General features: G+C 36.2%; 37 protein-coding genes (1 of these 37 cut by a window edge). 18 read left to right on the top strand and 19 right to left on the bottom strand.

Features of this window, described 5'->3' with window-relative positions:
- Positions 1-155: 155 nt before the first annotated feature.
- From HHU12_RS07755 to HHU12_RS07735, 5 genes are all read left to right on the top strand, one after another.
- Entirely contained in the window at positions 156-350 is a 195-nt protein-coding gene (locus tag HHU12_RS07755; RefSeq protein WP_169656175.1) for a hypothetical protein, read from the top strand.
- A 42-nt stretch (positions 351-392) separates the two neighbouring features.
- Positions 393-1,181 carry a hypothetical protein gene (locus tag HHU12_RS07750; protein ID WP_169656174.1) on the top strand — a complete coding sequence of 263 codons (789 nt, stop codon included), beginning with the start codon at positions 393-395 and terminating at the stop codon, positions 1,179-1,181.
- 35 nt (positions 1,182-1,216) lie between these two features.
- Entirely contained in the window at positions 1,217-1,510 is a 294-nt protein-coding gene (locus tag HHU12_RS07745; protein ID WP_169656173.1) for a hypothetical protein, read from the top strand.
- Between the two features lie 126 nt (positions 1,511-1,636).
- On the top strand, positions 1,637-2,341 hold the full coding sequence (locus tag HHU12_RS07740) for a hypothetical protein (protein WP_169656172.1): 705 nt from the start codon (positions 1,637-1,639) through the stop codon (positions 2,339-2,341).
- Positions 2,342-2,376: 35 nt separating this feature from the next.
- Positions 2,377-2,589 (top strand): hypothetical protein, encoded by a 213-nt coding sequence (locus HHU12_RS07735; protein WP_169656171.1) that lies wholly within the window; start codon positions 2,377-2,379, stop codon positions 2,587-2,589.
- Between the two features lie 141 nt (positions 2,590-2,730).
- On the opposite strand, the gene HHU12_RS07730 is transcribed toward HHU12_RS07735, so the two are convergent.
- The 3 genes from HHU12_RS07730 to HHU12_RS07720 all read right to left on the bottom strand — a co-directional run bounded on the left by HHU12_RS07730 (position 2,731) and on the right by HHU12_RS07720 (position 7,328).
- A complete protein-coding gene (locus HHU12_RS07730) occupies positions 2,731-5,040 on the bottom strand; it encodes an FdhF/YdeP family oxidoreductase (protein ID WP_169656170.1) in 2,310 nt (769 codons plus the stop codon).
- A 355-nt stretch (positions 5,041-5,395) separates the two neighbouring features.
- Positions 5,396-6,214, bottom strand: coding sequence for an alpha/beta hydrolase (locus HHU12_RS07725; protein WP_169656169.1), 819 nt, complete (start codon positions 6,212-6,214; stop codon positions 5,396-5,398).
- Positions 6,207-7,328, bottom strand: coding sequence for a Zn-dependent alcohol dehydrogenase (locus HHU12_RS07720; protein ID WP_169656168.1), 1,122 nt, complete (start codon positions 7,326-7,328; stop codon positions 6,207-6,209). Before HHU12_RS07720 ends, HHU12_RS07725 begins: the two co-directional genes overlap by 8 nt.
- 419 nt (positions 7,329-7,747) lie before the next feature.
- Between HHU12_RS07720 and HHU12_RS07715 the strand changes: the two genes are divergently transcribed.
- Positions 7,748-8,590 carry an AraC family transcriptional regulator gene (locus HHU12_RS07715; protein ID WP_169656167.1) on the top strand — a complete coding sequence of 281 codons (843 nt, stop codon included), beginning with the start codon at positions 7,748-7,750 and terminating at the stop codon, positions 8,588-8,590.
- Between the two features lie 69 nt (positions 8,591-8,659).
- Here the strand turns inward: HHU12_RS07715 and HHU12_RS07710 are convergent, their stop codons facing one another.
- On the bottom strand, positions 8,660-10,579 hold the full coding sequence (locus HHU12_RS07710) for an arylsulfatase (RefSeq protein ID WP_169656166.1): 1,920 nt from the start codon (positions 10,577-10,579) through the stop codon (positions 8,660-8,662).
- 410 nt (positions 10,580-10,989) lie between these two features.
- Here HHU12_RS07710 and HHU12_RS07705 point away from each other — a divergent pair, with 410 nt between their 5' ends.
- Positions 10,990-12,606 (top strand): calcineurin-like phosphoesterase family protein, encoded by a 1,617-nt coding sequence (locus HHU12_RS07705; RefSeq protein ID WP_169656165.1) that lies wholly within the window; start codon positions 10,990-10,992, stop codon positions 12,604-12,606.
- Positions 12,607-12,688: 82 nt separating this feature from the next.
- Here the strand turns inward: HHU12_RS07705 and HHU12_RS07700 are convergent, their stop codons facing one another.
- Positions 12,689-12,979 carry a hypothetical protein gene (locus HHU12_RS07700; RefSeq protein WP_169656164.1) on the bottom strand — a complete coding sequence of 97 codons (291 nt, stop codon included), beginning with the start codon at positions 12,977-12,979 and terminating at the stop codon, positions 12,689-12,691.
- A gap of 385 nt (positions 12,980-13,364) precedes the next feature.
- Between HHU12_RS07700 and HHU12_RS07695 the strand changes: the two genes are divergently transcribed.
- The 3 genes from HHU12_RS07695 (at position 13,365) to HHU12_RS07685 (ending at position 16,171) form a co-directional block, all read left to right on the top strand.
- Positions 13,365-14,543: a cytochrome P450 gene (locus HHU12_RS07695; RefSeq protein ID WP_169656163.1), complete on the top strand. Its 1,179-nt coding sequence runs from the start codon at positions 13,365-13,367 to the stop codon at positions 14,541-14,543.
- Positions 14,544-14,611: 68 nt separating this feature from the next.
- A complete protein-coding gene (locus HHU12_RS07690) occupies positions 14,612-14,920 on the top strand; it encodes a 2Fe-2S iron-sulfur cluster-binding protein (protein ID WP_169656162.1) in 309 nt (102 codons plus the stop codon).
- Entirely contained in the window at positions 14,921-16,171 is a 1,251-nt protein-coding gene (locus HHU12_RS07685; RefSeq protein WP_169656161.1) for an NAD(P)/FAD-dependent oxidoreductase, read from the top strand.
- 92 nt (positions 16,172-16,263) lie between these two features.
- On the opposite strand, the gene HHU12_RS07680 is transcribed toward HHU12_RS07685, so the two are convergent.
- From HHU12_RS07680 to HHU12_RS07620, 13 genes are all read right to left on the bottom strand, one after another.
- On the bottom strand, positions 16,264-18,009 hold the full coding sequence (locus HHU12_RS07680) for a sensor histidine kinase (protein ID WP_169656160.1): 1,746 nt from the start codon (positions 18,007-18,009) through the stop codon (positions 16,264-16,266).
- Complete coding sequence (locus HHU12_RS07675; protein WP_169656159.1) at positions 18,006-18,533, bottom strand: hypothetical protein; 528 nt, start codon at positions 18,531-18,533, stop codon at positions 18,006-18,008. Before HHU12_RS07675 ends, HHU12_RS07680 begins: the two co-directional genes overlap by 4 nt.
- Positions 18,534-18,899: 366 nt before the next feature.
- Positions 18,900-20,693: a sensor histidine kinase gene (locus HHU12_RS07670; protein ID WP_169656158.1), complete on the bottom strand. Its 1,794-nt coding sequence runs from the start codon at positions 20,691-20,693 to the stop codon at positions 18,900-18,902.
- Positions 20,694-20,827: 134 nt separating this feature from the next.
- Positions 20,828-22,324 (bottom strand): sensor histidine kinase, encoded by a 1,497-nt coding sequence (locus HHU12_RS07665; protein WP_205959816.1) that lies wholly within the window; start codon positions 22,322-22,324, stop codon positions 20,828-20,830.
- Positions 22,325-23,085: 761 nt separating this feature from the next.
- Positions 23,086-23,952 carry an RnfABCDGE type electron transport complex subunit B gene (locus HHU12_RS07660; RefSeq protein ID WP_062622099.1) on the bottom strand — a complete coding sequence of 289 codons (867 nt, stop codon included), beginning with the start codon at positions 23,950-23,952 and terminating at the stop codon, positions 23,086-23,088.
- A 319-nt stretch (positions 23,953-24,271) separates the two neighbouring features.
- Positions 24,272-25,129, bottom strand: a complete 858-nt coding sequence (locus HHU12_RS07655; protein WP_169656156.1) for a ferredoxin reductase domain-containing protein — start codon at positions 25,127-25,129, stop codon at positions 24,272-24,274.
- A gap of 18 nt (positions 25,130-25,147) precedes the next feature.
- Positions 25,148-25,342 (bottom strand): hypothetical protein, encoded by a 195-nt coding sequence (locus HHU12_RS07650; protein WP_156152505.1) that lies wholly within the window; start codon positions 25,340-25,342, stop codon positions 25,148-25,150.
- 4 nt (positions 25,343-25,346) lie between these two features.
- Positions 25,347-25,928, bottom strand: a complete 582-nt coding sequence (locus HHU12_RS07645) for an electron transport complex protein RnfA (RefSeq protein ID WP_044210847.1) — start codon at positions 25,926-25,928, stop codon at positions 25,347-25,349.
- Positions 25,925-26,563, bottom strand: a complete 639-nt coding sequence (gene rsxE / locus HHU12_RS07640) for an electron transport complex subunit RsxE (RefSeq protein WP_062621991.1) — start codon at positions 26,561-26,563, stop codon at positions 25,925-25,927. The genes HHU12_RS07645 and rsxE overlap by 4 nt, the downstream gene beginning before the upstream one ends.
- 2 nt (positions 26,564-26,565) lie before the next feature.
- Positions 26,566-27,249, bottom strand: a complete 684-nt coding sequence (locus HHU12_RS07635) for an FMN-binding protein (protein WP_169656155.1) — start codon at positions 27,247-27,249, stop codon at positions 26,566-26,568.
- Positions 27,246-28,262 (bottom strand): RnfABCDGE type electron transport complex subunit D, encoded by a 1,017-nt coding sequence (locus tag HHU12_RS07630; protein WP_044210841.1) that lies wholly within the window; start codon positions 28,260-28,262, stop codon positions 27,246-27,248. Before HHU12_RS07630 ends, HHU12_RS07635 begins: the two co-directional genes overlap by 4 nt.
- Positions 28,255-29,604, bottom strand: a complete 1,350-nt coding sequence (rsxC, locus tag HHU12_RS07625; RefSeq protein ID WP_169656154.1) for an electron transport complex subunit RsxC — start codon at positions 29,602-29,604, stop codon at positions 28,255-28,257. The genes HHU12_RS07630 and rsxC overlap by 8 nt, the downstream gene beginning before the upstream one ends.
- An 11-nt stretch (positions 29,605-29,615) precedes the next feature.
- The gene (locus HHU12_RS07620; RefSeq protein ID WP_205959815.1) at positions 29,616-34,529 is read right to left on the bottom strand and encodes a 2-oxoacid:acceptor oxidoreductase family protein; all 4,914 of its coding nucleotides are present in this window, start codon (positions 34,527-34,529) and stop codon (positions 29,616-29,618) included.
- Between the two features lie 833 nt (positions 34,530-35,362).
- On the opposite strand from HHU12_RS07620, the gene HHU12_RS07615 reads away from it, so the two are divergent.
- The 3 genes from HHU12_RS07615 to HHU12_RS07605 all read left to right on the top strand — a co-directional run bounded on the left by HHU12_RS07615 (position 35,363) and on the right by HHU12_RS07605 (position 37,232).
- Positions 35,363-35,809, top strand: a complete 447-nt coding sequence (locus HHU12_RS07615; RefSeq protein ID WP_169656153.1) for a hypothetical protein — start codon at positions 35,363-35,365, stop codon at positions 35,807-35,809.
- A gap of 520 nt (positions 35,810-36,329) precedes the next feature.
- Complete coding sequence (locus HHU12_RS07610; protein ID WP_169656152.1) at positions 36,330-36,767, top strand: GNAT family N-acetyltransferase; 438 nt, start codon at positions 36,330-36,332, stop codon at positions 36,765-36,767.
- Between the two features lie 216 nt (positions 36,768-36,983).
- Positions 36,984-37,232, top strand: coding sequence for a helix-turn-helix domain-containing protein (locus HHU12_RS07605; RefSeq protein ID WP_169656151.1), 249 nt, complete (start codon positions 36,984-36,986; stop codon positions 37,230-37,232).
- A gap of 156 nt (positions 37,233-37,388) precedes the next feature.
- On the opposite strand, the gene HHU12_RS07600 is transcribed toward HHU12_RS07605, so the two are convergent.
- Positions 37,389-38,234 (bottom strand): family 16 glycosylhydrolase, encoded by an 846-nt coding sequence (locus HHU12_RS07600; protein WP_169656150.1) that lies wholly within the window; start codon positions 38,232-38,234, stop codon positions 37,389-37,391.
- A 272-nt stretch (positions 38,235-38,506) separates the two neighbouring features.
- Here HHU12_RS07600 and HHU12_RS07595 point away from each other — a divergent pair, with 272 nt between their 5' ends.
- From HHU12_RS07595 to HHU12_RS07575, 5 genes are all read left to right on the top strand, one after another.
- The gene (locus HHU12_RS07595) at positions 38,507-42,634 is read left to right on the top strand and encodes a hybrid sensor histidine kinase/response regulator transcription factor (RefSeq protein ID WP_169656149.1); all 4,128 of its coding nucleotides are present in this window, start codon (positions 38,507-38,509) and stop codon (positions 42,632-42,634) included.
- 329 nt (positions 42,635-42,963) lie between these two features.
- Positions 42,964-43,803 carry an AraC family transcriptional regulator gene (locus HHU12_RS07590; RefSeq protein ID WP_169656148.1) on the top strand — a complete coding sequence of 280 codons (840 nt, stop codon included), beginning with the start codon at positions 42,964-42,966 and terminating at the stop codon, positions 43,801-43,803.
- Between the two features lie 116 nt (positions 43,804-43,919).
- Positions 43,920-45,326 carry a sulfatase-like hydrolase/transferase gene (locus HHU12_RS07585; protein ID WP_169656147.1) on the top strand — a complete coding sequence of 469 codons (1,407 nt, stop codon included), beginning with the start codon at positions 43,920-43,922 and terminating at the stop codon, positions 45,324-45,326.
- Positions 45,310-46,809 (top strand): family 16 glycosylhydrolase, encoded by a 1,500-nt coding sequence (locus tag HHU12_RS07580; protein WP_169656146.1) that lies wholly within the window; start codon positions 45,310-45,312, stop codon positions 46,807-46,809. The genes HHU12_RS07585 and HHU12_RS07580 overlap by 17 nt, the downstream gene beginning before the upstream one ends.
- Before the next feature lie 38 nt (positions 46,810-46,847).
- On the top strand, positions 46,848-48,234 hold the beginning of the coding sequence (locus HHU12_RS07575) for a glycoside hydrolase family 2 TIM barrel-domain containing protein (RefSeq protein WP_205959814.1). Its footprint extends 1,913 nt past the window's final position; only the first 1,387 of its 3,300 coding nucleotides appear in the window; the start codon lies at positions 46,848-46,850; its stop codon lies off the right edge, out of view.

The raw sequence follows: 48,234 nt of genomic DNA, 5'->3' as shown, positions 1-48,234 counted from the left end.
GTACGCACGGTTCTGTGAGAGGGATAAATATGGGATAGACGTAGACTTATTCCATATTTACCCTACTTGATTACACCCTTTATGGCGAGTTGATTAACTTTATCAGAGAACAGAATATCCCTTTGATTGATCCTTCGAAATTTAAGATCAAGGGTATGGATTTTCTCTTTTTACCTGAAAAAGGCGGTAAAAGCGCTTTGGAGGCAGCGAAGTTGGCGAAAAAAATGATCCGTAATGTATTAAGAAATGAGCTAGGGAGAGAAGCAGCAGGAGAGGTGTTAAAAAATGGGGAGTTTAGAATATGGTTTATGAATGATATAGGAGAAATAAAAAAATTAACTTTAATATAAAACAGTAATATGAATACTTTGATGATTGGATTTACAGGGATCATGAAAACGGCTACTAATGTGCCAAATTTAAAAAAAATTATTGACTCCCTGATTAATAACTCTTTTTATAGTGATTGGAAAACAATGGAGCTTACTATTAAACGAAAAACTGATGATGAGATTCATTCAGAAGAAGGGGTAGCTTTTGATTTAAAAAGAGTACATGAGCATTTTTTTACTGATCTAGATGCTTACCGAGATATAGATATGTATGGTGAAGGAGAAAATAGATTTGGAATTTCTATATTCGAGCCTAAACAAGGTAATAGAAATGTCCAATTTGGTGCAAGCTTCGAGTTAGAAGAACAATATTTGAAGGGTAAAAAGGTCAATCAGTTTGCAGATATGGTCAAAGGTAAATTATCAGCAGTCGTCTATCCTATTTCTTTTTCAGCTTCAGTAGAATATGAGGAAAAAGACGATCCAGACTATGGAACAGACCAATATGATTTTGAAAGTAAGTATGATATTCCACAAACTGGACTTTCCTATGGTACAGTATATTGGCAGTATTTAACAGGACAATTGAAATTCCAAGATGATTACAGTGTTGAGGTATTGGAGAATGCCCCTGCTTTTAAGAAAAGGCACCTCCAAAAAAGGATAGATGGACAACCCTACCATATTTTCGACTATCAGATTTATGACAATCCTTTCGAAAAGACCAAGGAAGAAAATCTAGAGATGATGCGGAAATTCTTTGGTTATATTAGGGCAGAGCGTATAAAGCTGAGGAAGGCAGGTTATGAAGGTCCAGAAGGAAAAGACCGTTTTGTACCTAGGTACTAATAGTGTATGATTGGAAACAGGTTTGTCAGAGAAGGATGAACCTGTTTTTTTACACCCTTTATGGCGAGTTGATTAACTTTATCAGAGAGCAGAATATTCCTTTGATTGATCCTTCGAAATTTAAGGTCAAGGGTATGGATTTTCTTTTTTTACCCGAAGCAGGTGGTAAAAGTGCTTTGGGAGCGGCGAAGTTGGCGAAGAAACAAATAATTAAAGTTTTAAGAAACGAATTTGGTGAAGCAAGGGTAGATAAGTTATTGGAAAACGGAGAGTTTAGAGTCTGGTATATGGACGAAGGAGGTAAAATTAATAAACTAATGTTAATTTAAAATAGAACAATGAATACTTTGAGTGTTGGATTTACAGGGATTATGAAAACGGCTACAAACGTTCCGCATTTAAAAAAAATTATAGATTCCTTGATTAATAATCCTTTTTATACTAATTGGAAAACTATGGAGCTAACTATTGAACGAAAAACCGATGATGAAATTCTTTCAGAGGAAGGATTAGCTTTTGATCTAAAGAGAATACACCAACATTTTTTTACTGATCTTGATGCTTATCGTGTAGTATCAATATATGGTGAAGGATCTAACAGGTTAGTATTTTCTATACTTGAGCCCAAACAAGGTAATAGAAATGTTCAATTGGGGGCAAGCTTCAAGTTAGAAGAACAATATTTAAAAGGCAATAAAGCCAATAAGTTTGCAGATATGGTCAAAGGTAAATTATCTGCGGTCATCTATCCTATTTCTTTTTTAGCTTCAGTAGAATATGAGGAAAAAGACGACCCTAACTATGGAACAGATCAATATGATTTTGAAAGTAAGTATGATATTCCTCAAACAGGACTTTCCTATGGAACAGTCTATTGGCAATATTTAACAGGACAACTAGAGTTTCAAGATGATTATACTATAGAGATGTTGGAGAATGCCCCTGCTTTTAAGAAAAGGCATCTCCAAAAAAGGATAGATGGGCAACCTTACCATATTTTCGACTATCAGATTTACGACAATCCTTTCGAGAAGACCAAGGAAGAAAATCTAGAGATGATGCGAAAATTCTTTGGTTATATCAGAGAAGAAGATGGGAAGTTGCAAGATCAGGACTATGATGGTCCAGAAGGAAAAGATCGTTTTGTACCTAGGTACTAATAGTGTATGATTGGAAACAGGTTTGTCAGAGAAGGATGAACCTGTTTTTTTACACCCTTTATGGCGAGTTGATTAACTTTATCAGAGAACAGAATATTCCTTTGATTGATCCTTCGAAATTTAAGGTCAAGGGTACGGATTTTTTTTTTTTACCTGAAAAAGGCGGTAAAAGTGCTTTGGGTGTGGCGGAGTTTGTTTTGGTGCATAAGTTCAAGGGTAGTAGGAGTTGGGTGGTCCGTGCACCATAGTTAAAACTATGGGCAGGTGATACTGTAACCTTATCAAGACTGAAGTCTTGAAGGTTAAAAAAAACGGAGTCAACACTTCAGTGTTGGTGGAGTCGGTATCACCTGCCCATGACTTGAGTCATGGTGCACGGTATTTTGCCATTAATTCTTTTTCAAAATACTCACCCTCACAGATTTACTAATAGGAGTATTACTCAATGTAGCAAATTGATCATTAGGAATTAAAACGTTCGCCTCTGGGAAATAAGAGGCAAGATTGCCTTCAGGAATATCATATGGGACAATGATAAAGTTTTCTGCCTTTCGTTCCACACCATTATATTCACTGATTAAATCCACTACTTCATTCGCTTTTAACCCTAATTTTTCAATATCATTCTGGTGAATTAATACCACTCTTCTTTCATTATAAATGCCTCTATAGCGGTCATCCAAACCATAAATTGTGGTGTTGTACTGATCATGAGAACGGATCGTCATCATCAAGAATTCGTTTTCTTTTAAATCATGATCGGGAAGCTGATTAATCGAAAACTTGGCCACACCTCCGGGGAGTTTTGAGAAGTCCCCTTTTCTAGCATGATTGGGTAGATCAAAACCCGCTTTTTTACTCCTTTCAGTGTAGTCCTTAAAACCGTCAAAGACCTCCGCAATTTTACTTCTGGTAAAATCATAATCTGTCCCAAGGCGGTTCCATGGAATAGAAAAATCATCTTTAAAATAACTTTTGGCAATACGGCTGACAATTTCAGGCTCACTCATTAAATGCTCAGATGCAGGATCTATTCTACCCAAAGAACGGTGCACTCTGCCCATACTATTTTCTACGGTTACAAACCTTGATTGACCGTCTGATTCGTCTTTCTCAGTACGTCCCAGTGTAGGTAATATCAAAGAAGTTTTTCCTGTGATAAGATGAGTTCTGTTGAGTTTTGTACTTACAGAAACGGTTAGCTCACAGTTTTGAAGGGCCTTTGCAGTGTAATTTGTATCAGAAGCAGCAGAAAGAAAATTGCCTCCCAATGCCATAAATACTTTTGCCTCTCCTTCATACATGCTTTTTATACAATGTACCACGTCCAATCCTTCTTTTGTTGGTGGTTTGAAATTGAAAGTTCTTTCAAAAGAAGCATTTAATTTAGGGGAAACGTGATGTGTGATACCTACGGTTCTGTCACCTTGAACATTACTGTGGCCTCTCACCGGGCAAGTACCGCCACCTTTTATACCAATACTCCCTTTTAATAATAGAAGATTAACACACTCACGGATATTATCAACACCATTTTTATGTTGTGTTAAACCCATTGCCCAGCAAATAATCACTTTTTTCCTTTCAGCCAATAACTTTACAATCGGTTCAACTTCATCTAGGGAAAGTCCCGTTTGCGTGATCAAATCATTTTTTGAATAGCTGTCAAGATCTTTCAATAGTTCACCTGCTCCGTTGGTATTGGCTTTTATGAAATCCCAATCAATCACACCCGCTTCTTCTCTGTCTAGTTCAACCAAACGTTTCATGATGTATTTTAATAGTGCTACATCTTGATTGATTTTTACCTGAAGATAATGATCTGAAATTGCTGCTCCATTTCCTACAATTCCCTTTACCTCTTGTGGGTTTTTAAAGCGTACTAAGGCAGCTTCTTTTAAAGGATTTATACTCACAACTTTACCACCTTGTTGTCTGCATTTTTCTAATGCCGTTAGCATTCGGGGATGATTTGTACCGGGGTTTTGACCGATAACCATAACTACATCCGCATATTGAAAATCTTCTAAAGTAACGCTGCCTTTGCCAATTCCTAAAGTTTGGAAAAGGCCTGCTCCACTAGATTCATGGCACATATTGGAACAGTCGGGCATATTATTGGTGCCTAATTTTCTTGCAAAAAGACCATATAAAAATGCCGCTTCATTACTTGACCTTCCTGAAGTATAAAATACCGCTTGATTTGGGTCATCCAAGAGATGCAAATGATGTCCAATTAATTCAAAAGCTTCATCCCATTCAATAGGAACGTAATGGGAAGTGCCTTTTCTTAAGACCATAGGGTGGGTGATTCTACCGCTTTTCCCAATTTTAAAATCAGACCACTCGCTCATTTCTTTTACAGAATACTGCTCAAAAAAAGCGGGTGTTACTCTTTTGTTGGTGGCTTCTTCCGCAATGGCTTTCACACCATTTTCACAGAATTCGCCTAAGTTGGATCTTTTATCAGGATCAGGCCATGCACAACCCGGACAATCTATTCCTTCTTTTTGATTTAATTTTGAGAGCGTTGCAATCGATTTTGCCAATCCCATTTCCTTCATGGCATGCTCCAAAGCAATTTTTACGGCAGGTACTCCGGCGGCATATTGTGATGGAGCGGTCAATTTTAAGCCCGTAAAATCAACAGGACCAATTGCTTCTTCAATGGTTTGGAGTTTGTTATTCTTGGTTTCCATTTGAGTGTTGTGAGTGTAATAGAGGGTGTTTGAAAAAGTCCATGAAGGTGTTTTTATAGACCTTTCTGATAGTCAGTATTACGAAATAAATGGACACTTTAACCTGCCGTTTAAACAAAATAGGATTAGATAAACAGCTTTTAGAAATCGGGAGATTTCTTTTGATCCTAAGGCACGGATGACGCTGACGCTTAACATCCGCGCCAGTGGTTCTGATCCCGCCCTCTAGCGCAAATGTTAAGCGAAGCGTTATTTGTGTTTAAAAGATCATAAGAAGTCTCTGACTTCTAGTTTAAAAACATCTCATTTCTTTTGTCTTAATACTAGATCTTTAAAGTAATCAAAAATGTAAAGACTAGCTACTTATTGACTGTTTTTCGATTTTATCAAAAAACAAAAGTGTATCTTCTAAGTGTTCGTACCAGTATTCCCATTGATGTCCTCCTTCAAATTCCTCATACACATGCTCAATATTATTTTCATTGAGTTGTTGATGCAATACTCTGTTGAAAGTGATCAACTCGTCTGTATTTCCACAATCAAAACGGAAAGGAGGTAAGGTTGCTTTATGCTGAAGAACAGCGGTTAAAACATCTTCATCTTCACGTTTATCCTGAGCATAGTTGTCCAGCTTTTCTTCCACAAATAATTCCATTTGCTGAATTTCAGTGATCGAACTATGTCCACTTACACCATCATACTGTGCACTATATTTTGCTCCGATTCTCAATGCTCCAAAACCTCCCATAGAAAGCCCTGAAATAAATAAAGGAGAGGCTTTACTGGTTTGAGGAATATTTTCTCGTACAGCTTGAGGCACATCTTCGGCAATCCATTTTTCAAAACTGTAACCGTGATGATCATTGTAAGCAGAACCATCACCCCATAAACCATCTGACGGCATGGCTAAAATCACAGGTTTTATTTTACCTTCTTTGATTAAGCGGTTGGCAGTAACATGAGCACCACCCATCATACACCAGATCCAGGCACTTCCATATACACCATGAAGCAATGTGACGATAGGCAAATCTTTATGATCGCCTTCAGGCACAAAAACACATATATCGCCTCTTCCTTTGAGGTTGTTCGTTTTTACTGTGATAAAACGAAGTCCATCCATTTCAAATTTTGGGTTGGACAATTCTGTAGTTCTAAATTTTGATTTACTCATGATCGAAAATAATTACACCTTTTGCGTTTCTACCACTTAACATATCCTCAAATGCTTGCTCTAAACTTTCCAACGGATAAGTTCTTGTCACCATTTCATCAAGCATCAAATCACCTTTCTTATAAAGGTTGACAAGCTTAGGGAAGTCTACCTCAGGACGGCATTTTCCATAAAGAGGATTGATATAGATTTTATCCCATTCAAAAAGACTCATATCTATTAAAACTTCCTGCTCAATGCCACTCACCTGTACGGCAGTACCAGCATTACGAATCATCGCTAAAGGAGCCGCTCCCAAAGCAGGTATCGCTGTACATTCAAAAGCATAATCAGCACCTCTTCCACCTGTCATTTCTTTGACTTTCTGTGCTGCTTTCAATAATCCTTTATCTTCTTTATCCGCCAAAATGGTGTGTGTGGCACCAAACTGTAATGCCATTTGTAAACGCTCCATATTGATATCAATAGCAATAATCTTTTCTGCACCAGAAAGTTTTGCTCCTTGAATGGCATTAAGTCCTACACCTCCAGTTCCTAAAACCACGGCTGTATCACCGGCAGAAATATCAGTGGCATTCACCACAGAACCGTAACCTGTCATCACACCACAGCTGATCAAACTTGCAGAAGCCATAGGAATATCCTTGTCCATTTTTACACAAGCCGATTCTTTCACCAAAGTATATTCTGAAAATGTTCCTAGGTTAAATGACCTTTCAATAGGTTTTCCATTCCATAGGTTACCTTCCAAGTGAGAATGTCCTGGCGTATGTCCGTTTCCTCCAGCGACAACAGGGGAGTTGGTATCGCAGATATGTTGATTTCCATCTTGACACTGATTGCATTTCATACAAGGAGTAGCCCAGTTTAAAATAACGGAATCTCCCTCTTTAAATTTTGTGATGTTGGCACCGGTTTTAACCACTATTCCGGCTCCTTCATGCCCCAAAATAATGTCTTTGCCCCAATTCAATGAATCATGATCTGTATGACAAAGTGAAGCGGCTAAAACTTTCACCACAACTTCATCTTCCAGTGGTTCTCCTATTTCAATAGTTTCAATCGTAAATGTTCCTTGTCCATGACCTATAGCGGCCTTGCATTGTATTCCCATAGTGTAATAAAAGTTTGTGGAGTTGAGATAAGTACTAGGTCAGAAGAAAACAAATAAATATCGTGCACCATGACTTGAAGTCATGGGCTTATGGGAAGCTGTTCCATTTTTCAACTTTCATTATAAACTTGATATGTCTCAAAGATTTAAAGGTTTTTACCCATTAAAATGCGGATAAGTCAAATATTATAATCAAAAGTTGATCAATGAGTTGTCTTCCCAAAAGCCCATAATTTCAATTATGGGTCTACGAAACACTAGTTTTCATTTATCACAGTACTTTTATTTGTGTGTTGGAAGCAAATCTCTTTTGTTTTAGGTGGAATCTGATTCTCTATTTTGATTAAAAAGTTATCTATTTTGTATTTTATATGTCAAATGTGTTATTTTGATGATTAAAATACATCACTTTTTAATCTATGAAGACTTTTTTAGAGAAGGTAGTCACCCAAGACACCTCAAATATCAGAGCATTTAAATATTCACAGAAAGAGTTTAATACACCTTGGCACGTTCATCCAGAATATGAACTGACATTTATTTTGAATAGTGTGGGCAACCGCTATGTGGGAAACAATATCTCAGACTATCAACCGGGGGAATTGGTATTGCTTGGGCCTAATTTACCACATTGTTGGAAGAATGATTTAGAGAGTGATGAAAGAGCGGAATCATTAGTTTTACAATGGCCCAAAGAGGTGATTACTCCTTTGATGGGTTTTGATGAGATCAAGTCCGTTTTTAATAAGGTAGAAAGAGGTGTTCTTTTCCATCAACCTGAAAAAATTAAAGCGGAGGAGAAAATCAATAAAATCATTCAGTCCAATGGCATCGAAAGGTATCTTCATTTTGTGGACTTATTGAAAGATCTAGTACAATTAAATCAAAGAGAATTTTTGGCAGGGGCCTCTTATGCTTATGATGAATCGAGTGCCACCAATGATCGAATTGAAAGGGTACAGAACTTTATTTCAGATCATTATGATAGAAAAATTAAACTTGCTGAAATCGCCCAAGAACTTAATATGACAGAACAGTCTTTTTCTAGGTTTTTCAGCAAAGCAATGCAACGTCCTTTCTTTGTTTTTCTGAATGAATATAGAATCAATAGAGTGAGTCGTTTGCTGTTAGAAACGGATATGCAAGTGGCCGAAATTGGTTATCGATGCGGTTATGAAAGTCTGCCGTTTTTCTATCAGCAGTTTAAAAAATTCAAGAATTACAGTCCTTTGGAATTTAGGAAATTATATAAGAAAATTTAAATCCTTTATGTGATAAGGGCGTTTCTTAAAGTGACTTCGAAAGCCCTTATCACATAAAGCTTTTAGTTCTTATTCATCTTTCACTCTTTCCAATTGCAAGGCGATGATCTTGGCATTCTCTGGGTTTTTATTGCCAGTGACTTCATTCAACTTAAGATAAATCTTTGAGTCATTTTTCTTCAATTGAAGTGATCCTAAGTTTGACCTTTTGATTGTTTTCCTAAAAGTTGATTTCAAATCAAAATTTTCCCAATACGCACTTTCTCCTTCTATTAAAGTCCCAAAGTTTTTTCCTCCATTATCTTCTAAACTGGTTACTGATGTGGATGCATTATTGGTGGATAAAGAAAAGGAGTAATCTTGGAAGCCTTCAATTTCATGGACTAAGAAAACATTGTAAGTACCTTCAGTATGAACTTTAATATCATAAGTCGCTTGATCGTCTTTTGCAGACCAATTTTCTATATTATGGTTATTGTTTTTCAGATTTTGAGATATTGCTGAGGGTCCACAAGTATAAATCTGTGTTGAGGTTCTTCCTTTAAAACCGATTTGGAAAACAGGCATATTATAAGACTTAGAAGCAAGTACATCGTCATACCATTTTTCCAATTCTTCTTCCAAAGGTTTTGCAATTTCAGGTTTCTCGCCTATTAGATTTTTCGTTTCTCTGGGGTCTGAAATTACATGATAGAGTTCTTTTTTACTTTGGTCTTGATTGTGGATAAATTTCCATTCTCCCTTTCTGAACGCCAATCCTTGATTTTCAAAAATGAAACTCTCTTTAAATTGAGGGGTTAAAGGCTCACTAGGAGTACTCATATTTTTATCCGCTTTATCAGTTCCAATATTGCCTTTAGGGCTATGACTAGCAAAAACTAATTCACTGTCAGGAACTTCCTTTTTATCAAAAATCGGTGAAAAATCAATACCATCTAATTGCAGAGAATCAGGTAAAGGAAGGTGACACATTGCGACTAAACTAGGAAAAAGATCTTCAATCTTAGTTAGTCTATCAATGTGTGTTGATTTCAGTTGGTTGCCAAATTTGATAAATAAAGGTGACTTCACACCATTCTCCCAGTTCGTTCCCTTATTCCCTCTAAAAGCAGATGGGTTTCTCAATTTCCATTCTTCTTCTGTTAGTCCAAAACGGTAACTTTTTGTCCATGGACCATTGTCACTAAGAAAAACAATGATCGTATTATCTGCTAAACCTTGTTCTTCTACAGTTTGCATAACACGCCCTATATTTTCATCAAGGTTGTCAATCATACCATACAGAAGTGACATTGGTTCAGATAATCCTTTTTCCAAGTACTTATCTACATTTTCTTGAGGAGCTCTCCATGGATTATGTGGTGCCAAATGAGAAATATAAGCAAAGAAAGGCAAATCTTTATTTGATTTAATAAACGAAATGGCCATATCAGTGAGAGCATCCGTGGTATATCCATTCGTATTCACTTCTTTCCCATTTAACAGTCCAGTATTATCAAAATAATTATATAGACAGCTATAATAGGCTTCATCAAAACCTCTGTCCCATGGCAAATAACCATCCGTTTTACCACTATGCCATTTCCCCCACATGCCTGTTTTATAACCATTCGATTGGAATACTTGAGAAATTACGGTTTCATCTAAATTCATATAATCCCTACCACTATGTACTGATGTGACGCCCGTCTTCAAAAAGTTTCTACCGGTTAACAGTGCGGCTCTTGATGGTGCACAAACCGATTGCAAATAAAAATTATCAAACTGTACGGAAGCTTCACCCAAAGCGTCGATATTCGGCGTTTCAATTATCGAATTTCCATGAAGGCTTAAATCATCAAACCCTAAATCATCAACCTGTATAAGGATAACATTAGGTGGTTTATTTTCTGATTCTGTTGAACAGGAGAAGCACAAAAGTGAACTTAGGAAAGGGAACAGAAAATAAAGGTACTTTTTTGTTGTCGTTAATTTATAGTCTCGAAACATAATATATCTCTTAGGTTTTAAATATTTAAAAAATTAATAAGTGAGTTTTTAGAGCGATATATAATTGAAATTTAAAGTTGCTTGTTTCATTTCAATCAGAGTATTACAAAAATATTTTATTTATTGACAGTTTTCTAATCCAAGCATGTTAAAATATATTATTACATTATTGAAAACGAGAAGCTAAAGACGGTAATGAGAGTCTATCATTTTTATCTGCAATTTAAAAAGTAAAACAATTACAGCCCTTTGGAATTTAGGAAATTATATAAGAAGATTTAGTCTGATAACACCGATAATTGTCTATCTTTATACCATTAAATAAGACTCGATTTTTCACGAGTAATGATTAGCAAGTAGCAGATTGTGTTTTAATCTAAATAAATTTTGACAATTAACTTAAACAAACAATGAGACATTTTTTTGTATTACTACCGTTATTATTCTGGCTTCATACCGAAGCATTTTCCAAAAAACTACCCACCAAAGTCAGCGGATATGTATTTGAAGATATTAATCAAAATGGCTTATTAGATAAAGGCGAACCGCTTGTAGAAGGAGTGGCGGTTTCGAATGGTTTAGAAGTGGTATTGACCAACGAGAAAGGTTTTTATGAACTGCCCCTTCAACCGAAACAAACCATTTTTGTAAGTAAACCAAGTGGCTATGAATTAAGAAAGAACAGCTATCATACCATGGCTGATTTTTTACATTTCTACCCTGAACCCACTTCCGAATCGTATGCTCCAACTGTTGCACAAAATGCGGAAGTACCTGCACAATTGAATTTCCCTTTAAGAAAAATTGAAGAGCCTAAAACTTTTACAATGGCAATGCTTGGTGATATTCAAGCTCGCTATCAACATCAGGTCAATTATGCTCATGAAGTAGCAGAGGAATTATATCAATATCCTAATTTGAAAGGGGCTGTAATGTTAGGAGATATGGGAGATGATAATGCCATGATTTTTCCAGCTTTAAATGAGCTTTTTAAACAATTTACAACTACTGTTTATCCGGTGGCAGGGAACCATGATAGAAACTATGATATTGAAGATTTGACGGAAGATTTTAGTGGCTTTAAAAAGTATTATGGACCAGATCAGTATTCTTTTAATATTGGTGATGTACATTTTATTGCCATCAATAATGTAACGACTATCAAAGGTATTCAATACAAAGATTTTATTCCTAAAAACAGAATGGAATGGATCAAAAATGATTTAGCTACAGTGCCGAAAGAAAAACTAATCGTCTTTTTACAACATATTCCATTAGGACATATGATGCAGGAAAGTAGAGACGAACTGATGGAAGTAATCAAAGATTTCCCTCATGTAAAATCGTTTTCAGGTCATCTTCACTCCATGACACATTTGTATTTGCCTTATGGCGAAGATAAAGTCCTACACGATGTAGTAACAGGTGCAGTCTGTGGATTATGGTGGGGCGGAGAGTTGGATCTTGACGGCATCCCGAATGGTGTAATGGGATGTGGTTCTCCAAAAGGGTATTACTTAGCCCATTTCAATGGTACTAAAGTCAATATGGAGTATAAAGCATCGGGTAAACCCAAAGAAAAGCAAATGAAAATTTGGGTGTATCAACCATTGAATGCAAAAAAAGATCCAACGATACATATTCCAGAGGGACTGACAGAAAACAACTTCTTAGCGAATATTTGGGCAGGATCGATTCATACAGAAGCTTATGCTCAAATAGATGGTGGGGAATGGCAAAAATTGGAGCGAAGAGACAAAATAGTGGATCCAACAGCGAGAAGAATTTATTTGAGAGATTCATTAAAAATTTCCAATCAAAAATCTCACCTTGGACCTGGCTATCCTAAGAATATTCCATCACATATTTGGGTAGGGGAATTTCCAGAAGGTTTTGAAGATGGCAGTCATATTATCAAAGTAAAAGCGGTTGATCCTTCAGGAATGGAATTTAAAGGTCATCGAATTTTTACGAAAGGTAATTTTGATGGTGATTATGAAGAAGTGGATTGGTATAATATCCATTAATCTTCATCCTCAGCCCACGACTTAAGTCGTGGGCTGAGGATGCATTGTGGCTCACGGGAACCATAAAAAACACCGGTTCTTATTATTCAAAATAAAGCTTGAATGCGAGGTCATATAAAATATAAGCTCCAACAAGACTAGCTATCAAATTAAACATCAATAACCCTACACTTTCAGAATTCTTACCTCGAAATCCGTGATAAGCAGAAATAAGGCATAGATTGAAAGTTAAAAAAATAGGTAATACAAGTAAACCATAACCCCAAGTTCCACCTCTTGCAATGATAATTTTCAGTGTCATTGGAATGTAATAAAGATTTAGAAGTAAGATTAAAATCGATGTCCCTTTGTTTGCTTTTGATATAACGCTCATGATAATACTGTTTAGTTGAATGTAATTAAGCTGATATAGCTCAAATTTCAAAAAACACCTTCTTTATTTCTGTTTTTTACCTTAAAAATTATCAATTCAACATAATAATGATAAAATACATAACTAATTAACGAAAAAACAGAAAGATTCCCCCGATTCAACTCCATTACTTTGTGGTATCACTCAAGCATTAGAAATCATAACTTTAAGAAATTACTCAAAATCGAATAAGTCTGACAGAATGAATTAAGGAAAAAGAATATGGGGGTAAATTGGGAGATTTATTGAAACAAAATTACTTCCCAAATCTTCATTCTTCACTCTTAATTCTTCATTAAAAAAGTGCTCTTATGCTTGATTTTTTTACACTCAAACGACACAAAGTATGGAACACTTGAAAGAAGATAAGAAAACTAAACTAAGCGAATTCCCAGATGCCTTTGAGCAAGCAAGAATTGAAAAAGGATATGGTGAAATTGATGATCAGAATGATCCGGTGACAATGTTATTGCGTCTGAAAGATGTACGTAAAACAGCACATAATTGGAAAACGTTTATTTCAGGAGCAGAGCCAGGACGTATTGTTGTACCTTCTGAAGTGCATATTAGAGATATTCGTCAGATTCCATTTGAAGTAGATCCGCCAGAGCATAAATCGTATAGAGATTTGGTAGAGCCTTGGTTTAAAAGACCGTTGGAGGAGGAGTATCAAAAAGTATTGAAGACGATTATTGATGAGTTGATTGATGAGGTATTGACGAAAGAGCAGTTTGAAGTGGTAGGGGATTTCTCATTGAAATTACAATCAAGAGCTTTGACGACTTTATTGAATGTACCTTATAAAGAATCTGAGACTTGGATTGATTGGGGCGTACACGTTTTCCGTTCTGAAGACACTGATTTAGATGGAGGCAAAGCCAATATTCTTTTTGATTACTTGGATGAGAAAATTGAGGAAGCGAGCAAGAACCCAGGTGATGATCTTTATTCATTATTACTTTCTGCTGTAGTAGACGGTAAGAAAATGACAAAAGAAGAGGTGAAAGGTGTGATGATTTTGACGTTTGCTGGAGGTAGAGATACAGTGATCAATGCCGTAACGAACTCAATTGCTTATTTCGCCGAGCATCCAAATTCTTTAAAACGAATTGCTCAGGAGCCTGAAATTACGGGTAGAGCAGTGGAGGAGTTAGTACGTTATTTCGCACCGTTGACACATATGGGAAGAGTGGTGACGGAAGATACGCAAGTGTGTGAGCATGCCATCAAAAATGATTCAAGAGTATCCTTATGTTGGGCTTCTGCCAATAGAGATTCAGCCGTTTTTGAAAATCCAAATGAAGTGGTTTTAGATCGTAAGGTGAACCCTCACGTAAGTTTTGGTTTTAGTACGCATAACTGCCTAGGGGCTACTCATGCTCGTCAAATCTTGAAGATTTTGTTGACTTCTTTAGCGGAAAAAGTGAATGCTATTGAAATCAAAGACGCAAAGGAAAATATAGAAGAATGGGGAGAGTTTAAACGTAAAGTAGGGTTTAAAAATATCACTGTAAGTTTTAATTAATTCTCATTTCTAGCCCACGACTTAAGTCGTGGGCTAATGATGAGACATCCAATATAACACGAATAGAAATGGCTAAAATAACATTTATAACAAAAGAGCAAGAGTCAATTGTAGTAGAGGGAACAGCGGGTTCGGTGATGGAATTGGCAGTACAAAATAACGTAAAAGGAATTGATGGTGACTGTGGAGGTGTGTGTTCATGTGCCACTTGTCATGTGCAGGTAGATCCGGCAACAGTCGATAAGTTAGGGGTAGCAAGTGAGATCGAGCAGGATATGTTGGAGTTGGATGATGATGCGAATGAGTACAGCCGTTTATGCTGTCAATTGCAGGTGACAGAGGAGATTGATGGGTTGGTGCTTAATGTAGTGAAGTAAATGGATAATAATAAATGCTGTGTAATCATTGGTGGAAGTCACGGAGGTATCAACGTGGCTTTCTCCTTGAGAAAAGAAGGTTGGGAAGGTAAGATTGTGGTCATCGATCAGGACCCTAATTTGCCTTACCAAAGACCACCACTTTCAAAAACTTATCTTACAGTAAAGGATGAAAGTGGGTACATTCCGTTGAAGGGAGAACAGAGTTATGCTAATGAAGGGATTGACTTGCTTTTAGGTAAGGAAGTGGTAAAAGTGGATAAAACTACACAATCTGTTTATTTGTCTTCCAATGATGTAATCACGTATGACTATTTGGTTTTAGCGACAGGTGCTTCACCAATTATTCCTCCAATTAAAGGAATCGATACGGCTCAAAACCTTTTTGTAATGCGCAATATCCAAGATGTAAAAGGGATTCAGTCTGCATTAGAAAGTGGTGTACAGAAAGTGGGTATCATCGGTGGTGGTTATATTGGTTTAGAAACAGCTTCTTCTCTAAGAAAATTAGGACTAGAAGTAACTGTTTTTGAAAGAGAAGAAAAGCTTTTACCTAAAGTGAATGCCGATGAACTGTCTGACTTTTTATTTGAATTACATCAAAAGAATGGTGTTCAGATTCAGTTGAATGCAAGTGTATCTGAAATCAATAATGAGGGAAGTACACAGACGATCATCACCGATCAAGGTAATGCGTTTGAATGTGATATGATCATTATGGGAGTAGGGGTTTATGTCAATCAAACACTGAGTGATCAGTTAGCCTTAGATTACAAAAATGGAATTGTGGTGAACGGCTATTGTCAAACTTCTGAAGATACTATTTATGCAGTAGGAGATTGTAATACTCATTATAATACCATTTATGATCAATCGATTCGTTTAGAATCCGTACAAAATGCAGTAGATCAAGCAAAGATTGTTGCTAAATCCATTACAGGAAACCCTGAAGCGTATAACAGTTTGCCTTGGTTCTGGTCTGATCAGTATGATGTGAAATTACAGATTGTAGGTCTTACAATTGATTCAGACAATCATATTATCAGAAGAGAAGCAGAAAACAAATGGTCGATTTGGTTTTTCAAAGGAGATCAAATACGCTCAGTATATGCCATTAACAATGCAAAGGCCTATGTGGTAGGTATGAAAATGATCCAGCAAAATGCTCAACTTGATAAGAAAAAACTAATGGATCCAGAAGAGAAATTGGCACCTAAAAACCTTCTCATTCAGACGGAGATTAACGTTTAACAGGTACTTCATTTCACTTCCTTAAGACAAGGAATAATAGTTATAGTTGATAACCTCATGATGTGTATCATGAGGTTTATTTTTTAGATGAATCAAATTCTTATTCTCTCTATACCAATATACGTACCCAATTCAGAAGCATTGATTTCAATAATGCCATTAATGGTATACACTCTGTTTTTGAGTTGTTGTAAAGCTTTGGAGTTTGAAAGTTGAAGAGGAAGATCATTTTCAAAATAGATATTGATTTTATGGTCTTCCATAAGCAAGCTAAGGTGTATGGTTTGCTTTTGATTATCCTCAATTGATAAGTCCAATAAAGCTTGGATAATTCTATAGATCTGATTTTTGATCAGTAGATCCATGTCCATTTCAACGGAAGGAATACTAAGGTGAACCTTTGCTAGGTTATATTTTTTCTGATGACACAAATCTTCTATTACATCATAAAATGTTTCATTTTCAAAATCAGGAGAAACCAAATAGTGACTTATGGTTCTTACTTTTGAAATTGTTTTACTGATAGAGGAAAGAATCGAAGGATTATTGATGTTTTCTGATTGCTGAATGTGATCTAATTTTTGATTGACTTCTTCCTCTAACTTTGTTCTTATTTGTATTCTCTCCTCTTCTTGCCCTTCAATTAATGCAGAAGAATATTTTTGGTTGATTTCAAATTGTAGTTTTTCCAAAGCCATTTTTTCCTTGTAGACTAAATAGGTTTGGTAAAATAGGAGGGAGAGATAAGCGATCATATCAAAAGTGATAATGATATGGAAGATATATCTATTGACCTCTCTTTTTTCAACTACATGTGCGTTGGGGAGGACTGAAAATACAAATACTGTCATGGCAGTGATCATAAAGATTCCAAGAGCATAATAGACAACTCTTCTTTTTTCCTTGATACCTAAATAGAGCAAACGCATAATACCAATATCCGAAAGTAACACCATCAATACTGCAAAATCAACTAGGTGCTGTTGCAGGTTTATCACAAATTGAGATTCACCGAAGACCATAAACAGTAAATGAATAGCGATAAGAGGAAGTACTGATTTTTTCAAGATCAAACCGTATGTTCCTAAATAGTTACTTCTTTGGAAAAGAATATAAGAGTATAATTCTAAAGCAAAATAATGGTATGCATTTGAAATGATAAGCAGAAAGTATTTATTATAAGGGGCAATCCCTAACGAAATATAATCCACTAGTGAACCATATTCAGTTTCAGGATAAGCAACATACAATACGGCACAAATCACATACACCACAAAAACTCTTTGCTTAAGAACAACAACACATAGTAACCCTATAAGTATGGTCAGGAAAATTAACGACCTGCATATAATTTTTACAGACCGTTCTAATTGATAGATCTCTTGAAACTGTTGTAAAGGATAAACTTTGACACTTTGGTTTACGGGCCATAGTTCATCGTAGATTTCGCAGTATACACTAATTTCTTGATTGGCTTTAATTGGGATCGTCTCACCCAGGCTGTATGTAATTCCCTTTGGGATGTTTTTGTGTTCCCATCCATATTGCATTTTATCAAGTAATTGATGATCACTCACTACCCATATTTTAAAGCTTTTTACGATCACGCTATTAATTTTCAAAACTAAATCCTGATCTATACTACTGTGTAATTTCACTTTAAAATAATAGAGATCTCCATCGCCAAAGGTGGTGTCCTGACATGCGACCTCATTTGATAAGTTTTCCTCATCAAACTTACACACGTTGCATATTTCGTAAGTGAAGCTTTCATCATTTTTTGTATGACAAGAGCAAAAAGAAATAAGTACTAAAAAGAAGGGTAAATATAATTTCATGATACGTTGGTTTGCTTTTGACTTATTTGTGCGTTGATAAAACTAATTGTACATCCTTTTGTAGTGTTCTCAATCGGGTGTCTTATTTTTTTAATGCTAAAGGTGTCATTATAAGTAAACCCTAAATCATAAAAAGTCTTTTTTTTACCAGCCCTAAAGCTTAGAGTCATAAAGATTCCTTTTGATTTATCATTTGGGAAATTCTTAACGGTATTTCCATAATGAAGGTGGTGTGAAATTGAATCTCCTTCCATCACCCAAAGCTTAAAATCATAAAAGGTGCATCCATTGAAGAAGAGTACTTTTTCGATGTCTTCTTTTGCTACAATATCGACTTTCGCATACTTAATACTCTTAAATAGGTATGCTTTATCGGGAATTACCGGGACAAAAGAGGGTAGGGCATCAACCTGCAGTTCATGATACTGAAGGACATGATCGGTAGATTTGTCTGCGTTACATCCTGTTAGCAAGAAGATGTTAAAAATGAAAAAATAGAAATTAGCTGCTTTTTTAGTAAGCATATATACTAAATGGAATAATTTTGATAAAAGAGGCGGAGTTATTTTTAATTAAAGTTACTACTAATTCAAGAAGAAATCCAATGAAGTTTACAGTAATAACAACTTGTAGCTGTTTATGTATTCATGTAACATTGAGCAGTTGTTTTTTGGGGTAAAATGAAGTATTGTAACAGAAGAAATGGAATAATAATTACGTGCACCATGACTGAAGTCATGGGCAGGTGATACTGACTCCACCAACACTAAAGTGTTGCTTACGTTATCAATCTTCAAGACTTTAGTCTTGATTAGATTGTTTTATCACCTGCCCATAGTTTTAACTATGGTGCACGAAACACTCGTTTACTTTTGTCACAGTACTTAAGACTATTTTTCCGGTGAAATTTGTGTGATAGAACGGTCAAGAGGAATATTGATAAAATTAATTTTACAGCCTTCTTTAACTTCTTCAACTTCCATTTTTCCTTTTAATTTTTCCACTCTGTATTTCATATTTCTAAATCCAATCCCTTCACTATCTGTGTTTTTAGTTATTCCAACACCGTCATTATAATAATGCAGGTTAATGATATTTTGAGCGGGGATATAATTGAAATTGAAGTAAATATTTTGAGCCTGACCGTGTTTGACAGCATTAGCAAGAAGTTCTTGTGTAATTCTATAAAGCTGACTTTCTATAAAAGGGGAATTCAAGGAATTAATATTGATGGTAAAGTGAATGACCACTGTAGTTTTGTATTGTTCGAATATCTTTTCTAATTCCTCCTTAAAGTTATTTTTTAATGAAGATTTTGGTGCTAGTCCTTTAATCATATCATCCAGACTGCTGATCGTATCCGCCAAAATATCCGAAGCATTATATTTAAACACCACTCCCATTTTATCAATCATTGCAAGATTTCCCCCTATATGATCATGTAATTCTCTGCCGATTCTATTTTTCTCATTTTCTTGTCCTTCCATAAGTGCCAGCGAATACTCTCTTTGTAGCTCATTGTATTTCATCAGGAGTGCTTTTCGCTCTTGAATAAGACTATAATATTTATAGAGTATTACAGTGATATAATAGAAAGAATCGAACGTAAATAAATAATAAAAAATAGTCCTTGAAGTTTCATTTTTTTGCATCATACCAAGGTTGGCAAGCCCTGAAAAAAGCATGATAATGATCAGATTTAAAGCAAAGATATAGATGATAGGTTTTGCAATTGGAATTTTGAGCTGGATTCCTTTATAAAGCATATAACTAACAGATAAATAAGCGAAAGTCATACTTGAGGCACCACCGACTAGAATGAAAAAATCATTGATAAAAGGGGAGTCTTGAGGAAATATGAAATAGCTAATACAATTGAGAAAGCAAATGAAAAGAAAGGCTTTCATCGTTTTATTAAACCTTCTGTCAATTCCTTTACCATTAAAAATTAATGAGTAGAAAAAGAAAAAAGTAAATTGATGATGTACTTGTACGATAATTGTTTGTACGAGCTTACTGTTAAAAGAGTCTGGTATAAGGTGAAGAATAAAACCATATTCTGCTTCTATAAAGCCTAAGCCAGTGACAGCATAAAGGATGTAATAGAAAAATATTTTTTTTCTCAGATAGAAACCAAGAAATAAGCCCAAAAAGAAAAAGACACCAAGAATGGAACGGCATATAATTTTCACATATTTCTCGTACACATAAAGCTGTTGCAACTCTTCAGGGCTTTTCACACTAAAACTATCATTGAAAGCATACCCTAAATCATGAATACTGTAATAAATTATCTTTTTCTCACCGTTTTCAAATGACAGTGGAATAGTAATACCTTCCGTTTTATCTTCTGGGAAATTTTGCACTGTGTTACCATAGTGGAGATGTTTAGCGATTGTGTCACCTTCTGAAATCCATATTTGGAAGTCATAGAACGTAGCTCCATTAAATAATAATACTTGATCTGTCTTTTCCTTCGCTTCCAGGCTGATAGAGGCGTATTTGATGCTTTTAATTAAATAAGGTCTTTCTGAAATAATGGGCATAAACGAAGGAAGTGCATCAGCTTCAAATTCATGGGTTTGAATGATAATCTGATCAGTTGAACTTTTACTGTCACATCCAGTTAAAAAAGCAGTAAAGAAGAGTAAAAAATAAAAATTAGTAACAATTTTAGTAAGCATAGCTACTAAATTAAATGTAGATGGAAAATTTAGATAATATTTAATTTCTACAAGTTACAATATATCTTAGATAAACCTAAAAATGCTCATCTATTAACGTTGCCGTTTCATTTTCCGGCTAATTTTATCTCCATTTATTCACCGAGTTGTATATGAAGGAAGTCAATTTTAGTTTCTTCTTCTACCTCTAAAATCTCCATTTTCCCTTTTAATTTTTCAACCCTATATTTCATGTTTTTTAATCCAATTCCCTTATTTTCTGAGGTCTTATTGAAACCAATTCCATCATCTGCATAATGGAGGTCAATTGCATTCGCCTCTGAAATATAATCGAAATGAAAATAAACATTTTTTGCCTGACTATGTTTTATCGCATTCGTAAGTAATTCTTGACAAATTCTATATAGCTGACGTTGAATATAAGGTGATTGAAGCTTCTTGATATTGAGCTTGAGGTGTATTCTGAAATTATTTTTTGAATAAGGCTGAAATAGTTGTTCTAATTCTGATTTGAAATGATGTTCTTTATTAGATTCTTTAGACAAACCTTTAATGATGTCTTCAAGGCTATTGATGGTATTCTGAAGTAAATCTTCTGAATTATATTGAAAATGCAGATCCTTCTTGTTTAACAATGCAAGGTTACCTCCAATATGATCATGTAATTCTCTCCCTATTTTATTTTTCTCATTCTCTTGCCCTTCCATCAGAGCTAAAGAATAATCCCTTTGCAGGATATTATATTTTATGAGTAATGCCTTTTTTTCATTGGTCAATTGGTAGTACTTATAAAGTATTACAAAAATATAGTAAGTAGAATCAAAAGCGAAAAGATAATAAATGATATACCTTGAGAGATTGTCTTTTGAGATAATTCCTAGATTAGTAAGGACAGAGAAGATAATCACAACAAAGAAATTCACCATGAAGATAAAGGCAACGGGTTTTACTATTGGTATTTTAAGTTGAAAGCCTTTATAAAGCAGGTACATTATAAATATATAACAGCACATAAAACTTGTAAAACTGACCACGACGTTATAGTTAGAAAAAAATGTGCTGTTTTGTTGAAGTACATAGATGAAAATAATATTAATACCAGTAAGATAGAGATACGATTTCATCGTTTTATTAAAGAAAGGTTTTAACCCTTTACTATTAAAAACCAGTGAGTAATAAAAGAAAAAGTAAAAACAGTGATAGAGTTGAGCGTAAATCGACTGCATGAATTTACCATTTACATTATCAGGTAGAAAATGAAGAATATGACTGAATTCACCTTCTACGAATGCAATGCCAGTGAAGGAGCAGAAAAAGTAATAGAAGAATACTTTTTTACGAAAGTAGATTCCTAGGTATAGACCAATAAATAAGAATATTCCAATAATCGATCTGCATACAATCCTTACTTTTTTATCATAATCATATAGCTGATCTAATTCCTCAGGACTGACCAAGGTAAAACTGTCATTGTAGGCAAACCCCAAATCAAAAATACTGTAATATATCTTTTTTGTTTCACCTGCTTTAAATGAAAGAGGAATACTTATTCCATTACTACTATCTTGGTCAAAGTGAGGAACATTATCACCAAACTGAAGATACCTGGATATTGTATCAGATTTTATCACCCAAAATTTGATGTCATGAGTGCTATTGCTATAAAAATGTAGAATTTGATCTCCTTTGACTTTTGAATCAATTCTTATTTCAGCATACTTTATGCTTTTAACAATAAATGGTTTTTCTTCAATTATAGGTATAAATGAAGGCAAGCTATCAGATGATAATACAGTTGTTTGTATTGTATACTGATTTGGGGTTCCGTGGCATTTTGTATAAAAAAGTAAAGAGTAAGTAATACAAAAAAGAAATATAGTAAGTGTTTTAAGCATTTTAGTTTATAGTAGAGAAGTAGAATGTAATTCAGAAATCAATTTGCAATTTAAAAGTTGTTTTGGGATTAATCTAAGGTTGTTGTAATTAATTTCGGTTGAGTATAATTGTATTTAATGTTAAGTACTAGAATAGGAGGAATGGAACAAAGAATTACGAGCACCATGACTGAAATCATGGGCTAGTGATATTGACTCCAACAACACTAAAGTGTTGTCTTCGTTCCCAACCTTCAAGACTTTAGTCTTGATTAGGTTGCCCTATCACCTGCCCGTAGTTTTAACTATGGTGCAAGAAACATTCTTTTACTTTTGTCCTAGTACTGAAGTTGATTTTTTAATAAAAAAACGTATCAATAACTCACAAGAAATGAGATTGATACGCTTTACACTAATTTTAAAAAGCAAATGATAATGTACTTCGGAAAGTATTCATTTTATGATATACCTACCTGATACACATGCTAGTAATAAAGGATTGCTGGTATTTTAAAAAATTAAGAAGTTTCCAATCTTCTTTTTCCTTTGCGAATAATCTTTTTACTTTCAGGACCTTTTACAATACCTTTCTTATCATCTAACCAAACGATAGCCCCTGTAGGACAGCGTTGGATAGCATCTTGTGACTTGTGATCTTTATCGTAGTCAATCGCCGGTAAATTATTGATCATTTGGATCAAGTTGCCTTTTCCATCTACGGCACATTTTCCACATGCCGAACAACCTACTTGGCATTCTTCTAACACTGCATCACCATTTTCAAGGTTTTTACAGTTGACCCACAAGCGATGGCTGATAGGGTGGATAGAGAACAACCCTTTCGGACATGCTTCCACACAATCACCACAAGCCGTACACTTGTCTACATCAACTACCGGAAGAGAATGTTCATTAAGTGAAATCGCATCGAAATCACAAGAAACGGCACAATCTCCTAAACCCAAACAACCCCAGAAACAGCCTTTGTCACCTCCCGAAATCAATGAGGAAGCTTGGCACGTTTTGAGGCCCTCGTATTTTGATCTATTGACAGCAACGTTGGTACCACCACCACAAGCGAGACGAGCCACTTGCTTTTCTTCTTTACCCAAGTCTACCCCTAAGTAAGAAGCAATACCCTGCTGACCTTCTTCTGTATTTACTGAACATTTTCCAGGTAATATTTCACCTTTGACAACTGCTTCTGCAAAAGGTTTACACCCTGGAAATCCACAAGCACCACAATTGGCCTGCGGTAGTAGATCGTTGACAACATCAATTCTTGGGTCTTCGTAGACATAGAACTTTTTGTTGGCAACAATCAGCATGATGGCGAGTAGGAGTGTCAGTCCTCCCAAAGCCAAAAGTGCAGTTATTATTGTCATATCTTGTTCTTTTTTTATTGTTAAATAAAATAGGACCTCTTCACTAAAATAGCACTGGCTCAAGTCTTAAGCTGAAAGTGTGACTTGGACCTACAATTGTAAAAAGTCTGTAGACTTTTAGTTCTATTTTTATGCATCTATAAGTCTTCAGACTTATAGAAATTACAAGCACAAGTGACGCTTCGCTGAACACTTGCGCTAGTTCATTGCATTTTATGAACTAGCCCTAATATGATGTAGTAGCGCCAAAACAAAGTTTCGACGCTACGGACCACCAAGTACACCCCTTAGAGGTGAAAAAAAGTAAATCTTTATGACCTTAGTAAATCACCTCAGCCCACTTGTGACCGGCAATCAACTCTGCCTTACGAACTAACCACGCTTCCTCACTTCCGAGAATTGTAGCAAAAGCTTTGTCTAAATTCTCTTTGATTTTCTCGTGACCAGCAACGTAGATATAGGTATTGTTTTGATTCAACAACTTCAATACTTCCTCCGCTTTACTTTCAATTGTGGCATCCAAAGTGATCGTATCAGACCATTGACCATGAGAAGTCACCGCTTGGAATGCTTTGAAAGTTGCTTTATCGTAGTATTGTGTCAAGTCGTCGTTTTGCTCATTCATGTACAACATTTCCAAACCACTTTTTGCACCGTAGAATAATCTTACAGCACCTTTCCAGTCTTTGACGTTTTCGTAAATATGCTTCACAAATGCTCTAAATGGAGCAATACCTGTACCCATACCAATCAAAATCATATTGGCTGTTTTGTCTTTTGGTAGTTGGAAAGCTAAATCAAAAGGACCAGTGATAGTTACTTCATCCAATACCTTTCTACTACAAAGGAAATTTGAAGATACACCTTTGTATTGCTCACCATTGAATGCATCAACGTAATTACATCTCTTTACCAAAAGTGTGATTCTAGTCTTACCATTTACACGCACTGGAATATCAGAAACGCTGTATAATCTATGATGGTATTTTTGACCGAAATCGCCTTCTTTTTCTACTAAAACACCAAAGCTTTGGTTGACTTTACATTCGAAATTAGGATCTTCAACTTCTAAAATAATTTCCCTAACTTCTTCTGATTTAGACGGTGAAACTCTAATACTAAGAATCACTTTCGCCTTATATGTTGTTTCTGTTTTATAATCTGCTAATGAACTCATATCAATATCTTTTTTAATTTAAACATTCGCTTTTTTGAATTGCTTCTTGCAAACTGCTCCACACGAACAGCTTCCACATTGTGATCTATGCTTCAGCACGTCTTCGTCGTTCAGTTCTTCTTTGAAAAGTTGTCCCCAAAGCGATTGAACTACGATCCATGCCACTAAAATGACAACGAGAATTAAGAGTGCTGTGAAATATTTAATTAGCATAGTATTACCCATTTAGTCCTGAAAATCCCATAAATGTGAGTGATAAAATACCACCGATCAACAGCGTTAAAACTGTTCCTTTGACCACATTGGGTACTTCAGCAAATTCCATTTGTTCACGTAATCCGGCCATCAGTAATAAGGCGATTGTAAATCCAGCACCTGCTCCTAAAGCGTAGAATACACTTTGAAGAAGGTCATAACCTTTGTTGGTTTGGAATAATACAAGACCTAAAATGGCACAGTTTGTCGTGATCAAGGGTAAGAAAATACCCAACGCCTGGAAGAGTGAAGGACTCATCTTTTTGATGATCATTTCCACCAATTGTACCGTAGAGGCAATCACAACAATGTAGCTGATCAATTGGAGGAAGGGCGCGTCGATAAATACAAGTAAACTATGAATGCCGTATCCACAAACTGCACTTATCAGCATAACGAATGTCACCGCTCCCCCCATTTTTGTCGCCGTATCCACCTTTCCAGAAACTCCAAGGAAAGGACAAATTCCAAGAAAATACGCTAAAACAAAATTATTGATTAGACAGGCATTTAAGAAAATGCCCCATAAAGGTTCGTTGTTCATGATGATGTCTTTTTAGATTTAAAAATATTAAATACCAAAAGCCAAAATGCTAGTGTAAAGAATCCTCCTGCAGGTAGAATCATCACGATCCAGTCTTGAAACTGATCGGGGAATACCTGAAAACCAAAGAGACTTTTACTGCCTAGTAATTCTCTCACCACGCCCAAGCACAATAGACCAAAAGTGAAACCTACTCCCATACCCAAGGCATCCATGATGGATTTGCCGATGGTATTTTTAGAGGCAAATGCTTCTGCTCTACTCAAAATCAAGCAATTCACTACAATCAGAGAGATAAATGCTCCCAAGCTTTTGTGTAGTTCTACACTGATGGCTTGGATGACATAATCGATGATTGTTACGAAAGTGGCGATAATTAATATATAAGAGGAAATCCTTACTTGTTTTGGAATAAAATTACGTAATGCGGAGATTAAAATATTCGACATTAGTAATACAAAGGCAGTCGCTAAACCCATTGCTAGGGCGTTGCTTGCCGTGTTGGTTACAGCCAAAACAGGACACATTCCCAAGACCTGTACGAATACAGGGTTCTCTTTCCATAATCCTTTAATAAACTCATCCGTAGATAAGTCTTTCTTTTTCGGAGGTTCTTTTTCCAATACTGTACTCATCGTTATTGTATTTTAAATTCCGAAATATTACGCTGTATAATTGGAAGCATTTCTGAAGTACTTTCATTCAGAATATTTCCAATGGCTCTTGATGAAATAGTAGCACCCGTGATGCCGTCTACTTCCCATAAGTTGTTCTTTTCTCCACTTTTTACGGTGGTTACAGGGTTGATCAACTGTGATTTATCAGCATTCAGCTTTACATCCATCGCTTCGAAGTTGGCAAGGAAAATTTCATCTTTTTCGATTTTATCTCCCAAACCAGGCGTCTCTTTACTTTCCAGTACATAGAAACCCACGATCTCTTCTTTCTGAGGATTGTAACCATACAATACCTTGATCACATCAGCATACCCTTGACCGGCTCCTTGGATTGCAATTCCTGCCAATTCACCTTGACCTGTAAATCCTGCATAGACTACCGTCGCTTCTTTTTGATTTTCAGGTAGAGGCTGGAAATGCCCCTCTTTGTCCAAATAAAAAGCTCTTGTTTTCTCAATGCCTGGAAGTACTTTGAAGATGGCATTTTGCAATGCTTCTTGTTTTAGAAAAGCAATTCTTTCGGCGGTTCCTTCATAAGTCAGTACAATCAATAAAGCACACAAGGCTCCTATACCGACCATCGCCGTCAACATCTTCTTACTGTTGGATGTTGGTTGCTCCTGTTGTTCTATAGTTGCACTCATGACTTTTTCTTTTTAGATGTACCGTAAACTCTAGGTTTTAGCCATTGATCCAATTGTGGAGATAATGCGTTGCCGAGTAAGATGGCGTACATTACCCCTTCAGGGAGTCCACCCCAAATACGGATTACAACGACTAAGATTCCTATAAAAGCACCGTAAACTATGATTCCTTTGGTGGTTAATGGAGATCCTACCATGTCAGTTGCCATAAAACAAGCACCTAGCATTAACCCTCCAGAGAATAACATAAACAATGGAGAAGGGTAGAGTTCTGCATTAAACAAATGCAAGGCACCACTTAGAACGATTACTGAAGTCAGAATACTTGCTGTAATCTTCCAGTTCGCCATTTTTCTCACCATCAAATACACACCACCTGCAAGGATCAAAAAGCTACTTGTTTCGCCCAATGAACCTCCAATCATACCAAAGGCAAGATCGAATGAAGGGGTAATATGATGATCAAATTTAAAAGCGGATAATGGTGTCGCTCCCGATGTGATATCGTATACAGGTTCCATAAATGGCAAGGCCAAAACGGAAGATGGAATACTTGTAAAACGATCAGCGGATAAAGCATCTGTCCAAGTGGTAATTGCTACAGGGAAAGCCGCCTGCAGAACAGCCCGTCCTACTAAGGCAGGATTAAAGACATTGTATCCTAATCCACCAAAAACAAACTTTCCTAAGCCAATAGCAATGAAGCCTCCACAAGCTACCATCCATAATGGGAAGGCAGGAGGGAGGGTCATTCCCAACAGTAAACCTGTGATCACTGCAGAATAATCTGAAGTGGTCACTTTTCTTCCTGAAACTTTACACAAAGCGTACTCTGTGATAAGACAAGAAGCAACTGCGGTACCCAAGACCAATAAAGCGGATAAACCAAAAGTGAAAACGGAAAATAAGGCTGCCGGAATTAAGGCATACACAACATTTTTCATTATCACTTGCGTACTATTCCCCTTTACAATGTGGGGAGAAGTACTGATATGTAATGTTTTATTAAGCATGTTGTTTCGCAGATTTTCGTTTTCTAACGATTGATTTTGACAATCTGAAATATTGCACCAGCGGGATATGTGAAGGGCAAACGAATGAACATGAACCACACTCGAAGCAGTCCAATAAATTCTGTTCCTCTGCCATTCGATCATAGGCTTTAAATTTTGCCATCAGACCCATTCTTGATGGATTCAAGGATAAAGGACAAGCTTCCACACAAGCACCACATTTGATACAAGGGTGTTCTTCATTTCTGGAAACCACGTCTTCATCATTGAAAACTAGGATACCAGAAGTTCCTTTTACAATTGAAATATCAAGGTTGGAAACGGCCATACCCATCATTGGGCCACCCATATACACCTCACTGATGTTGTCACTGATTCCCACTTGATCCAAAACGTAACGTAAAGGAGTTCCCATAGGAATAAGGTAATTTCCTTTGTTTTTTACTCCTGGACCCGTGATCGTGACCACTCTTTCTTGGATGCCCCAACCGTGCGGAAGAAGACGCCCAATCTCTGCAGCTGTTGCCACATTGACCACCACTGCACCTACATCAATAGGCAATCCACCTGAAGGAACTTCAACCCCCATAATGGACGTGATCAACATTTTCTCAGCACCTTGAGGATATTTTACCGGAACGACTTTCACTTCGATAGGAAGATCTTTTGGAATAAAACGTTCCAAATGTTCCGCAGCATCCATTTTGTTGGCTTCAATACCGATGATCGCTTTCGGTGCACCCGTTGCTTTCATCAAGTATTTAATACCATGAATGACATCCTCAGTCTGTTCTAACATTACTCTATGATCGGTAGTGAGATAAGGCTCACATTCGATACCGTTGATCAAGAGTACTTCACAATTCTTATCATCAGGTACTTTTAACTTGACGTGAGTCGGGAAAGCCGCTCCACCCAAACCAACAATACCTGCATCTTGAATACCTTTCAAAATCTCATCTGCACTTGCCGTCTCTAGATCGAGGGGCATTCCTTCGGCTACTTCTTGACCAGAAAAAGGGAATACCTCCAGGAAGATTCCTGGAGACATTTTTCCTGAGATGGTAGGGACATTCGCAATCTTACGGATGATCCCTGCAGCAGGAGCGTGAATCGGTACTGACACATAGCCTGTAGACTTTGCAAGCAGTTGACCTCTTTCCACTTCCTGACCCTCTCTTACTACAATTTCTGAAGGAGACCCAATGTGCTGTGCCATGGGTATAATTAGCACCGGAGCGAAATCAAATTGACGAATCGGCAGGTGATTGGTCTCTTCTTTGTACTCCGGTGGATGAACCCCATGTTTGAACGTATCCTTATGAATATTCAACATTTTCATAGGTTCAATCTTTAATTAAATTTCTCTCCTCTTTTCATCCATTTTTCCACGTCTTTCTCCGCCATATTAGCCGGTGTACCTGGGTGAATTACTCCAGCAGTACATTTTTCTGCTGCTTTCACAATGTCTTGATACGTACCGCCGTCAGAGTTTTTGACAAAGGCTTTTTTATCTGAATTATAGCTGAAAATTTTGCTGTTGACTTTAATACACTCATCGCAAGAAGTACATTCTTCTGTTTCTAACCATGGAGCGATATAGTCTGGATTTTCACCACCTGCTGGAGACTCAGGAGATGATGCAGCGTCAGAAGAGGCAGTAGAGTTTACCAAACTTTCCATGTTCATGTTACCTCCACCGGCTAACTTCATCAATCCCTGAGCAATGTTTCCAACCACTTCAGCTTTGATTTTCTCTTCGATATTTTCTTCAGGTTGTTCTTTCACACCTGCAAGACCTTTCAGCATGATCCAGAAGTCTCTTCTTTCTTCACAAGACTCCACAATCGGATCAGCCACTAACACTCTGTTTAAGTGTTGTTTTCTATCTACAGCCCAGATGAATGGATATTTACCTTCTCTTTCATCTGCGTCCATTTCAAGGTACTTACTGATCACTACCATATCCTCATTCCAAGCATCACGAGGAACTTGTCTGAAGTGCTTTCTGAAACGAGCTTCAGTCAAGGCAAAGTCCGCAAATGTCATATCCAATTCCATTTCCTTCTCTTGCTCATTCTCTAGGTACTTCAATGTGTATGAAGGCCAGTTTTTCTCCATATCAGGGTTACCCGCTAAGTCGAAGTTCTCTTCCGTAGTTTTGCCCATTTCAGGGTTGTACTTGAAGATTGGGTAAGAACGAGACTCTAAGGCTAATTTCGCTTGGTGTGCTCCTAAATCATCCGCAACACCGTGCTCCGGCTGACATGTTGTATACAAGTTGAATAAGGCAGGGCGTTTTGCTTGAAGACCGTCTATAAATCCTTCGATCATCTGAGTAGTATTCGCCAATGTACCTTGCAATACATACGTATTTCTATGTGCCATTGCTAATAAACCGATCTCCTTACGAGGCTCTGATTTACCTTTCCAAACCTTACCGTACTGTGCCATATCTGATACTTGACCGATAAAGCCTGAAGTACATGCTTGACCACCTGTGTTAGAGTATACTTGTGTATCTACAACGATTACTTTGATTGGTTTACCCGAAGCCATCATTCTTGATAGGTTTTGGAAACCGATATCATACATAGAACCGTCACCACCAAGTGCCACTACAGGAGGGCAAAGGTGCCACTCATCGTCTGAGAATTGCTCCCAGTTGAAGTAAGTGAAGAAGTCATCGTGCTCTGCTGGATTGTACTCTCCGCTTAATTCCAATTCCGCTTTACGGATCGCTTTAAATCCTTCAGCCATTTTCACCATGTGTCCTTCAAATACACCCATTGCTAATGATGTAGAATCTTGGAATAAATGGTTGGCCCATGGGAATGGATAAGGGTTGTAAGGATAAGTACTACCCCAAACTGATGTACAACCTGTGGCATTACAAATACCCATATTCGAACGACCTTCACCTGTTGTACCTTGCGTATATTTCCATTTCAGTTGCTTCAATTGAGCAATCAGCTGACTTGTATTTCTTAGCCATTCTTGATCAATTGGCTCACTGCCTTTTTCTTCTTCAAATCGGTTAGTGATATCCGCCATTGTCAAATCTTTGTCCTGCATTTCAGTGACAATTTTCGACATCATATCTGTATCATTCAGATTGACAGTACCGACAAGTTTCGTTTGAAGATGTTTCTCCATCTTACCGATCAACTCGTCTAAGTATTTCACATGCTTCTCAACTCTTGGATTCATTAATGACTCCACTGTAGCTGTAAATAAGTGAACTACTGTTTTCTCCGAACAACCTAAACAAGCACCGTCACCTGATGCGAATGCACCGTAAGCGTCCTTGTTCAATAACAATGTTTCTAGAGGTCCGATTTTCTCCTCCAGATCATCAATTCTGTTGTACTTCTCAGGAGTAGTAGGAAGATCTTCCCATAGATCCCACTCACTGCGTAGTTTGGCAACAGCACCTTCTGTTTGAATGACAGTTTTAAGGGCGTCATCATTACAAACTTTCACACATTCCATACAACCTTTACAAGTCGCAGGGTTTAATGTGATACTGAATAGACCACCACTGTTTTTTTGTTTTTTCTCATTCAGGTTGTAGTAAGGTCTTGTCAAAGCAAATTTGAAGTCCCCTAATTCCTCTTTGAACCATCCTAATTCTTCCACTAATTTCGCTTCCGTATCAGGGTTAGCAATTGCCTCATCAATCACTTGATGGATTTGCTGATTCACTGAGATTTTTTCATCATTCTCCCCGTTAAATAAACCTCTAATTTGGCTTTCCATCTTACGGATCGCTCTTGGAAGTTCAGTTACTTCGAAATGATTTTTCTTCACTCTCTTCACTACAGTATCTAATACTGACGAAAGCTCAGAAACTAAACCTGGAAGTGCTGTATCAGGGCAAACTGTATAACAGTCACCACAAGCTGTACAATTTTCAGGCACCCACTCCGGATATTCAAAACGAATACCAGTCATGTCTCTGAATAGGGAAGTTGTAGCAGGCATCAAACTCAAACCGATAAATGGATCAGTCAAGTTATCATTACCCATACCTCTTTGGTAGAAGTTACCTGTTTGCTCCCAGAAACGGTGTACATCACTCAATTTCGACTCACTGACAGGACGTTCTTTCAACATCTTCGGCACTGTAACAGCACCCGCATCTTTCTTCTGAGATGTCGTTGTTAATTCCTTATTAGTGATCTCATGAATTTCAGTGAAACCTCTCTTCACCACACGCATGTTGTCATCTACAACACGTTGTCCTTTGGCTCCGAATTTATATTGTAATTGGTCCTCAATGGCTTTCAATAAAGTCTCATCAGTAAGACCTGCTTTTTCTTTTAATGGAGAAGCCGAGAAGAAGGCACCTTGGAAGGCGATACCTTGCATACGAAGCTGTAATTCTGGATCTGTAGCTTCCTCTCTTGCGATCTTAAATCCATCGATATACCAGATATGAATATCGTTTTGGATGATCAGTTTTTGATATTGTTTTGGAATATCAGCCCATACCTCTTCAGGCGTTGCTTTTTCACTTTGAATAATGAAATGACCACCTTTTTTCAAACCTGCTAACGCATTGGTGTGCTTGAATACGTTAGGATCTGGAGAAAGCACCACATCTACGAAGTAATACTCGCAGTTGATACGAATTGGCTCCGGCGCTGCTGCTAAGTAATAGGTAGTAGGTTGACCTTTTTTCTCCGATCCATATTTAGGGTTGGCTTTAATATCATACCCCAATAGATCGAATAATGTCATGGCTAAGTTCTTACCTGTAGTAATGGCACCCCAACCACCTACGGAGTGGAAACGAACCGTTACCGCACCATTAGGCATCAAGTTAGGATTTTCAGAACCTCTAACCGCCAAGTCTTGAATATTAGGATAAGCCTTTTGGATGCTTTCCTGATATGCTCTTTGTTTTGGAGAAAGTGGATTTTCCTTTAAGAAATCAATCGACAAGTAGAACATTTTCTTCTGAGCACCGTCAGGCAACATGTTTTCTACCGCACCGATAATTCCTTCCGGTTGTAAATCTCTACTACCCATACCAAATGACCCCGAGTACAATACAGGGAAATCTTCTGGCTTCGTATAGCTTGCCAACGTAGGATAAGGAACATTCTTACGGTGTGCACCATTCTCGATACACTTCGTCACTACAGATCTGATCTCTCTCATGATCGGAAGATCTTCTGCTAATGGCTGATCCAAACGTTCTAATACAACTACACCTTTTCTACCCTTCAAGATATGACCTAGCATATCCGCAGGGAATGGTCTAAACATCACTAAATCAACAACACCAATCTTAAGACCTCTTGTTTCTCTTAAGTAATCAACTACTACTTCTGCCGAAGAAACCACACTACCTTGACCTAAGATCAAGTAATCCGCATCTTCGATTTTGTAAGTCATTACTCTCTCATACAGACGACCCGTCAATTCAGCAAAATCTTTGAATGCTTGGTCTGTAATTTCTTGAATATGATCAAAGAAGAATGGACGCTGTGCTGCAACACTCTGCATATAAGCATCTTGGTTTTGTACCAAACCTGCCATCAATGGATTATCCACATCCCAGATTTCAGGAATTCTTCTTCTTTGGTCTCCATAAATCAGGCGTTGTGCCTCAGTAGGAGTATCTATAATATCGTCTGGTCTACCTAAGTACTCTTTGATCAGTTCTCTTTCTGGAAGGCTCAGAGACTCAATAAGGTGAGTCGTTAAGAAACCATCCTGAGCAATGATACCAGGAGTCAGTGCCAGCTCGGCAATTTTATGGGAAATAATATTTAAATCAGCAACGTGTTGTGCCTTTTTGGCAAACAACTGGAAGAACCCAGTATCGTCTACTGCATGGTAATCATCGTGTCCAGCATGTACATTCAATGTAGACTTTGTCATGGCACGAGCACCGATGTTCAATACATACGTTAAACGCTTACCTACCGCCGCATAAAGCGATTCGTGCATGTAAGCAATACCTTGTCCAGAAGAGAAGTTGGTAGCACGCTGTCCAGTCATCGACAGACCTGCTGTTACAGCTGCTGCTGCATGTTCACCTTCCGGTTCAATAAAAATTAAGGGTTTATCAGAGATGTTTAAATGTCCTCTGGCAGCTTCTTCTGCCCAATACTCACCCATCTGAGTTGATGGTGTAATTGGATATGCACCAGCTGCATCTGTAGACTCTCTTTCACACATGATGGCTACTGTATTACCATCCATTGCAACACGCTTTCCAGGGTATTTCGCTTTTGAAGATTTGTGGTCCTTCATCGTTGATTTAGTCTTAATGATATATTTTTTCGTTTTCTGTAGGGTGTACAAATCCATCCTCAAAATTTCATTTTTTGAAGTTGTGTATAGAAAGTGTTGGTGGTATCTATTTCACTTTCCTGGAATATTTGCACACCTTGAATCTAAGATCTGTAGGAGGAAGTTCCTTCTACATAAAAATGTTCCAAGTAGTAGTTGTTGTTTATAGGCTTAACTTCAATAAGTGCTGAAATGGCATCAACACTTAGTTTCAGTTCCTTTAAGAGTAACCTTAATAATTAATGCACTCTAATTGGCAGAAGATGGCTTACTTCAATTATTTAATGGACTGCCACAAGAGTAAGAAAGAACGATCTTCATCTATTTCATACTTCGGTCTTTTAGTGAAGATTTTGGATTGGTTACGGCTCAAAAGTTAGTGCCCTGACATTGCCTTTTGGAATCATTTTTTATTGAATTCTATTCATCTGAGAGAATAGAAACGCTAATGCGGTTTTAAATTGATCATCATTTTGATTGGTGGTTATTGGTCCTTGATTACTTTTCATTCGCTAATGTAGGTTAACGCAATGGGTTGAGTTATGATGGTGCTCAATGAAAAAGATGATCAAAGTCAATTAACTGTCTATAATACGCTTTTTTCGTACTCTCAGACACATTTTTATGACTAATGTTATTTATTTATAAATGTCCAAACAACACTAATTTAAAATTAATACAAATAAGATTTAACGCGTCGAAAATACACTATTCAGCGAAATTTCGCCTTGTTTTCATCAGAATACTTTTTAAATTGCAGTATGCTTACTTCACCAACAAACAATGATACCCACATGATACAAAAACAGTCACATCAAAAAGAAATTCAGGAGTTACTAACCTTCTGTAAAAATGCTCAAAATAATGTAGAACAGTATTTGTCAAAAGATAACTACTATAACAGGAGCATGATGCTAATTACGTTTGAACATCTGTTCATTCATTTAGAAGATTATTTAGTCAATACGTATCATGATTTTGATAGGCAGAGTTATGTTGATTGTACACCATCTACAATGCCTGTTTATGATTATGACGGAAAGGTATTTACATTGGAGTGTGCATCAGAATGGGTGGGGTGTAAGATCTTTGGTGATGCTGAAGAAATTGAGCAATTATTAATACATAGTAATATTACGGACTGGAAAATTGTTCAGAATAATTTAAGAAAAACACGAGCACTTGTGAAAGGTTTGCGTCAGGATAAAAACAAGATGCCAACCAAAAGACAAAGAATATAAAAAAGTGCTGCTTTTTATATCCAATTGAAGCCACCTTATTAAAGGTGGTTTTTTATTTGCTTTTAAAGTACTAAGCCAAAAATAAGATGAATTAGTGTTGTTTATTTTTGACTTAGTACATTGTAAACTAAATTTTCAACATTTAGAAATCAGGTGATTTCTAATGATATAGGGCACGAATGAAGCTAACGCCTAACATTCGTGCCAGTTGGCTTTCTATCATTTTAGTTTGGTAGTGCTTCCCGGCCTTGAAGGGAAAAGCGTTAAAAATTTCATGGATCGAGCCGTTTAAAATGATTTTCCTGTTTGAGCTTTAGCGAGTTTAAAATCATTTAGGCGAGAGGAATGGAATTTAGCTTTTGACTTCAAAGCCTTGAATTTTTTGCTTCGTTTTTGTTTCAAGACAAAATGAAGAAGAAAGTAGCTTGGAAGTAGGATATAAAAAGCTTGCAGAAAAATTGATTGAAAGTTGATGGTAATTTAGTTTACAATTTGCTTAGTAGTTATTTTTAAAAATAAGATGAACTGTAAATATATCACATTAGAAGACGGCTTATATGACAAAGCAAAGTCAATCCGTATCCAATGCTTTTTTGAAGGATATGAAAATGCTGAACAACTCATCAATGATTCTGCGGAAAAAAATGGGATTCATTTGGTCAGTCTTAATGAAAAAGGTGAAGTGACAGGGACGGGCAGACTGAATTTAGAAAATACTACTGCAATTATTTCACAAATGGCTATAAACCCCATCTACCAAAATCAAGGGATAGGAGGACTGATATTGGATGAGCTGATTTTAAAAAGTAAATCATTAGGCGTAGACAAAATCCGTTTGAGCGCCAGAGTAACCGCACAGTCTTTTTACAGCAAAAAAGGATTTAAAGAAGAAGGAGAGGTTTACCCTTCAAAAAAGACGGGGATCCAGCATGTAGACATGGTTTTGCCGTTGGTGTGAATTTTGTGTTAAGTTGCGTTTCAACCGGTTTAAATGCTTGAGATAGTGATGATTGTCATCAAAAAATGAATCTGATTTAAATATATTGCATATGCTTAGTAAAACCAATTACTAAAATGAAAGCTTGGTTAAGTTTTCGCCTTTAATACCCTTACTAAAACAATTTTACTTACATCATTTTATGATGCATGTAGTCACACATAAACTTTTACTCCGATGTATAATTCAAATTTTAAAGTCAAAAAACTATTAATTGGGCTGTGTCTCAATGAAGGAAGAACAATCGAAGAAGTCGCACAACACTTAGGCTTATCTTCCAACCAAGATGAAATCAGAGAAATCGTAGACATTCTTGAAGAAGAAGGATTTATCCAAAACACATGTTTAGGATACAAAAACACTACGACAGAACTTACAGTAAAAGGCTCAAAAGAAGCGTCAACGTTGATTGAGGTTGTACACTAAAAGAAAACCAAAAAGTACTAACCCCAAATAACTTATCATCTTCTCTCCTTTGTAGATAACACACTGTATTGCACATCAAACTTGATATGACAGAAAGCCTTTTCTATCAATTATTTAAAAAAATGAGAGAATTTGTATAGTAATTAACTTTGGTGCTTATATGCCTTCTAATTTCTCATAAGACAGGGCATTCTCATTTGCGTCTTTTCCCCATACTCTGATGTATTCAATTGCAAAATGGGAGGGAAGTTCATTTTCTTTTGGTAACCCGTATTCCTTTGCTAGACTCGTATTTACCCAAACTTCAAAAGATTCTTTTGAAATTGGCCAAGCCACCTCAAACTGTGTATTGTTAATGGAATAAATTTCTTTTCCATCTAGAAATAGTTTTAAATAATGATGATCCCACTCAAAACCATATATATGGAAATCACTGGTGAGGTCGGCAGTATTGAGTAATGGCACCCTTAAGAGTTTTTTTCGGTTCAATTGAGTAGCCGTGTCTATGGAATAATAGCTAAAAAGAAATGGAGTTCTCTCCTTATTTTGATATCGTCTGGGTTTTCCCACTATATCAAAGAGATGAAGTTCAAATAAAGAATTTCGTATACCAAAACTGCTTTGAATACTAGAATTAGCCACTTTAGCTTTAATTTCAAGGTACCCTCCGGCTATTTTATATTTGCTGACTATTCCTCCTGTCGTAACATTTTCGTAAACCTTTCCATTATATTTTTCTTTCGAAAATTGAGCATCAGGTCTCCACGTTGAGGAAATATGTAATTGCTGTTTAGAAAGTTTGATATTTTCACTGAAAAATTGTGAAGGAGCGTCCCCTTTCCAGAGGTGATATTTATTATTATGTCCTTGCACAAACCATTTTGAAGTATCTATTTTATTGGTATTGAATTCGTCGCTGATTTGCTCCCTTAAGGTCCAATCATTAGCGACTTTTTGTTTTGAAAAGGGAATAATTTTATGTTCTTCCTCTTTTATGGTCATATGCGGTTTTTTTGGTAATTGCTTTTGACACGAGGATAAAAATATAAGTAGTACTATTATGTTGAAAAAATGTTGCATGTTATAGACCTATACATTCGAGATAATTTTCCACTAATTTACGGGCTTATTTATGGAGTTAATTCATGTAAATTATCAACTTTCTTACCTTCAATTACCTTCTTTCCCTAACTATTGGCAGAATTTGCGAAGACTTCTTATCTTTAAATACTTTGTCATATTGGAAGAATACATCACCACTTTTTTAACATAGAATGAACTATCAGTTTTACTTTTTTTTATTTTCTAGAAGACACTGTTTACTTTTCTTATTATTTCTTTGGAGCACATTTTCAGTTTGTGCTAATACTGTTGAAATCAATGTCACAAAACAGCTGACCTATAAAGAAGGGCTGTCTCATTTTGGGGTGACTTCATTGGAATTGGATAAAAATGGCCTGCTTTGGGTGGGTACTTTTAAGGGATTGAATATTTATGATGGCTATGAATTCAAAAGCCACTACTTTCAAGATACGCCTGCACTTTTGAGTAATAGAATTACTTCTCTTCATAAAGATAAGCATGATAATATATTAATTGGAACAGAGAAAGGCCTTTCAATTTACAGAGAACGGTTAGACCGGTTTGATTCTTTATTCATGACAGAAAGTATCATTCGAAAAAATGAAGTGGCTTCAATTACCGATATTGTTGAAACTAAAAAATATATCGTTTGTAATACTTCTAAAGGGTGGCTAATTATATTGGATAAAGATGATTATTCGATCATAGATAAACAGTTTCCTTTACCTCAATACAATAACAATTTTAAAGCCTTTCATATTTCAGAATTTGTAAATAATCAATTGCTAATAGCTTCAAATAGAGGTTTACTTGTTTATGATATTGATCGAAAAACGTTTAGAAACAATAGCTACGAGCACTTTAATTATTGCGTTGATGTGGCTTTTGATGGCCACAAAACAGTTTATGCTTTGAGCTATACAGATGTATTTATTTATCAATATGATAGTGCTACTAATAGATTAAACTATGTGACTACAATGTTGAAGGATGAATATTTTTCTCAGTTAAAAATAGGATTAAATGGAGAATTATGGTTGTTGAAGAATAATAATACCATCGCACTTATAACAGAGCCAAACTATTATAAAAATATCAAGCAAAATATTGTCTATTATCACTTTATGAATGATTTTACCCGTTTAAGCAGTATTACACTCAGTAAATTCGGTGGATGGGCAGGTAGTTTTAATCAAGGAGTATTTCAAATAAAAACAGAAAAACCCTTCTTTCAATATACAGGGTTAAAGGAAAAATATAAAGAGAATAAATCGAGTCAAGTCATTAATATTGTCCCTTATTCTACGGATAAAGTATATGTTACTCTTAATGTGAATGATAATAAGTTGTTTGATTTGAGTGACTTATCGATCAAAAATATCAAGCATCCTAAGGTGAATAATCAATTGATATCTAAGGTGTTAGTGGGTAGAAATAAAAGTATTTGGGGAGGGAGTAGAAGAAAAGGAATTTTTAGAAAAAAGGATATTAATGCGAACTGGGAACAACTGAAAATAAAAAATAATCCTGATTTTCTTGAAGAAGGAGCACAGACTATTATTGAAGATGGAAATGGAGATATATGGTTAGCAGGTTTGAATGCTTTGTATAAGTTCTGCTTGGATGATAATGGAGAAATTAAAAAAGTAGACCAATTGAATCAATTGGATAATTTGGAGTACGATGCCAATGTAGGAATTAATGTGATGTATTATGATGAGGTCGAAAACTGTATATGGATTGGCACCAATGGAAATGGATTATATAAAGTTGTATTAAATGAAAATCATACGCTAAGTCAACAGGATTGTAAAAAGATAAAGATGTCAGATTCCTGTCCTTTAGAAGGTTCAATTATTACGTGTATCAAAAGATTGCCCAACAAAGAGTTATGGGTTGGTGTGCTGGAAGGTGGCATTTCTAAAATGGAGAAAAATGGAGATGCTTACTGTTTTGAAACTTTTACAGAGAAAGATGGCTTGGATGATAATGACGTGATGACCTTTGAATTTGACGTTTTCAACCGTTTATGGATTGCCACTAATAAAGGTATTAATCAGTTTGATCCTGCCACAAAAACATTCGTCAATTATACTACAAGTGATGGTATTGTACCGGCTTCATTTGAAGTGGTTTCTACTAAATTACAAAATGGCTTGATGGTTTTTGGGGGTAATAATGGCTTGTGTTATTTCGATCCCAATCAAATATCCTCGAAAATTGACAATCCTACATTACTCTTTGGAGAGTTGAAAATCCATAATAAAAAGATTGATGTAGAGGATAAGGAAGGGGCTGTATTGACTAAAGTATTAAATGAGACTTCAGAAATTACGCTTGAAAATGATCAGAATTCCTTGTCTTTTGAATTGATTTCTCTGCATTATGAAAACGCAAATACCTATGGATTAAGATACCGCTTGCTTCCGAGAGAAAAAAACTGGAATACGAGTACCTCTAATAATAAAATTGCTTCTTATAATTTACTTCCTGCAGGTGAATATACTTTTGAGGTTCAGGCATCCAATTCTAAAAATGAATGGACAGAAAGCCGGACAATAAAAATTAATATTCTAGAAGCTTGGTGGAAAACTTTTTGGGCGAAACTATTTTATCTCTTCTTATTTCTGGTGGTGATCATTATTGTAATGACGGTGATTATTCGTATCAAATCATTAAGCTATAAACTGAAATTAGAGCATTTAGAAAAGAATAAGCTTAAAGATTTGGACGCGGCACGCCTCAAACTGTTTATGAACATTTCGCATGAGTTCAGAACACCTCTAACGCTTATTAATGGCCCTATCACACTTCTGAAAAACATGTTTGAGAACAATCAGGATGCTTTCGAACACATTGATTTGGTACAAAGACAATCCAAAAAGATGCTTCAGTTGGTGGATCAGGTACATGAAATTAGAAAGGCCGATCAGAATCTTCTAAAATTGAAAAAGAAACATTTTGATTTTACCCACCTTATTACAGATGTGAAAAAGGATTTTGATCAATTGGCTGAGAAATCAAACAAGATATTAAAATTAGTAGGGACGGATCATCAATTGATGGTAGATGCAGATGAGAGCAAACTGGAAATTGTCATCAACAATCTCTTGAATAATGCTTTTAAATTTACGGGAGAGAAAGACGAAATTACCATTACTTATGATTATAAAGGAGAATCTTTGATTTTCAGTGTGGAAGATACGGGTAGGGGTATTTCAGAGGAAAATCAGAAAAATATATTTAAGAGGTTCTATCAGTCAGACAATAAAGATATTTATACAGCAGGTTCGGGTATTGGATTGGAGCTTTCTAAAATGATCATTGATTTACATGGCGGAACAGTTGCTGTAGAGAGCGAAATGGGGAAAGGAACGAAGTTTACTATTGAGTTACCCGTTGATGTTAAAGTGAAAGAGGAACTGAGTGATATAAAAGTAGAGGAATCCATTAAAGAAGAATCACATGATCAGCGTCAGAGAACGTTGACAGAAATGGTGGACATTTCATTCCTAACAAAAGATAGTAACTCTAAGAATAGTTTGATTTATTATGTTGAGGATAATGTGGATTTGAGAAATTTTGTTTCCAATATTCTTTCACAGCATTATAAAGTGAAAACATTCGATCATGGAAAGGCTTGTGTAGATGCTTTAGAAAAGGAGTGGCCTGACCTTATATTAAGTGATATTCTAATGCCGGTTATGAACGGTTTGGAACTTTGTGAGATTGTAAAAGGTAATGTAAAGACAAGTCATTTGCCAATTGTACTACTGACTTCAAAATCATCAAGTGATGAAAAAATTGAAGGAATGAATGTAGGTGCTGATGCCTACTTAACTAAGCCTTTTGAGATCAAACAAGTGGTAGCCACAATTGAGAATATCTTGAAAAGCAGAAAAGTCCTTCAAGATAGGTTCCAAATGGAGGTGCCTTTGCCTATAGAAAAGAAAGCTCTTTCTGATTCTGATAAGAAGTTTTTGGAAGACTTTACCAACCTATTGAATGAAAATTTATCTAATGAGAATATAGACCTTCAGGAATTTTCTAAAGAACTATATATGAGTAGAAGTCAATTCTTCCGTAAAATCAAAAGCATCACTAATTCTACACCGAATGATATCATCAGAACCTTCAAATTAAAGAAAGCGGCGGAGTTATTATTGATCAAAGAGAATACAGTAAATGATGTAGTCATCATGACAGGCTTTAAAAATAGAACACATTTCAGTAAGCTATTTAAGGATCACTTTGGAGTAAGTCCTGGTAAATATGCGAGTGAGACGAATGAGAAAATAAATAAAAATTCACCATCGTAGAGGTAGTCCTATGTGACTGCTCAACTCCCCAAGAAAATCAATGTCTTTTTTAGTGTCACATTTGTAAAATTGCGTGTATGATATGTATAGGGCTGTTTTGAGACGCAAAATGACACTGAAAACAACAAATTTGATACGCCTTAAAATCATAATTCTAAGAATAAGTGTGAATTTTACGATGTCAACAATGGAGAATTAATCTATCGCAAAGACAAATTATCTATCTGACATTTTTTACACTATCTGTACCTTCTATTCATACACTACGCAGGTACAACATGAAATGAATTATTAACGCTCTCTTGATTGAGAATTTAATTATCTGAATTATGAAATTGGTTTTTAAAGACACTGAATCGAAAGAAAATAAGGCTATCACAGTTGCCCAAAAAACAACACCTTGTTACGACACACTATGGCACTATCATCAACAGTACGAACTTATTTTTATTCAAAAAGGAAGTGGTCTCCGATTCGTTGGAGATGATGTGACTTCTTTTTCTGAAGGAGATCTTGTAATGGTAGGTCCTTATTTACCGCACTTATGGCGTAATGATGAAGGGCAAGATGATGTGAGCATTTTAGTGATGAAGTTTGATGAAAACTTTATGGGACAAGGGACTTTTGATAAACCAATTTTCTCTAAAATCAAGGAGCTATTAGAAAAGTCAAAATTTGGCGTTTCATTCTCTAACGAACTAGGCTTGTCATTGGAAGAAGAATTGATGGGTTGTTTAGATAAATCAACTGCTGACCAATCGATTTTCTTGTTGAGTTTATTGAATCGTTTAGCGAATACTGGAGAAGTAAAGAAGTTGTCTACTTCAGATATGAGACAACAAGGAGATACAAGTTCTGATAGAATCGACAGAGTATTAAAATACATTTCAGACAACTACGAGAAAGATATTGACTTGCAGGAAATAGCGGATATAGCATGCCTGACTTCAAATTCGTTCTGTAGATTTTTCAAGAAAGTAACGAATAAGTCTTTCAAACAATACCTTAATGAAGTAAGGATACGAAATGCCAGCAGATTATTGGTTCAAGAGAACTATCAGATCTCAGATGTTTGTTATGAGGTAGGGTTTAATTCAATTACCAACTTCAATAAGCAGTTCAAAATGATTATTGGTAAGACGCCAAGAGAATTTAGAATGGCCATTTAAGGAGAAAAACCAGAAGGATAATTTTGGTTAACCTTTGGATAAAAACAACGAAAAAAGCACCGCTTACAAGATATAAATTTACAACGTAATATTTTTTAAAAGCAATACCTACAATTATGAAAGGGATAGTATACCTCCTAATTTTTTTAATTCCATGTTTTCAACTTTTCGCTCAAAAAGGAAACAAAAAAACAAAACAACCTAATATCATTTTATTCTTTACAGATGATGGAGGATATGCGGATTTTGGTTTCCAGGGAAGTAAAGAAATCAAAACACCACAATTGGACAAGTTGGCAAATGCTGGTTTGGTATTCTCTCAAGGATATGTAACAGCGTCAGTTTGCGGGCCGTCAAGAGCTGGTTTGATTACAGGACAATATCAACAGAAATTTGGTTACGAAGAAAACAACGTACCGGGTTATATGAGTGAGTCTTCAAAGCTTTTGGATGTGGATATGGGATTGCCTACGGATATAAAAACGATGGGTGATTATATGAAAGAATTGGGTTATGCTACCGCCTTTTATGGTAAATGGCACTTAGGTGATGCTGATAAATTTCACCCAACCAAACGTGGTTTTGATGAATTTTACGGTTTCAGAGGAGGAGATAGAAGCTACTTTGCTTACGAGAAATTCCCTCACCCTGATAAGAGAATGGAGAGAAACATGAATAACTTTGAAGAGCCTAATAAGTATGCTACAGACGTTTTTGCAGAGGAAACAATCAAGTTTATAGAGAAGCATAAAGATGAACCTTTCTTTATTTTCCTTTCTTATAACGCGGTGCACACACCAATAGAAACGACTGAAGAAGATTTGGCATTGTTTCCAGAGTTGGAAGGTAGAAGAAAAGAATTAGCGGCAATGACATGGGCGATGGACAGAGCTTCAGGAAATGTATTACAAAAATTAGAAGAGCTAGGGTTAGATGATAATACTTTGATTGTCTTTACGAATGATAACGGAGGTCCTTCGGATAAAAATGGATCAATCAACTTGCCGTTAGCAGGTACTAAGTCAAACCATTTAGAAGGTGGTATCAGAGTTCCTTTTACAATGACTTGGAAAGGGCAGATCTCTAAAAAATCGAAATTTGATTTCCCTGTAAGTACATTTGATTTACTGCCTACTTTTTATGCTGCAGGTGGTGGTGATGTGTCAAAATTGAAAGATGTGGATGGTGTGGATTTGATGCCTTATATCAAAGGAGATGTCAAAGGAAGACCTCATGAAACATTATTCTGGAAAAAAGAAACTAGAGCGGCTGTAAGAAGTGGTGATTGGAAATTGATCCGTTATTCTGATCGTCCGGCAGAGCTTTATAATATTGAAAAAGATGAGTCGGAGTTAAATAATCTGGCTTACAAAGAAACGGACAAAGTAAAAGAACTTTTTAAACTATTGTATGAGTGGGAATTGACATTGGAGCGTCCTTTATGGCAGCTGAAGAGACAGTTTGAAAAGTATGATAACGATAGAATGGACAAATATAAACTAGGTAATGAACAAAATAACTAAACTAATACAGCTGTTATTTTTAGCAGCTGTATTTACAAACAACGTCACTGCACAAACACCCGTTTCTCACCCAAATTTAAAATGGGAAAAAGAGGAAGCACATTCAGATGAATTTGAAACTTTAGATACACAGAAGTGGGAGAATGATCCTAACGACTGGGGTGTTTGGTCATGGGAGCCTTCATTGGCTTATGTGGAGAACAATGAATTGAAAATCAAGATGATTCAGGAGACGCATAGACGTAATACGAACTATGGTCAGAATGAAGAATTATACTATAAATCAGGCATTATCAGAAATAACCAAACGATTACTTACGGTTATTTTGAAGCGAAAATAAAAGGAGCTGATCGATTTCCTGGTGTATCTCCAGCTTTCTGGTTGTACAGTATCAATCAACCTGATCCAACAGAAGATGGACAGGCAAAGTACAGTGAGATTGATGTCGTAGAATTGACTCAGAAAGAATGGGATTTTGATAAAAATGAGTGGGAAGGTCCTGAGGCAATTGATATGAACTTGCACGCTGTGGCAAGAGAAAATGGACAGTTGGTTCAGATCAGACCACATGGTAAACCAGAAATTGCTCAAAACAAATGGTATGCAGACTTTGATCCGCGAGAAGATTATCATACCTATGGAGTGTTGAGTAGAGCAGATTCAATTTTCTGGTATGTGGATGGTATAGAGAGAGGGCGCAAAGAAAATTTATACTGGCATTTGCCAATGCATATTACAGTGTCAATGGGATTAAGAAATCCATTTGTGAAATATGTAGACGGAGTACGTTACCCAGTAGCAGATTCAACAACTACTGAAGGTTTCCCGACAGAAATGGCATGCCAATATGTAAGAGTTTGGAAAGCAGTTCCACAAATTCAAGCCACAGAAAGTGATTATGAAAATGTGGAGTTCGGAAAAAATAAAGGCTTGACTTTCAATAGCTATTTTGATGCAGGTAGTGGTTTTAGATCTACATCAGAAATGGAGGTAGACTTGGTGGAGAAAAATGCTTCAGGTGAAACTGTAAAAGTAGCAGCGACTTCACAAGCAGTAATAAAAGGTAAAGCAGCGGGACAAACTTCAGTCTTCTTCAACCTTCAAGGGGTCGCACTTTCATCTGATCTGGAAGCAGGACATTATTACGAAATCAATGCACGTTTCACTTCTTCTAAAGAAAATGAGACGGTTGAATTGACACCGATTAAAAATATTTTAGTAGTGGACGAGGTGACTTCATTGGGTAAAGGATTGGGCAGTAACATTGAAATCTACCCGAATCCTGCCTTGGAGTCTATCAAAATCAAAGGTCTTCAAAAAACTACACCCGTAACTATTTTAAATATTGCAGGTGAAGTAATGATGGAAAAGAACATTGATCCAAAAGAGACTATTGATGTAAGTAAATGGGTTAATGGTGTTTACTTAGCAAAGGTTAGTCACAATGGTGTGGTTGTAACAAAGCGATTTGTGAAACTTTAAATCTCTTTATCATAAGCCTGCTTGTAAATGGTGGGCTTATGATGAGGATTCAGAGAGAGATGGTAAATAATCCGAAAAGACTTATCGTAATGCATAAAAAAATCATCCTTTTTTCAATACTCCTATTTTCAGTACTGTCTTCTTTTGCACAAAAAGACTGGGAAAATGAGCATGTATTTGAAATAAATAAATTAGCACCTAGAGTGGCCTCTTATTCTTATTCCTCTGTAGAAAAAGCATTGGAAGGGGATAGAGAAAAATCAAGATATATTTCATTAAATGGGAAGTGGCATTTTGAGTTTGTTCCTAAAGAAGAACTCCGCTCTCAAGACTTTATGAAAGCTGATTTTGATGCTTCCAAATGGGATCAAATAGCAGTGCCTTCCAACTGGGAAATGTTGGGGTATGGTCAACCGATTTATACAAATATTACGTACCCGTTTACACCAAATATTCTGGATACTACATTGGTATACAATTGGAAAGGACCTCAACCTCCATTGCCTCCCAAAATTTATAGAGACAATCCTGTTGGTTCTTACCTTAAAGAATTTGAAATACCTGTATCTTGGAAAGCTGACCAATCTATTATTCTTCATTTTGGAGGTGTCACTTCAGCGTTTTACTTATGGGTGAATGGTGAAAAAGTAGGCTACAGCCAAGGAAGTTGTTTGGCAGCAGAGTTTGATATTACAGACTTTGTGCAATCAGGAAAAAATAAGCTAGCAGTACAGGTATTCCGTTATAGTGATGGAAGTTATTTAGAGGATCAAGATATGTGGCGATTGAGCGGTATACACAGAGATGTGATGCTGATTGCTCAACCTAAAATTGCATTGAATGATTTTTATGTAAAGACAGATTTCAATGATGATTTATCTGCTGTAAAACTGAGAATCAGACCTGCTTTATGGATGGAAGGTGATGTAAAAAAATTACCTCAATTGAAGCTGAAAGGAATGCTTTATGACGGTCAGGACAATGCAGTTTTAACGAAGCCAATGCAAGTAGGTTTGAAAAAAGTATTTGAACAGCGTTGGCCTCCAAGAGATATGCCTAAGTTCGGTTTGTTGGAAGCTGATTTTAAAAACCCGAAACTTTGGTCGGCAGAAACACCAAACCTTTATCAATTGGTATTGTGGATTGAGGATCAAAATGGAAAAGTTGTGGAAGCGAGATCACATACGTTGGGCTTCAGAACTATTACTTTTGATGAAAATAATGCTCTTTTGGTGAATCAAACTCCAGTGAAAATAATGGGAGTGAACAGACATGATCATCATCCTACCAAAGGGAAAGCAATCAGTCGTGAAGATATGGAAGAAGAAGTACAGCTTCTGAAACAATATAACTTCAACGCAGTCAGAACGTCACATTACCCGAATGATCCGTATTTTCTAGAGCTTTGTAATAAGTACGGTTTGT

Source organism: Flammeovirga aprica JL-4, assembly GCF_012844305.1.
GTDB lineage: Bacteria > Bacteroidota > Bacteroidia > Cytophagales > Flammeovirgaceae > Flammeovirga > Flammeovirga aprica.
This window is presented reverse-complemented; position numbering and strand designations above follow the sequence as displayed.

What these genes read in the sequence shown, in the direction of transcription:
- HHU12_RS07720 (WP_169656168.1), bottom strand. Translation starts at nt 7,328, where the DNA reads ATGGGAATACAATGCAAGGCCGCTATAGGTCATGGACAAGGAACATTT.
- HHU12_RS07705 (WP_169656165.1), top strand. Translation starts at nt 10,990, where the DNA reads ATGAGACATTTTTTTGTATTACTACCGTTATTATTCTGGCTTCATACC.
- HHU12_RS07675 (WP_169656159.1), bottom strand. Translation starts at nt 18,533, where the DNA reads ATGCTTACTAAAAAAGCAGCTAATTTCTATTTTTTCATTTTTAACATC.
- HHU12_RS07620 (WP_205959815.1), bottom strand. Translation starts at nt 34,529, where the DNA reads ATGAAGGACCACAAATCTTCAAAAGCGAAATACCCTGGAAAGCGTGTT.
- rsxE (WP_062621991.1), bottom strand. Translation starts at nt 26,563, where the DNA reads ATGAGTACAGTATTGGAAAAAGAACCTCCGAAAAAGAAAGACTTATCT.
- HHU12_RS07750 (WP_169656174.1), top strand. Translation starts at nt 393, where the DNA reads ATGAAAACGGCTACTAATGTGCCAAATTTAAAAAAAATTATTGACTCC.
- HHU12_RS07605 (WP_169656151.1), top strand. Translation starts at nt 36,984, where the DNA reads ATGTATAATTCAAATTTTAAAGTCAAAAAACTATTAATTGGGCTGTGT.
- HHU12_RS07670 (WP_169656158.1), bottom strand. Translation starts at nt 20,693, where the DNA reads ATGCTTACTAAAATTGTTACTAATTTTTATTTTTTACTCTTCTTTACT.
- HHU12_RS07580 (WP_169656146.1), top strand. Translation starts at nt 45,310, where the DNA reads ATGAACAAAATAACTAAACTAATACAGCTGTTATTTTTAGCAGCTGTA.
- HHU12_RS07700 (WP_169656164.1), bottom strand. Translation starts at nt 12,979, where the DNA reads ATGAGCGTTATATCAAAAGCAAACAAAGGGACATCGATTTTAATCTTA.
- HHU12_RS07660 (WP_062622099.1), bottom strand. Translation starts at nt 23,952, where the DNA reads ATGACAATAATAACTGCACTTTTGGCTTTGGGAGGACTGACACTCCTA.
- HHU12_RS07595 (WP_169656149.1), top strand. Translation starts at nt 38,507, where the DNA reads ATGAACTATCAGTTTTACTTTTTTTTATTTTCTAGAAGACACTGTTTA.
- HHU12_RS07650 (WP_156152505.1), bottom strand. Translation starts at nt 25,342, where the DNA reads ATGCTAATTAAATATTTCACAGCACTCTTAATTCTCGTTGTCATTTTA.
- rsxC (WP_169656154.1), bottom strand. Translation starts at nt 29,604, where the DNA reads ATGAAAATGTTGAATATTCATAAGGATACGTTCAAACATGGGGTTCAT.
- HHU12_RS07745 (WP_169656173.1), top strand. Translation starts at nt 1,217, where the DNA reads ATGAACCTGTTTTTTTACACCCTTTATGGCGAGTTGATTAACTTTATC.
- HHU12_RS07600 (WP_169656150.1), bottom strand. Translation starts at nt 38,234, where the DNA reads ATGACCATAAAAGAGGAAGAACATAAAATTATTCCCTTTTCAAAACAA.
- HHU12_RS07610 (WP_169656152.1), top strand. Translation starts at nt 36,330, where the DNA reads ATGAACTGTAAATATATCACATTAGAAGACGGCTTATATGACAAAGCA.
- HHU12_RS07685 (WP_169656161.1), top strand. Translation starts at nt 14,921, where the DNA reads ATGGATAATAATAAATGCTGTGTAATCATTGGTGGAAGTCACGGAGGT.
- HHU12_RS07740 (WP_169656172.1), top strand. Translation starts at nt 1,637, where the DNA reads ATGGAGCTAACTATTGAACGAAAAACCGATGATGAAATTCTTTCAGAG.
- HHU12_RS07615 (WP_169656153.1), top strand. Translation starts at nt 35,363, where the DNA reads ATGATACAAAAACAGTCACATCAAAAAGAAATTCAGGAGTTACTAACC.
- HHU12_RS07680 (WP_169656160.1), bottom strand. Translation starts at nt 18,009, where the DNA reads ATGAAATTATATTTACCCTTCTTTTTAGTACTTATTTCTTTTTGCTCT.
- HHU12_RS07690 (WP_169656162.1), top strand. Translation starts at nt 14,612, where the DNA reads ATGGCTAAAATAACATTTATAACAAAAGAGCAAGAGTCAATTGTAGTA.
- HHU12_RS07715 (WP_169656167.1), top strand. Translation starts at nt 7,748, where the DNA reads ATGAAGACTTTTTTAGAGAAGGTAGTCACCCAAGACACCTCAAATATC.
- HHU12_RS07695 (WP_169656163.1), top strand. Translation starts at nt 13,365, where the DNA reads ATGGAACACTTGAAAGAAGATAAGAAAACTAAACTAAGCGAATTCCCA.
- HHU12_RS07635 (WP_169656155.1), bottom strand. Translation starts at nt 27,249, where the DNA reads ATGAGTGCAACTATAGAACAACAGGAGCAACCAACATCCAACAGTAAG.
- HHU12_RS07755 (WP_169656175.1), top strand. Translation starts at nt 156, where the DNA reads ATGGATTTTCTCTTTTTACCTGAAAAAGGCGGTAAAAGCGCTTTGGAG.
- HHU12_RS07730 (WP_169656170.1), bottom strand. Translation starts at nt 5,040, where the DNA reads ATGGAAACCAAGAATAACAAACTCCAAACCATTGAAGAAGCAATTGGT.
- HHU12_RS07630 (WP_044210841.1), bottom strand. Translation starts at nt 28,262, where the DNA reads ATGCTTAATAAAACATTACATATCAGTACTTCTCCCCACATTGTAAAG.
- HHU12_RS07710 (WP_169656166.1), bottom strand. Translation starts at nt 10,579, where the DNA reads ATGTTTCGAGACTATAAATTAACGACAACAAAAAAGTACCTTTATTTT.
- HHU12_RS07725 (WP_169656169.1), bottom strand. Translation starts at nt 6,214, where the DNA reads ATGAGTAAATCAAAATTTAGAACTACAGAATTGTCCAACCCAAAATTT.
- HHU12_RS07735 (WP_169656171.1), top strand. Translation starts at nt 2,377, where the DNA reads ATGAACCTGTTTTTTTACACCCTTTATGGCGAGTTGATTAACTTTATC.
- HHU12_RS07655 (WP_169656156.1), bottom strand. Translation starts at nt 25,129, where the DNA reads ATGAGTTCATTAGCAGATTATAAAACAGAAACAACATATAAGGCGAAA.
- HHU12_RS07590 (WP_169656148.1), top strand. Translation starts at nt 42,964, where the DNA reads ATGAAATTGGTTTTTAAAGACACTGAATCGAAAGAAAATAAGGCTATC.
- HHU12_RS07585 (WP_169656147.1), top strand. Translation starts at nt 43,920, where the DNA reads ATGAAAGGGATAGTATACCTCCTAATTTTTTTAATTCCATGTTTTCAA.
- HHU12_RS07645 (WP_044210847.1), bottom strand. Translation starts at nt 25,928, where the DNA reads ATGAACAACGAACCTTTATGGGGCATTTTCTTAAATGCCTGTCTAATC.